The following is a 57671-nucleotide window of genomic DNA, read 5'->3' on the forward strand; positions in this document are numbered from 1 at the left end:
ATGGTAGACTAAGCCCTGACTCTCATTCTTCTTAGATATTTTTAGTCTCGGCGTTTTTTTGTACCTTTTTTAGTCATTCTCAATCAATCTTAGCGTAGGCGTAGCCCGCCGCAGGCATCGCCTTTGTAATGCCGAGTTATGCAAATCCATACATAGCAGGCTTTTTGGCTTTTTCTAGCCGTCGAACTCACGTTGAGTTATGGTTAGTGTTATTGCTCATATTGCTGGCAGCAATGACTGGGTATTGGGGCTACCGACCATTGGAGGATTTTACCAAAATACACAGACTTGGCTTATAGTACAACGTGAGTGCAAGGTTTTTGCTGTACCCGAACAAATTCAAAAAAAATGGTCTGGACTCAAAACTTTTGTTGTTATCGAGCGTCAGGGTGAGCGCAATGGTCAACCATTCTATGAGCGTCAATCCTATATCTGTAGTCAATGTCTGGAAGCTCAACAGTTACTTTCTGACATCCACTTGTCTTGGGGCATCGAAAATCGACTGCATTGGGTTCGAGATGTGATATTCCAAGAAGACTTTCCACCACGCCGTGGTGGAAATGCCCCTGTCAATTGGTCTATCTTACACACCTTTTTCATTACGATCGCCCGCAAACTTTGTTTCCGAACTTTCCTCAAGCACAACGTACCCTCTCCAACCAACTGCACAAAGTTTTTTCTTTCTTTGTATGAAACCACCCTGCGATAACTTTTACGAAGTCGGGGATCTACGGGTTGCAATTCTTTTAAAACCAGAGAAATAAACTGTTTGTGTTGCTATAACTCTTACCAATCGCTTGCTTTAATATCATCCCAGACTTCCAATTCCAAGTCGCGGAGATAAGTTAACCCGCTTTGAATTTGTGCATCTGTTCCTTGTAGTTCAAGGTCAAACCAACCATCTCCGACAGCATTGGCTCCCAAAATCGCTGCCGTGATATTCACAATCAGTCCGTAGTCAGACACCAGGCGAGAAATAACAGGTTCCTGGTGATAATCTTTAGGAATTCTGAGTCGAATCCGTTTATTGGTGAGTGTATTGTCAGTAGCCATATCTGAATTATTTCAATCCCTAATCGGGATTGGTACAGAACTACTCTTAACCCTAACAGTAATTTCCTGATAGGTACTAAGTAGATCGTACCATATCCCATGGGCGTTGTTGCGTGAATAGGCAACGTTGTTTTGGCTATTTTCCGCAAGCATTTGTTCCGTGTGAATGAAATATATTTGCTTGCAGGAGATGAAGTTGTAGTCAGCAAGACAGGTAAACAGACTTATGGGTTGGATAGATTCTTTTCTAGCTTAGTAAGCAAAGCTATATCAGGGCTATCTTTCTTTACATTATCAAATGCTTCCTGAAATGCCTGAGCCTATTTTATTAACCCGAATTTTTGCCAAGCTTACTGCTTTAGGTCGTATTCATCCCGTTTCAACGGGCGTTAAACCCTCGTAAATTGGCTAAGGTATTGTTTTCACGAACTACTTTTTCCGCTTTTCTTAGTACCATTTGTCTTTAGGCTACAGTGACTCCTAGCGTATAAGAACCAGGGTCAAAAAAGCCAGAACTGAAAGTTCCGCCATTTTGAGGGAAGTAATCATAATCACTTACTGAAATGGAGTAAGTACCTGCCCCTAGTGAAGCGGTGATTGATTGAGAAGTACTGGAACTCTGTAAGTTCCCAGCACTATTAAATAGGCCGAGAACTGGATAGGTACCACTGTAATTCGGCGTGTTAATAGTCACAGTTCCTGGGTTAGCTAAAGAAAATGTGAAAAAGTCGAAATCAGGATTGTTCCCTGGAAGTCTTGCCAGTTGAGCAGAGGTATTAACTTCTGAACCTGATGTTAAAGTACCTAGCTTCTCAGCAGTGGCTAGTGTGTTGTTTATCCCTTGCCCAGCATCTTCTTTCTCGTAGAACAGGAAGTCGTCACTATCCAGCTTCAGAGGCGATGCTTGCACAACACCAACGAGTTCATCTAGCTCTCCTGAGTTGTCCAGAAATACGCTTGTATTGGCTCCCACAGTCTGCAAGCGATAGTCTGCCAGTGTTCCTTTGAGCTGGATTGTATCTTCGTTGGAGTTAAAGCCACTGATGGTAGCGTAGTCTGCCAAACCACTACTTCCAGTGTTGTTATCGTCATAGAAGACATTAGTAGCATCTCCAAGTAAGAACCGATCTTGCCCAGGCCCTCCAGTTAGGATATCAACCTCCCCTAATCCAGGAGAATCAGAACCGTTAGTATCAACGCCTATGAGTACATCATTTCCAGGCCCTCCAAGGAGAGTGTCATTGCCGACCCCGCCACCGAGGGTGTCATTGCCTTCTCCTCCTTCGATTTGGTCATTACCAGCCCCGCCAAACAGGCTGTCATTCCCATCCTCGCCCAAAACGAGGTCATTACCTTCCTGACCATCAAGAAAGTCATCACCATCTCCACCAAGCAAGTTGTCATTGCCGCCTCTGCCAAGGAGGGTATCACTGCTGCCTCCTCCAATCAGGGAGTCGCTAAAACTAGAACCAAAGACTTGTTCGATATTGAACAGGACATCATTCCCATCTCCCCCACTGGCAGTTCCAGTGCTAAGGTCAACGGTGACTCCGGCAGTGGCATTTAAATAATCAGCACTATTAATGCCAGTCCCACCAAAGAGTTGATCATCCCCGCCTCCACCTTGGAGTTGGTCATCACCATCCCCACCAAGCAGAATGTCATTGCCGCTGTCGCCTAGCAGGGTATCATTGCCTTCTCTACTAATGAGAGTGTCACCCCCGTCCCCACCTTGGAGTTGGTCATCGCCAGCCCCACCAAGCAGGATGTCAATGCCGCTACCGCCAAGCAGGGAGTCATTGCCGTACCCGCCATTGATAAAGTCGTCGTTAGCCCCGCCAAGGAGGGTGTCATTGCCGTTATCGCCAAAGAGGCGGTCATTACCAGCCTCACCATTGACAAAGTCATTCCCGTCCCCACCACTGATGAAGAAGTCATTGCCAGCTCCGCCAAGGATGGTGTCATTGAACCTAGAACCAACGATTCTTTCAATCTCCAACAGGACATCATTCCTGTCCTGCCCTGTAGCGGTTCCAGTGGCAAGGTTAATTGTGACTCCGGCAGTGGCACTGAAATAATCAGCAGTATCAACGCCAATTCCACCCAAGAGTTGGTTATTGCCAGTCCCACCACGCAAGGTGTCATCGCCAGCCCCACCACGGACAGTATCGTTGCCTTCCTCGCCATCCAGCAGGTCATCGCCAGCCCCACCATCGAGCAGGTCATTGCCACCTCTACCCAATAGGGTGTCATTACCGCGCCCGCCAATTAGAAAGTCTTTGAAACCAGAACCAATGACTTGTTCGATATTAAACAGGACATCATTCCCTGCCCCTCCACTGGCAGTTCCAGTCGCCAGGTTAACGGTGACACCGGCAGTGCTATTTGAATAGTCAGTAGTATCATTGCCACTCCCACCAAAGATTTTGTCATCCCCGTCCCCTCCTTCTAGTCGGTCATGGCCAGCCCCGCCAAGGAGGGTGTCATCGCCAGCCTGACCAATCAAGTTGTCATTGCCATCCTCGCCATCGATTTGGTCATCGCCAGCCCCGCCATTGAGCGTGTCAAACCCTTCCCCACCAAAGAGTTGGTCGTCACCGTCTTCTCCAGCGAGTCGGTCATTTCCGTCCCCGCCTTCGAGAAGGTCATTGCCAGATCCAGCAAGGAAAGCATCATTACCGAACCCACCAAGCAGGGTGTCGTCACCGCCTTTGCCAAGGAGTTGATCGTCATTCTCCTCGCCATCGAGAAGGTCATTGCCAGATCCACCAAGGAGGACATCATCGCCGAACCCACCAAGCAGGGTGTTCTCGCCGTCCTCACCATTGAGAAGGTCATTGCCGTCCTCGCCATTAAGCGAGTCATTGCCAGCCCCACCCAAGAGGTCATCATTGCCGCCCCGACCAAAGAGGTTATCATCACCGCCCTGACCAAGGATAGCGTCATTCTCAAACGTGCCAATTAGAGTGTTATTGTTGTTGTCTCCAATAATGTCTGCCATATCAATCCCCTTGGTTATAAGTTTGATTCAGAGATATTCGTCATCTATGAGTAGCCCTGCCAGCAGGGAGAAACCCTAGATAGGTAGTTCAAATAAATGCAGCATCTACTTAGACTGGTTTCGTAACCGCTCAATAATCCGGGGTAAATCGCTCAGTGACAAGGCTCAAATGGCGTAAAATCTTTCTGAACTGGTAGGTTGCTCCAATTTATTGAGCGGATATTTTTCAAACATCCTCTTTTTTAAAAGTTACAATAAAAACTACAATAATAATGTGAGGATCTTGTGAAGAAATACCTGGTTATTACGCAGATTTCACACCAACTTTGAAAAACCAAGGGTAGAACCTCCTACGGATGTATATATCGTAAGCGTTTGGGCAGTTATAAACTGGAGCTAGCTATTTTTAGGCGTAGGCGTAGCCCGTCGTAGACATCGCTCTCTCACGCAATCTGCCGCGCCAGCAGTTGTTTCGCTTGGTTAACTGACCCGTGACGCAGGCAAGTACTGGACACTGACAAAAGTTGCCACAATGCTGTGAGTAAAATAATTGCACATCTAGCAGAAGAAGAGGTAGAAGTTCCTTCTCTTCGAGACGCGCCGCGAACAAGTGATACAAGCGGATATTGCCTGCGCCAGAGCAAGGCTTCCAGAGAGATTATTAGAAAAACGGTTCAACTCCTCAGTACAAAATCTAGAAGATAAAGTGACAGAAGAACATTTATGGTATGGTCGCAATATCAAAGTAATAGATGGGTCAACAGTGTCTATACCAGACACCGTAGAAAACCAAAAATAATATCCTCAACCAAGTAGTCAAAAGCCCGAATGTGGGTTTCCCATTGCAAAAATTGGTGTGATATTCAGTTTTGTGATAGGAGCCGCCGTTGCTTTGTGCATAGATGTTGTGAACACTAATGATATTAAATTAGCAAGAAAATTGTATAGTTATCTTAAACCTAAGAATGTGCTTATAGTAGATAGAAATTTTTGTGATTACGCCGATATATTTACTATCAAAAAGCTTGATTGTGATGCTGTATTTCGTAAGCATTAATCTCGTCAACAACTATCCGAAAAGGTAAAGTTGTTGGAAATGGCGACAAATTAGTTACTTGCTATAAGCCTAGAAGTTATCCAAAAAGATTTAGTAAATATGAATTTGATGCTCTACCTCAAAGCATAATTGTAAGAGAAATTTACTACTACATCGTTATTCCTGCTTTTCGTACTCAACGAGTTAGTTTAATTACTACTCTCTTAGATAAATCAATTTATTCTATTAATTAACTTTATTCCCAAATTATTAGCAGCAACTTCTCAAAAACACCTCCGAATTTATCGCACTTTGCTAAAAGTTATTGCTCACAAGGCTGTTCCCGATCGCCCAGGTCAAAGTTAACCACGAGTTCGTAAACGTCGCCCCAAAATTTACCCCTTAATGACAAAACCCCGGCATGAGTTACGTAAACAATTACAAACTGCTTAATTGATAAGCTTTTCCGCTTTTCTTAGTGCCATTCGGGACAAGGGCAAAGACTTGTTGCAAGTTCTTACCTCTTGTCACCTTGTCCCCTTGTCTCCTCTACTCCCCTGCTTCTTCCCCAAATTGTTAAGCTGGGTTCCAAGTGCCGTGGAAACTGTGGGGAATGACGCTAGGTAATCCTAGTTTGCAAACGGGTTCTGCATCTAGGCGATCGCTATCAAATACCCAAACTTCACTACTATGAGAATTACCATCGTATACAACAGTTAGCACCCAGCCTTGTTCAGGGTTTTGGGCATCTTGCGCGTAGATGGGTTCTGAAGGATAGCGGTTTTCTCCTAAGTCTGCTTCAGTGAGGGTTTCAGTTTTGTAGTCGAAGCGGGCGATCGCACCGAACCATTCTTTGTCTATATCCCCTCTTTGGGGCATTAATGATACATAAGTATAGCGGCAAGGTTGCCCAACTTGCGATCGCTGCACTACAGGAAACTCACACTTGCGATTGACAACTTGCTGCATTGCTGTCACTTTAGCCGTTTGAGGATTGAGGCGGACTTGCCACAATGTTCCTTGAGTTACTGTGTGCGTCTCACCACTTGCGAATTCTCTGAGATACTCATTAGTTTGGTGAAAATCTGCATATCGCACCATGTCCAAAACCACAGAACCGTCTTCATCTTCATAGCCATTACCAAAATGCCAATTAAACCAGGCATCAGTTTCACCACGACTTACTAAGGATAAGTTTTCTCGGTCAAAAATTAATACCTGGGTTCCTAATTGAGGTTCCCACAACAGAGATTCACTAAAGGTAGTCAAACCTAGCAAAAGTGACAGCATTTTCATCCGCATTGGTGGCATGAAAAACACCAGATACTTTTGAGTTAAAACAAAATCATGCATTATCGAGTAGCGATCTAGCTTAAAAGCAGTTTTTTGGATAATTTTGCCAGTGCGATCGCTTTTGTAGAGATTCAGTTGTACAGAACTTCCGATACTGATTCCAAAGTTAAAAATCTCGCCTGTTTGTGCATCGCGCTTGTAATGAGCAGAATAAGGTAATCCGTTATCCAAAGCGCCTAAATCATCCAATCCCTTCGTTTCTAAAGTTTGCAAATCAAGGCTATATGGATTGGTTGCTTCCCATAAAGCCAACAATTTATCAGGTAAAGCTAACACTGAAGTATTCGCTGCATTTTTGATCTGTCGGTTCCAGCGCTTCCAGATGGGGCCTGGCGGATGCATCCCATAGACACCATAAAGAAACCTATCCGCTTGAGTTTCAGCTAGATATTCTGCTGTTTGCACATAGCGATAGACTCCAGTAGCTCCTGCATCTGTGAAATGAACGCCGAGAATTGCCCCGTCTCCATCAAACCAGTGTCCGACACGAGTGCCACCGCGTTCTAGCCGTGCGGGGCCATTACGGTAAAGAGTGCCACGCAAGCCATCTGGGATTTTGCCAGAAATAATTGACAGTTGAGTAAGGGGAAATTCCTTTGCTGGTTCTGCGATCGCACCAGCCCAAGATTTATCTATTGACTTTTTGGTAATAGTTTGCATATTAAAATATTGCCTGAATTGATGTAGACCGATATATTCTGACATTGTTGCAATTTTTGGGATTGCAGAGAAAGCGGGATGATTTAGCACCTTACAAAATTCCTCTCCTGCATCCTCTGCTGGTTATATATGAGGCAATACGGTTCGGATAAGCATTTTGAACTCAGAATTACCTTTGGGGAAAAGGTTACTGGGTTTGGGTTAAAGGTTTTTTCTCTCTCTTTCCCTTTCCCCTTTAACCTTTCGCCAGACCAAAAGAGAGATTGTCGGGTTTATCCGAAAAGTATTGGCATAACTCCCGATACCAATCTTTCTGGAATCACGGCAACCACGAAACCCAAAGTTAGATTGTAGCTCCAAAAGTTCTGCCAACCTGCAAAAGGTGTGAGGAGCAATTCGATTACGGTAATTGCCAGACCAATTTTTAATGCCAGTTCTTTACTGATTGCACCAGACAATTTTATCCCTAGCGATGTCTGCGGCAGCAAGCTACGGAATATTGAAAGCGGCTAATCAAATCCTTAGCGTAAGTTTCGGAATAACTGTTTATTTCACCCCTATTATCAGGGTCTTATAATGCTAAAATAAAATTTATATATTGTAGTGCTTTGTAGCTGCCAAACAATACTAAATTGCTGATTGAAAATTCATAAATCAGCCTTTTGATATAAGCTATATTTGGTTTTATATGCTGTGTGTAAGTAACTTGTACATAATTTTGTCTGTAGATTTACCGTCTTACACAAAAACTCAAAGAATATAAGCTAAATGAGCAAAATTTTATATAAAACATCTTCCTTTGGTATGAAATTGTGTTGTTTTATCAGGTGCTGGACATCTTGAAAACTCTAGGAAGAAAAGTAAAAAAAGTGGGTTTTAAAAGTAGGAAAAGCAGGAAAAGTAGGAAAAGTAGGATGTTTTATAAAAACCGTTGACAAGCTTTTAGATAAATTGATATTTGTAAGTACATCCAAGGCACAAATGCCTACGTACTTTCTGGAGTAAATTATGGCTAACGATAAGAATTTGGCACAAGTCACCAATCAAGAAGCTATTTTGGAAGAAATTAATGAGGAAGAATTAGACGAAGTAGTGGGGGGAGCGATATTACTTGGCTCGATAGGTAGACTATTGGGCACTTTTATCGTAAGAGCGACCGATGCTGCTGATGAGCTTGTAGGAGGTCTTTTAGACTTTGGGCCTCCTGCATAATAATTGAGTTGCCTAATCCGACGAAGTAAACTGTAAGAAATGTAATTTCTAACAGATGAGGCGAATTTGAGCGAACCAACATCATAAAACAACTCAAGGTGATTCTTGAGAGGTAAATAAAGACGGGGAAGCACCTTGCATAAAAATATTAGCCTGCAAAGGTTGTAATTTTTATGAAAGTTTGTTGACGAAGACAATGCTACAAATTAATCTTCGTTTTTGCTCAACCAATACCTACTAGTATAACTCCAATTATACACTCCTTATTGTTTAGTAAAATAGCCAGAAGTCGGAATATTCTGACTTCTGAATTTTCTCATGTCACTTTTGTGTTCACAAAGAACCTATTTGTGCCATAAGTTTGAATTGAGATTGAAGATTTGAGATTTTAGTGGTTCAGTGCTGTAATAAAGATGCGTGATGCTGCCAACATCAACAATGGTCTGGCAAGCTTAGAACGAATATTTTCACAGCTTTTATTTATAGTTCACTTTTGTCGGATAGCAAAGACTAGCCGATAATCTTATTTCATGAAAAATCCTAGTCTTAAACTTGTATATCGTAGAAACATCAGTAATATAACTAGGGAAAGCTAGAAAAATGGAAACTAAAAAATTGGTGAAAGTGGATTAATTCAAAAAGGTAATATCTTTTGTATTAACTGTTGACAAGATATTAAACAACCTGTTATTGGTAAATACATCGCAGATACAAATTGTCTGCATATTTTTGGAGGAAATTATGGCTAATATCAATCAAGTGAGTTTCAAATCCATCTGTAATCAAAAAGTTACTGTCAAGGAACTCATAGATGGTGAATTAAAGGGAATAGTGGGAGGAACTTCTGATTCGTTTATTTCAGAGTTAAATGTGACTTCAACTGATGAAAATGGATCTAGCATTGTAACATCTGCTCAACAAACTGTGGCTAGGAAAGATGGGGTAAAAACACGCCGGATAAAAGAAACGACGACTTTCAATGGACAAACGCAAATAATAGAATCAGTGGAGACTTTGCCTATTTAGCATTTACCGTAACTCAAGTTAAATTCACGTTTTGTGTATCCAGTTAAAGGTACGTATCCCTAACTTCTAAAGAAGTTAGGGATATTTTTTTACGAATAATTTAATATATTACCTGTTGCCTAGCCAGCAAGGGTTTGTAATACCTGTATTAACTTTAAAAAGCTTTATTTGTAGATACACTTTATACTTATCTTATCTTTTTTAGTTTAAATTAACACCGATATTTGATAATTCTTAAAAGACTAATCTTTAAAAATATTTCCACTAACTTTATCGTTTCTTTATATATTTTCTCTTGAGAAAGTTGTATTGTTTAAACATAGTGAAATTGCAAAACAAGCCAGCAAAAAATGCCGTTAAACACATTCAAATTGTGTATTTTAACAGCAAACTTGCTCGTAAAAATAGTTAGATACTTATCATTTTAAGTAATCTAGATTGTTTTTATGATTTGGTTAAGTAAAAGAAAGATTTCACTATCACAAAACAATTTTGTACAAGGAAGGAAATTTTATGTCAGTTGTAACACTTGAACAACAAACACTCGTAGTTATGACCGAGTTAGCTGATGAAGAAATCAGTGGAATTGTGGGAGGAGGAAGAAAAGGTGGTTTAGACGTAGACAACGATACTGATACTAAAGTTAAGGCTAAATCCAAAAATGGGGACGTATTTGTAATCGTTCAAACTGGTACCGCAACAGCAATTGGTGGAGGAGATGCCAAGGTTAATCAATCTGCATATCAAGAGAATGATAAAAGCAGAGACAAAGTGTACTTCTAGTACTAATAGCTACTAGCTAGGTTATCTCCATAGTCCGCTCATATTGAGTTACGACCTCAACCAAAAGCCACTTTAACGGTTTGTATTGCCAAAAATTTATCTATGATGATTTGTATCATCCCTACAAATCAAAACAGCACTACCCTAGTAAGCATGTAAGTTATGCATTATTTCGTTAAGAGAGTTATTAAACAGTAATCCTTTGCCAATTGCTACGAACAACTGACAAAGGACTACAAACGACCTTTACGAATAAGCTACGACATCTTATAACATAGTGGTCTGACTATTTCTGGCATCACAACCCTTTACAACGTTACACGAACATTGGCGGGTGTAAGCCGGATAATAACGAAAGGTCAAAGGGTAAGCGACCAATCATTATTGTCCCTTACTTCTTACCCACCCGTCAATGTTTTCATATAAAGATTACAAAATCGTTACTTTGACGAAAGTTACTCTTCATTTACGCAAAATTTAAAAATAAAAAATTTGATTTTCTCAGCTTTCGACCTTTCATCAGATGGTAGGTTGATTTTTGCATCTGAATATTAGTATGCCAAAGCAAACAAAACATATCCGCCTTGCGCTGAAGACAGAAGGTAATTTTTTATTCAGTTGTCAGCCTAATACCCAATTCTTTCTGAATGCAATGCAAATTGGGATGGTTTATAGTGATTAATCAAAAAAGCGACCTATTCCGCAAAGAAGCTTTAGAGCGCGCTTCTTCGCCGGAAGAACTAGATCAAATTATGCAGGTAGTCAGCCCAAAAAAGTGGCTACCTCTAGTTGCTGTTGGTTCGTTGGTGGCAACGGGGCTGACTTGGAGTTTTTTAGGTCGAATCCCAATTACAGTGACGGGTACTGGAATAATAGTCTATCCCAGTACAATTACCTCATTCCAGTCACCGATCGCAGGGAAATTGCGAACAATCAACGTTCGGGTTGGCGACTATGTAAATAGAGGAGATGTGCTGGCAACGCTAGACCAAAGCGAACTGATGAAACAGCTACAACTAGTCCGCTCTAAATTAGGGCAACTACAAACAGAAGATAGCGCTGCTAGCTTAGTCCAAGTACAGCGGCAAAACGCAGACAAAGAAGCGATGAAACAGCAACGCCAATCTTTGCAGCAAAACCTCCAGGCGGTACAGAAACTCACCCCGATTTTAAGAGAAAAAGGGCTAAATTCGATTCAACGCGATCGCACCAATCAAACCCAAAGCTTACAAGCACTGCGGGATCTCTTACCTACCTTCAAACAGAGATTGACCAACCGCCAGCAGCTATTGCAGGAGGGAGCAATTTCTGGCGATACAGTTCTACAGTCACAGCAAGACTACTTAAATGCTGTCACCCAAATTAATGAAGCCGAATCGCAACTCAAGCAACTAGATGTCAAGGAAGCAGATGCCCAACGACAATATCTAGAGAATTTGAACTCAATTAAAGATTTGGAAGCGCAATTAAAGCAACTAGATAGCAAAGAAGCGACTGCGGCGCAACAAGACTTAGAAACTGTAACCAACCGCAAAAAAGAAATTCAGGAAGTCCAGCGGAATATTGTGCAATTAGCACTGCAACTATCGAGCAACAGCTTAGTCAAGAGCAGTTACTCTGGACGAATTTTAGAAATTTCGGCAAGTCCGGGACAGGTTGTTTTACAGGGTACACCCATAGGAGCGATCGCCGCACAGAAGCGATCGGCTCAACCTGTGAGTGTGGCATTTTTTCCTGTTGGCGATGGCAAGCAAATTCAACCAGGAATGAAGTTACAAGTCACACCTACTACAGTGCAACGCGAACGCTTTGGTGGCATCATTGGGGCTGTCACAGAAGTCTCAGCCTTTCCCGTGACTAAAGAAGGTGCATTAAGTGTAGTAGGCAATTCCGAATTTGTGGAAGCTTTGATGTCACAAGGGCCACAGATGCTAATTACTGCGCGACTGCAACCAGACAATTCGACCTTCAGCGAGTACAAATGGTCTTCTTCCCAAGGGCCACAGATGAAAGTCACTTCTGGAACTACCACCTCAGTGCAAGTCACAGTGGAAGAACGCGCCCCGATTACTTTTGTCCTGCCGATTCTAAGATCCTGGAGTGGCATTTCTTGATATTGGCGATAAGGGGAATGAGGAAGTAATTATTAAAAAATATTTTTATGTTCTGGCGAAATCTGCAAAATATATTAGGGCGCTTGCGTAAAAACAAGCGGTGTCATACTCCGACTCTGCTGCAAATGGAGGTAGTAGAATGCGGCGCTGCTGCTTTGGGAATTATTCTGGGTTATTACAATCGGATTGTCCCACTGACGGAACTGAGGCAAGCGTGCGGTGTCTCGCGAGATGGAGTTAGTGCCTTAAATATCTTGAAGGCTGCCAGAAATTATCGACTCAGCGCTAAAAGCTTTAAAACCAACTTAGCTGGCTTGTTGCAGTTAAAATTTCCCTACATTGTATTTTGGAACTTTAACCATTTTTTAGTAGTAGAAGGAATCACCAAACAGCGAGTTTATCTCAATGACCCTGCTACTGGACGGCGCATCGTCTCCTTAGAAGAATTCAGCGGCGCATACACGGGTGTAGTGCTAGTTTTAGAGCCTGGTTCAGAGTTTCAACGCGGAGGACGCAAGCCTAGCACAATCTTAGCTTTGTGGTCGCGGTTGCGAGGCTCCATTGGCGCATTACTTTACTGCGTGTTGGCAGGATTTTTGTTAGTAATTCCTGGACTGGCGATACCTGCATTTTCCCAAGTATTTGTAGACAACGTATTGATTGAGCATCGGTATGAGTGGTTGCGTCCGCTAATTTTAGGCATGATCTTCACAGCCGGACTCAGTGGATTTTTGACGCTGCTACAGTTGCAGTTTTTGCGTCAAATGAAAATTAAGTTGTCTGTGGGTATGAAGAGTCGGTATCTGTGGCACATTTTACGCCTACCCATCAGTTTTTACGATCAGCGGTATGCAGGGGAAATCAGTAGCCGGATGCAACTCAACGACAGCATTGCCGACATGCTTTCGGGTGAGTTAGCAACTACAGCGATCGCAGCAGTATCAGTATTTATATATGTAATAGTGATGCTGCAATATGATGTTGTACTAACTTTAATTGCGATCGCTTTTGTCATTATCAATCTTGCTGCCTTGCAGTGGGTGAGAGGGCGGCGCGTAGATGCCAATATCAAACTCATCCAAGAAGAGGGAAAAGTTCGCGGTGTAGAAATTTCTGGTCTTCAGAGCATGGAGACGCTCAAAGCATCTGGATTAGAGTCAGATTTCTTCTCCCGTTGGGCGGGTCACTATGCCAAAGCCATCAACACCCAGCAGGAATTAGAGGAAACAAACCAGACTATAGGTGTTTTACCATCTTTTCTGTCAGCGATCGCTTCTATGCTGCTTTTAGCTGTAGGCGGTTTGCGAGTCATGGATGGAGCCTTGAGCATCGGCATGTTAATAGCCTTTCTCGGCATGATGCAAAGGTTTTTCGCTCCAGTAAGTAATCTCATCAGCCTGGGAAGCGAACTCCAAGAGATGGAAGGTAATCTGACTCGCCTTGATGATGTCTTACGTAACCCTATTGACCGACAGTTGGAGCAGGGAGGCAGGGGAGCAGAAGAGGGGGAAAGGGTAAAGGGTAAAGGGAAAGGGACGGATCTCCTCCTTTCCCCTTTTTCCCTTTCCCCGGCGCAGCCATCCTCCTACCCTCTGCCCAAACTCCAGGGGTATGTTGAATTACACAATGTGACATTTGGCTATAGCCGAATTGCCCCACCGCTAATTGAAAATTTTAGTCTCTCACTTCAGCCAGGGCAGCGAGTTGCCTTGGTGGGTGGGAGTGGTTCTGGTAAGTCTACTGTTGCCAAACTTTTATGTGGGCTGTATGAACCGTGGCAGGGAGAAATTCGATTCGACGGCAAACCCAGAGAGCAAATTTATCGCCAGGTACTAGCCAACTCTATTTCTGTCGTAGAGCAAGAGATTTTGTTATTTGCTGGCAGCGTCAGAGACAACTTGACGCTTTGGGATACTACCATACCTGACAGTCATCTTGTCCGAGCTTGTGAAGACGCAGCGCTTCACGATGTAATCCTTTCACTGCCTGGAGGCTATCATGCTGACCTTTTGGAAGGTGCTACTAACTTGAGTGGTGGTCAGCGACAGCGGCTAGAAATTGCCCGTGCTTTGGTGAATAATCCCAGTATCCTAATTATGGATGAAGCCACCAGTGCCCTGGATGCCGAAACAGAAAAGAATGTCAGTCGTAATCTGCGGTTGCGTGGCTGCACTTGCATTATCGTGGCGCATCGACTCTCGACTATCCGAGATTGCGATGAACTTATTGTCCTCGATCGCGGCAAGATAGTCCAACGGGGAAGCCATGAACAATTGCAGCAAGTTGAAGGGCCGTATTTACAATTAATTCGCAGTGAGGAAGCAGGGGAGGCAGAGGGGGAAAGGGAAAAGGTTAAAGGGAAAAGAACGGATTTTCTCCTTGCCCCTTATCCTCAGAAGGGAACCCCCCCTTCCCCTTTCCCCCTTCCCCTTTCCCCGGCGTTCGCGGAGCGTCTCGTAGAGAAGCCTTCCCTCTTATCCTTTGCAAACCTCAAAGGACAACACTATCGTTTTCAATGCAATGAATCGCTACTGCTAGATGACCCGGAGACAATTTGGCTAGTAAAATCTGGTTACTTGGCGCTATTTGCGATCGCAGTTAATGATGGGGTTCCCGAAGGCACTCGTCGCTATTTATTTAGTAGCACGGCTGGACAGGCGATGTTTGCGATCGCACCAAGTTTGGAGGGCAAGCAGCAAGAAATTTTAGCAGTGTCGCTGGAGGAGACAGAAATTCTCAAAGTATCGAGAGCAGACTTTAACCAGTTGTTTGCTGATGCTAATAAAGAAGTAGTAACTCTGATAGAACGCTGGATTTATCAATTAGGTTCGGTACTTGCTGCTATCACTACGCCAACGACACCAACATCGCTGCCAAAAATCCGCCAGTTCTCCTTAGTCAAAGACCAAATCTTCCAGCCGCATCAAATATCGTGGGTGCAAATTCTCCAAGGGCGGGCTAGATGGATGGGGTTTGCAGAACTGCCGTTAACTTCTGCCTCTGGAATGTTGCCTTTGGCTGAAAATGTATGGTTACAAGCACATAACACTGTGGAGTTGATAAGTGTTAACACCGCAGACATAGAAGATATCGATTCCTTGTTAAGTGGTTTGTCCCAACTACAAACGTACTTCCTCCACTGCATTAATCTGCTGCAACGCCAGGAGATGGATGCAGAATTACTGAGATTTCAAGCCAGGGAACGTCTTGAAAGCCAAGTGATGCAAGAGACGTTAGCAGAATTAGCATCTGTATTGCCACAGCCAAAGTCAGACAGGCTAAATAATAGTTTAGGATTCAGTAGTAATCTTGATGCAACTGACCCAAACCAAGCCTTACTAATTGCTGCTGGTGCCGTGGGACAAGCATTAGGAATTAAGATTTGTCCGCCAGCTGCTTCAGAAGATTCTAATCGAGTCCAAGATCCTGTAGAAGCGATCGCTCGTGCTTCGCGTATCCGCGTGCGGCGAATTCAGTTGCGGGACAACTGGTGGCAAAAGGATTGCGGGCCGATGTTGGCATTTACGCTTGCTGATAAACTGCCAGTGGCACTACTACCAGTATCTGATACACGTTACAAACTCTACCTTCCTGGGGAACGAACGCCTATCTCTATCGATGCCCAAATAGCAGCAGCACTAGCGAAGACTGCCTACGCATTCTATCGACCTTTACCTGATAAAAAGCTGAAAACTTTTGATTTACTTCAGTTTGCCCTTCAAGGACATTACAAAGAACTAATTATAGTTTTAGTAATGGGAATTACCATCAGTCTGTTAGGAATGCTGACACCTCAAGCTACGGCTATCCTAATCGACAAAGCTATCCCAGATGCTAATCGAGGCTTGTTGAGCCAAATTGCTATTGCTTTGGTGGCTGCTGCCTTTGGCGGAACGCTGTTTCAACTAGCCCTTGGGTTTGCCACGATTAGGCTGGAAACTTTTGCCGATTCCTCCACCCAAGCCGCAGTTTGGGATCGATTGTTAAACTTGAAGGTTTCCTTTTTTCGCTCTTTCTCAGTTGGTGACTTGGATTCTAGAGTCACGGCTATTACTCAAATTCGCCAGCGATTGGGTAACACAGTCTTAAAAACAATCTTCTCCAGTTTGTTCTCCCTCCTAAATCTGGGATTGTTATTTTACTACAATGTTTCCTTAGCTCTCATAGCTTGTGCAGTGGCACTGGTAAATATTGCCGTCACTATCATCTCTGGTTCTCTTATTGTCCGTAAAGTTCGCCCATTACTAGAGCTGCAAGGACAAATCTTTGGTGTGATGGTGCAGTTAATTAATGGAGTTGCCAAACTCCGAATCGCCAAAGCTGAAACCCGCGCCTTCGCCTACTGGGGTAAACAGTATACGCATCAACTGAAATTAATGCTGAGTACCCAAGGCATTGAAGACAGCCTTGCGGTAATCAATCAAGTATTACCTGTGTTAACCACTGCTGCCCTCTTCTGGTTTGCTACTAGTTTAATTGGGCAATCCCAAACTCCTGGAGGAGGTGGTTTATCCACTGGCACTTTCTTAGCATTCAACGTTGCTTTTGGCACGTTTATTAACGGAGCCACTAGCTTAAGCAGCACAGTTGTGGAAGTTTTGCAAGTTTTACCCTTGTGGCAACGGGCCCAACCTATTTTGCAAGCTGAACCGGAAATTACTTCTGCTCAAGCAGATCCGGGTAGGTTATCGGGCAAATTAGTTGTAGACCGGGTAACTTTCCGCTATCGCGATGATGGTCCCTTGACGCTGGATGATGTCAATATTCGTGCTGAACCAGGAGAATTTATTGCCATTGTCGGGCCTTCTGGTAGCGGTAAATCAACTTTATTGAGGTTACTTTTGGGGTTTGAATTCCCGAAATCTGGCACGATTTACTATGACGGGCAAGACTTAACTTCTTTGGATGTCCATGCTGTACGCCGTCAATTGGGTGTGGTATTGCAAAATAGTCGGTTGATGTCGGCCTCTATTTTCGAGAATATTGCCAGTGGTGCCTTAGTGACGATGGACGAAGCTTGGTCAGCAGCCCAGATGGCAGGTTTTGCAGATGATGTAGCGGCGATGCCGATGCAGATGCATACAATCGTCAGTGAAGGAGGTAGCAATCTTTCTGGTGGACAACGACAGCGGTTGTTAATTGCTAGGGCGTTGGTGTTGAAACCCCGGATTTTGCTATTCGATGAGGCGACTAGCGCTTTAGATAATAGAACCCAGGCAATTGTCAGTGAAAGTTTACAACAGCTTAAGGTAACTAGGGTTGCGATCGCTCATCGCCTCAGTACTATTCAAAACGCTGACCGAATTTACGTACTTGCAAATGGCAAAGTAGTGCAGCAGGGTAGTTTTGTTGAACTAGGAAATCAATCAGGGCTATTTGCACAACTTATGATGCAACAGTTGCTTTAACTGTGTATTAGGAAGATAGTAAGTAACTGAATTAACTTCGCTCCTATTTAAGCTTGCTCTCTTAATGTTTTTAAGTAATTTATTCTTTGCAAGTCTTCTACTCTGGTAAAAAATGCTGAAACTATTAAGATTAGAAGCATCTGCCTACTGAATACTTACTAAAACTTCCCAGCCATGCCTCTGTCACGCATAGTAACGCTGATTGTCGGTCTGATCGTCATTTTGGGGCTAGCCCTATGGCTAATTGATTCCCTATCACGCCTCTATTGGCAATTATCCTATTCGCCGTTGCTAGGCAATTTACTGCTGTTGCTGCTGATTATCCTGATTGGAGCTTTGGTTGCCGCTTTTGTCTATTATGTATTGGTGATTAGATCCGGGGAAAAGCGATCGCGTCGCAATCCGAAGCGAGCGACTGCGGCCCAAATTCCTGCTGCTAAATCTGATGCTGCTTCTACAACTCTCCAGGCTGTGCGGCAACAGGTAGCGCAAATTCAAGATGAAGTCACACGTCAAGCTTTATTAAGTCGATCGCGAGAGATTGAAGCCAACTTAGCACGGGGGGAAATTCAAGTAGTGGTATTTGGTACGGGGAGTGCTGGCAAAACTTCCCTAGTTAATGCGATTATGGGACGCATGGTCGGTCAAGTAGATGCACCGATGGGTACGACTCAGGTTGGGGAAACTTATTGTTTGCGGTTGAAGGGATTAGAACGCAAAATTTTAATTACGGATACGCCGGGAATTTTAGAAGCAGGAGTGGCGGGAACGGAACGGGAACAAATGGCACGAGAACTGGCGACAGAAGCAGATTTACTGTTGTTTGTGGTAGATAATGATTTACGACGCTCAGAATATGAGCCGCTGCGGGGGTTGGCAGAAATTGGCAAGCGATCGCTCCTAGTTCTCAACAAAACTGATTTATATACAGATGAAGATAAAGAATCCATCCTTGCGAGATTGCGTCAACGGGTACGGGGATTTATTGCTACTAATGATGTGGTAGCGATCGCTGCCAATCCCCAACCTGCACAACTAGAAACTGGCGAAACCTTCCAGCCAGAACCGGATATTGTCCCTTTGCTGCGGCGCACGGCTGCTGTTTTACGTGCTGAGGGTGAAGATTTGGTGGCGGATAATATTCTTTTGCAATCTCTGCGATTGGGAGATGAAGCGCGAAAACTCATTGATGGGCAGCGTCGCCGTCAAGCTGACAAAATCGTAGAACGGTTTCAATGGATTGGCGCTGGTGTGGTGTCAGTCACGCCGATACCAGTTGTAGATTTATTGGCGACAGCCGCAGTTAATGCTCAAATGGTTGTGGAAATTGGTAGAGTGTATGGCTGTGAATTGAATATGGAACGGGGACGAGAATTAGCTCTTTCTTTAGCGAAAACCATCGCCAGTTTGGGCATTGTTAAGGGAGCAATTCAATTATTATCTACAGCCTTGCAACTCAATGTTGCCACCTTTATTATTGGTAGAGCAATTCAAGGCGTGACAGCAGCTTATTTAACGCGAATTGCAGGTAAAAGTTTCATTGAATATTTTCGTCATGACCAAGATTGGGGTGATGGTGGAATGACGGAAGTTGTACAGCGACAGTTTCAAATTAATCGCCGAGATGAATTTATTAAAGCTTTTATTCAGGAAGCGATCGCACGGGTAGTGAAGCCATTACAAGATAAATCTGAGGTGGTTGAACATGATGAAGAAGTCAATAGTTAAATATTGAAAATTAAAAAATAAATTGTAATTGTTAGTTTTATGACCACAAGCGATATCATCTGTGTGTAGTGTTATACGCTCACTAGAAATCAGGAGTGCAATGAAGTTTCAGCAACTAGTAATTGTCAGTGCAGTATTTGTTTTGGCGGCTGTGCCAAAAATTGCGTTTGCAGATGAAGTGTGGAATAGCGGCTATGGCAAAGTAGTCTATCAAAGCGAACGCGGTAAAACTGCTATATGGACTTATCCAGGAGGAACTATTTTCATTGAAGGGCTAGCTGGAATAACGAGCAATCGTGGAATTTATCATGGCTATTGGGTTGGTAACTCCAATATCAAATGTGACACGTCACGAGAAGATGGGTCAGGCAAGTTGAGCAACACCTGGGGACGATTTTCAATCCGCTTTCTAGTTCCTAATTTTCCTATGCCCTGGGAAGCAAGATGGAGCTATTGCGAGGGCGAACCTACTTTCTCTTGGAACGGAACCCCGCTAAAGCAAACTTCAGTTCAACGCTAAAGTTTATTGACTTTTGTGGCTAAAATCCCCCTAGCCTGACTGCAACCGTTTGAGTTGATGACTGAAGTATTCGCCACTAGTCTTTGGGGGGAGCGGTTTTGTAAGCGATCGCACCGGGAGCCAGTCGTAAATCCGTTCAAAAACGGTTCGTCATCGTGCAGGTTTCGACACTTGCTTGGCGTATTCTTCTATTAGGGAAGCATAGTCTTCGTAATTGGGCAGGGTCTCGAAACTATAAACCGCAGAGGTCATCGCCCATAGCAGCTTTTCCCTCGTCCAAGTTTCGATGAAAGGTGTGAACCATGACGCATCGTCCAGCATCGTCGCACGAAGGTTGACGAACTCGTCTATTCCTTCCGGGCGAGTAAACATCCAACTCATGCAGTGCGGGCAGAAGTAATGGCGGGTCGCGCCGTGCAAACCGCCAATGGTCGGCTGACCTTTCAGTATTGAGAACCCAACGTTTGGGATCGCGACGCTTAAAGAAAAAGCGCTGGCGGTCATTCGCTGACAACCCGTGCAGTGGCAAGCCATCGTTAGCAGAGGCGGGGCACTTACCTGAAACCGTATCTGTCCGCAACGGCATCCACCTTCCCAGGGTAAATTCCAGTCGTTCACGATCTGCCGCCTCCGTTCTCTATACTGAATATAAATTGTAAAAGGAAATAGACCTCATGACCTATCCTGATAATCAGAGTCTGCCAGATAATCAACCGTATAAAATTTACGAATTTAAAAAAAATAATCAGGAAAAAATACCTGGTTATTTAGTAGTTAGTACTGCGAAACTGAACGTTGAGACAGAAGAAGACAATTCTAATAGGTATTTATCATCAGTTGCTAATAAAAAGTTTTTTAATATCAATGATGGAGAAGCTGAACCTTCAGCCCAAGACATGATTGAGAAAATTTCTAAAAGTTTGCAATCAAGCCCCGACGCAGAAATAATTATAAATATTCATGGATATAGTTCTACACCATCGGATACAGAGACGGGGTGCAAAAAGATTTATGATTATGTTAATACGCATATTGAACAACCAAATAAGTATATTTTTATCGGATACAGATGGCCATCAGAAAATCCTATAAAAACGGATGAGTCTGGTTCCTTTGGGCAAAAGCTAATCAACGCACTTTCTTCTCTACCAACTTTACTAGCAATTAATTTAGCTTTGGGACTAACAATTAGTATATGGTCTGCCATAACTTTATTATTCCTAAATATTTTGAGTAATAGTGCTGTCCACTTTTTCACAGCGATGTTAATTTTATCTGGGATTGTATCTTCAATTATCTTTACACTAATTATTCTCAGGATATCTACTTATTTTCGTGATACTTATAGAGCAAGTAATTATGGGACTACAGATTTAGTTGAATTGATCAGACAGTTGGATTACACAGTAAAACTTTCCCCAAACAAGCGCATTAAATTATCTTTTGTCAGTCATAGTATGGGGTGTTTTGTAGTTACAGATGTAATTCGGATTCTCTCTGATGTTTTTGATGTTAAATCTATTAATAAAAAACCGAATTCGGATATTGGCAATGTATTTCGATTAGGCAGACTTGTGCTAGTTGCACCTGATATTCCTGTAGAAAGTATCTTGCCAGGACGTGCTAATTTTCTTCGTTCTTCTTTACGTCGTTGTGAAGAAGCTTATATATTTTGTAATGAAGGAGACCTAGCGTTACGATTTACTTCTACTGCCGCAAATTATTTTAGTTTCCCATCGCGAACTCGTATTAGTGGGTACAGGCTTGGTAATATAACAGTTAAACATTTCAACAATAAAAATGATTCAGTGGGTCACACACCCAGATATGGAGTTGTTAATCTACACAAACAAGACTATGGCAAAGGTTACAGACTTGATAATCCTTATAAATATTTAGAAATTCGTTCTTCTAGTAGCGAACATAGAAAACTTGAAGAGATAACTGAAATGTCAGAAGACTTGGTACAACCCGCAGATATATTTACATATTTTGACTGTACAGATTATAAAGATGACCGGATGAATCAGATCGGAATAGTTAGTTCTGCCATCCAAAAGCCAGCGATAAATTTTGGGAATTATATTTTCCTCACCTTGGCATTTATTCGGAAGTCTTTTAACAATAGAGATCCTCAAGGTGTTGATACCCACACGGGCTATTTTGAAGGTGTTTTTAGTCAGAAAGCTATTTATGAATTAGCTTTTTTAGGATTTCAAGGATTTTTGCGATCTTTGTCAATTGAAGGAGGCGAGTCCGAGCAAATTAGCATTTTTTCTCAAAAATGCCACGAAAAGCAAATTCAAGTGATTCTTGCGCCGCAAATATATCAACAAAAGACTCAAGATTAGACAGGTGATTCCTAAATCAAGGGTAAAGGGTAAAGGTTTTTTCTTTTCCCTTTCCCCTTAATTGACAGTATTGAGCCGCATTTCTCTCTTGCTCTTTCTTCTTGCCGTTGCCTTTAGCACTTGCTGGACAAACTCGACATCCTGATGGGCAATTGCAGATTGTAAGGTATTTTTTTTACAAGGCAGCTATTATAAACATCAATCTCCCAGTTAATAATGTAGCACCGCCAATACTTCGCATTTTGTTTGCGAAGTATTTGTTTTACTAAAAAAAAGATTTTTCATAAGCAAAAATACTTAAAAAAATTAACTTATATTTAAAGTGTCAAAATTCTGGTTATTTATTTCTAAAGTATTCCGGAAACAGGAGGGAATGTCAGAAAAACTAGATAAAAGGACTTACTGAGTAACCAGGTCATGACCCACCACATAATCGGTAAATTACTACAAGGGCGTTACCAAGTTGTCCAAAGCCTCGGTGCAGGGGTGTTTGGGCAAACATACATTGCTGTAGACGTAGATTATCCAGACAATCCCAAATGCGTTATTAAGCAGATTAAAGTTAGCAGTTCTGAATCCGGCTACTTGGAGATGCTGAGGTTACTGTTTCTGACTGAAACTGAAACCCTCAAGCTTCTGGGAAGCCATGACCAAATTCCTGAATTCATCGCCTGTTTTGAAGAAAACGAGCGATTTTATATAGTGCAAGAGTGTATTGAAGGACATGCGCTGACTGCGGAATTGCCCATCGAGCAACATTTCGGCTGTCTGTGGAGTGAGAGCGAAGTTGTAGAATTTTTGATAGATGTCTTAGGTATTCTAGAATTTGTTCACTCTCAAGGCGTTATCCATTGCGATATCAAGCCGGAAAACTTGATTAGACGTACTGTTGATAACAAGTTAGTTATGATTGACTTTGGCTCAATCCAGTCGATCGATTTTGGCATAGGTGCAGAATTGCCCATTTATAGAATTCCCGTCACTTCATTGGGATATATACCACCAGAGCAATTTATTGGTCAAACACAGCCCAATAGTGATATTTATGCTTTGGGTATGATTGCCATCCAGGCTTTAACAGGGCTAGAACCACTACAATTAAAAACCGATCCTTCTACTAATGAAATTTTTTGGCGTTCTCAAAACACGCCAGTTAACGATTATCTAGCTGCTGTTCTCAGCCAAATGATCCGTTATAATCACCAAGACCGCTTTCAGTCTGCCGGTGAAGTACTGCGGGTACTCAAACAAATAATCTGGGAACCTCAGCCATCAGAAATATTAGAGGGAGATTCTCAATTTTCTCTAGAAGTAGCGAAAAATCCTGCGTCTAAGAAATTATCCCCATTATTCACAGGAATGAAAGTAGGGCTGGCAGCTAATTCTTTATTAATGGGATTTGGTGTATATTCTTTAGTTAATACTGCACCTGCATATTCAGAAACAGATACATTATATAAAGCAACAAAAGAATATCAAGCAGGGGATTTGGAACAAGCGATCGCACTTGCTAAATCAATTCCTTCTCACAGCAATGTTTATCCAGAAGCACAAGCCACAATTGAAGAATGGCAAGAGCAATGGCAAGTAGCTGCACAGCAATACGAAATAGCACAATTAGCTTTTCAGGAGGGCAGATGGTCAGATGTTCTTCATGCTGCTGCAAAAGTTCCCAAGATTTTATATTGGCAATCTAAAACAGATAAAATAGTTCAGAAAGCATCTGTAAACATTGAATTACAGACACAAAGTTTATTAGCAAAAGCTTACGAAAGAGCTGCTGACAAAGATTTTTCTGCTGCCTTACAATATCTGCGTCAAATTCCTCAAGAAAGTCATGCAGGTGCTTTAGTTCAAGATAAGTTAGCTGAATATAATCGAAAGCGGCAGATTAGAGCAGCCTACTTTTTACAGAAAGCTTATAAAAAAGCATCTATTGGCGATTTTGATCGGGCTGTAAAATTCCTCCGAAATATTCCCAACGATACTCTAGTTTATTCTCAAGCTCAAGTCAAATTAAATGAGTATACTCAAAAACAACGCGTACTGACTGACAATCAAAAGATAGCTTCTGCAAAAAGAACAAATTTATTCGTCCCTAAAAATTCAGTTACTAAGGTTGAATATCTTCAAGGAGTAAATTACCTTCAAGAGGTTAATATTCGGTAGGTTTCGTAATTCGTAATCATGCTCTTTAGGAGATGCCGCACGTAGCTTGCGATGGGACAAGGGGAATAACCCGTGCCCAATGCCTTCTACTTTTTACCAAGGAACTACACCGTTTTCATCAAAAAATCCTCCGCTAGAACCATCATTAGGTAGAGTAGCGAGTCTCACTGCTGCGAGCGCACCCTGCTCAACTGTGCGATATCCTTGATATTGATTAATGTCAGTTGCTGTAAAACCAGGATCGGCAGCATTGATTTTAATTGGGGTATCTTTAAGTTCGGCAGCCAATAAAACTGTGATTGCATTTACTGCTGTCTTGGATGAGTTATAAGCAAGAAGCTTAAAATCAGCGAATTCATAATTTGGATCGGAGTTCTGAGTCAGAGAAGCTAAACCACTTGATAAATTCACTATTCGCCCTGCTTTTGATTTCTTTAAAAGCGGCAATAACGTTTTTGTAACTGCAAACACTCCAAATACATTCGTTTCATAAGTATGTCGTAGTGTTTCAATATCAACTTGACTAGGTAGAAGGCGTAGTTTACCGCCGTAGGCATCGCCATCACTTACTATTCCAACATTGTTCACAAGGATATCAAGTTTTCCGAATTCGCTCTCGATTTGTTTAGCCGCAGAGTCGATTGTTTTTTAGTCGCTCACATCAAGTTGAATTGTTCGGGCATCGATCTGGCTAAAACGAAGTTTATTCGCCGCTTCTTCACCACGTCCTATATCTCTTGAACCAACAATAACAGTAGCACCTCTAGAACCTAATTGGTGGGCAATCTCATACCCAATACCTTTGTTTGCGCCTGCGTTCAGCGCAACTTTGTCTTTTAAATCTTCTGACATATTGCTTCTCTATTTTGATTGACACTGACAACTGTTACTATCTTTGAGCAAGTTTAGTATACAAGTAATATGTATCAATACAACATTCAAGAGTAATTGCAATACAGTTCGGTTAAAGAGAAAAGGGAAAAAGGTGAATTCAAACCTTTACCCCTTACCCTTTGCCCTTTCCCCAAACCACAACGGATATGAAAAGTGCTTATCCAAACCGTATTGAGAGTGATTGGCTGTCATGTTTGCACCAGTAGTAATTCACACTTCAGATAGCTGTTGAGAAAATAGTTGCAGCGTAAAGTAACAATTGACTCAAAAATTCTTGCAGAAGGTAGATATGCAAACCAAACAGCTTGGTAATTCGGAGCTTAACATTACCCCAATCGGCTTTGGTGCTTGGGCGATTGGTGGAGGTGGATGGGCTTTTGGTTGGGGAGAGCAAGATGACCAAGAATCGATCGCTGCGATTAATCGCGCTCTTGACCTCGGCGTTAATTGGATTGACACCGCAGCTATTTATGGTTTAGGGCATTCTGAAGAGGTTGTTGCTAAGGCGCTCAAAGGTCGATCTAGTCGCCCTTACATTTTCACGAAATGCTCAATGATCTGGGATGAGAAGGGCGAAATTGGTCGCAGTCTGAAAGCGGATTCTGTGCGGCGGGAGGTTGAAGCCAGTCTGCGCCGACTCGAAATTGAAACCATCGACCTCTACCAAATCCACTGGCCAAACCCTGACTCAGAAATTGAAGAAGGCTGGACAACTTTGGCCAAGCTTAAGGATGAGGGTAAGGTTCGCTATATCGGAGTTTCCAATTTCAATGTCGAACAGTTGAAACGTATCCAAGAGATTGCACCAGTTACGTCATTGCAACCGCCTTATTCGCTGGTGAAGCCTGATGTCGAAAAGGAGATTCTGCCTTTTTGTAAGGAAAATAACATAGGTGTGATTGTTTATTCACCTATGCAATCTGGTTTGCTCACAGGAAAGATGACACCTGAGCGAGTTGCTAATTTCCCAGATAATGATTGGCGCAAAAACAGTAGTGAATTTCAGGAGCCACGTCTATCTCGTAACCTGAAGCTAGTCGAGGTGTTGCAACACATTGGTAAACAACACGATCGCTCTCCAGGTGAAGTTGCGATCGCTTGGACTTTAAATAATCCGGCGGTGACTGCGGCGATCGTTGGCGGACGCAATCCCAAGCAGGTAGAAGGAATCATTGGCGCTGGAGATTTTCGCCTCAATCAGCAAGAACTAAATGATATTGATACTTTCCTGCGCGAGAATCCATAAAATCTCTGGTGGAAAACCTCATAAACCCCACGACTTTAGCCGGGGGTTTATTCATACTTTTATTTTGTCGCTACGCCGATAATATGAGGACTAACAATTGGCAATTGTGCATCAAATCGCTCATAATGAATGCTACTAAAACCAGCATTTCCTAATGCTATCCAAGTTTCTCTATCTGGATGACAACCATCACCTATTGCTTTCCAAATTGGACTAACTGTGTTTTGTAGTTGTCGCAATAAACTTCCTTGAGGTGCGGCGACATGTTCAATAAATAAGAAGCGTCCACCTGGTTTAAGTACTCTTAAAATTGCCTGCAATGTATAATCTATATTCGGCACAGAGCATAAAACTAATGTACTAACAACAGTATCTATACTATTATCTTCGGCATCTAACCATTCAGCATTACCAATGCGGAGGTCAATATTTAAATCCAGTTTTTCTGCTTGTTTTTGGAGAGAGGAATGCGTATGTGAGTTTGGCTCGATTCCTATCCAATGGATATCTTTAGGATAGTAGGGTAGGTTAGCGCCTGCTCTTGGGCCAATTTCTAACACTTTACCTTGGAGATTAGCAAAAAGAGAACGTTTGCGATCGCTGACAATTTTATCGTATTTGCTAGTGCTTGAAGCCATCATCCAGGCAAAAAAATGTTTACCAACGTTTGCAAAAATATTATTTTTTGAATCTCCAATAATTTGGTTTACAGTCATTATCTACTTCCTAATTTTTGAGCCTAGAAATTGGGGTGCTAAACAACCATTTGATAGCCTCAAGGTACAATACTTTATGTTTGTTGTACCTCACCCATTAGACTCACCTGATAGGATGAATTTAATTAACGTATTACGCGTAGCAGACTGACCGTAAGATATCACAGAAAGGACAAAAGGATAGAGGTGTTTATATATATGACGATGAGCGATGCCTACGGTGGTCACTGAGCGTAGCCGAAGTGGGGCTTTGCCTACGCTATGGTTATACAATTTTGGCTAATTATAGCCAGAGATTTTTGAATAGCCGCTTTGATTTTACTACCTAGCGCAGAGTATCCTCATTTCAAATCAAAATTGGCGGGTCTTGGATAATAGCATGGGGGATGCTTGCGGTTTTTGCTAGCCTACGCAATTTGCTGTGGCTCACCTCCAAAAAGTTTCTGGCCCCATTTGCCAACAAGTTAAAGAGATAGCTGCTTCCTATTTTAAGTATCCGTGAGAAAGCTAATATAACTGTGGATGTTATAATCTAAAGTGAGTTTTGCAAAACAGCTTTTATTGAACTCTAATCGCTCTCATGAAGTACGAGATACCAAATGACAGCCGTAATAACTTAAATTATACGACGAATATAGGACTAGTATTTGATTTTTGAAAAACTTAGCACAACTTCAAGAGGTTTCTTTACTGCTCCCTGTTCCCTCCCTACACAAATAATTTTAGAAATCAAACCGAATTCCTATAGCGACAGAAAAATTAACTGAAAACAATTGTTTCATCCAAGAAAAACTATGAGCTTTAAACTTCAAGCTTTGCAACTTCCAACTCTCCAAAAAAAATCCGAAGGGCCAATTGTAATTGCCTGGCAGAAATTTCTTTTAGATTATGACTTCCCTATTGCTGCCGTTGATGGTGATTTTGGGAATATTACAGCTCAAGCAACTCGTGATTATCAGACTAGTAATGCTTTAACAGTAACGGGAATTGTCGATACTGCTACTTATAAAAAAGCGCTAGAGCAAGGTTTTGCAATTTATTTCGCTATCTATACCAATTCCGGGAAAAAATTATTAACCTATCTGAACTTTGGAGAAAATGAGGTCAAAGATTTACAAAAAAGTTTAACAGCGATCGGTCGTTTGAATCCTCCATTAGTAGCTGATGGGGATTTTGGTCCCAACAGTACAAAAGGACTAGCCGAAACTTATAAAATAAGAGACATCAATTTTCGAGCCGAATTAGCTCAACAGCTTTCTAATACAACAAAAACTAAGCTTGGGATTGATTTGGAGTTGGCTTTAGACAACATAACTGAATACGCCAAAAAATTAAGACAACGACTGAGTGGAAAAGCCTGGGTTAATTTTTTCCCAGACAGCGACTTAATTGATGATTTAGCTTCTCCCTTCCGTCAAAAAGTACAAGCTTTTGAGCAAGCCTTAAAAAATGCCGGAGCTAGTATTGATATCTCTTCAGTATTTCGCCCATCAGAACGGGCTTATTTAATGCACTACGCTTTCCGTATTAGTAATAATGAAATTGCTGCCAAAGATGTTCCACCGATGCCTAATGTAGATATTAATTGGCTACATTACACCAATGCTGGTTCTGTCCAAGCTGCTAAAGAAATGGTGTCTGCTTATAATATTGCTTTTCGACCTGTTCTTACCTCTCGTCATACCCAAAGATTAGCAATTGATTGGGAAATTACTTGGTCAGGAACCTTAAAGATCAAAAACGCTAGTGGAACGATAGTTAGTATCGATCAGCCACGAACGAGTTATGAAAATTCTACTTTATGGCAGGTTGGGCGTTCTTACGGTGTGATTAAATTATCTAGCGATCGCCCCCACTGGTCTAATGATGGACATTAATGGCTAGCGGAACCGCATATATGGAGAACGCAGTTCTAGACTTCAAAGTAGAATGACTTGAGAAAAATTCCAGATGGAGCAAGGAAAACTCCGCCAAGGCTCCAGAATAACTCTTTGTGGGGGATTTCTATTTGCGTCTCCCAATCTCTGCATATTTTTTGAGTACGGTAAACCGTATTTGCTCGTTAGTTCACAAAGATTAATTAAATTGTTAAGTTTAGTTACATAAATAAGTAAAAAAAAGCTGCAAACATTGCTAAATGGGAAAAATTATGAGAAACGGTAGTATACTTGAAGATCGAGACAAGCTGAACAACTTTGCCTTACCGTTAGCGAGTCTTCTCCCAAAGAGAGATGCAAGGGCTAACGAGCATCCTGAGCCTTAAAGCCCGTCGTAGACATTGCTCAGATGCGAATATACCAGCATTTTTGACCAGTCTTTAATCAAGTTTCTCAAAGCGTTAAGGGAAATAAGGAACAGGGGAAGCAGGGGAAAACCAATGCTCCATGCCCCATACCCTATGCCCAATTTTCAAGTTAGTTTTCATTATTTAAGGATTGGTAACATTTATGGGAATTAAAGAACAGCCTAAGTCACCTCGGTTTCGGATCGTTGCTAATATATTACTGGCAGTATCAGGACTATTCCTGCTGTTAAATTTATTTTTGCCTGGTTTATTTGCTTCTGGCCCTACTGGTGTTCCTTATAGCCTATTTATTCATCAAGTACAGGAAGGGGAAGTCAGCCGTGTTTCCGTTGGCCAAAACCAGATTATCTACCAATTAAAAGCAGAAAATGCCGAGCCGGCTCAAGTGTTTGCAACGACACCAATCTTTGATTTAGAGTTACCCAAACTTCTAGAAGAAAAGGGAGTTGAGTTCGCTGCGACACCGCCACCCAAGAATACTTGGTTTACAACTCTCTTAAGTTGGGTGATTCCACCACTGATTTTTATTGGTATTTGGCAGTTCTTTATCGCCCGTGGTGGCGGTGGCGGTGGTCCTCAAGGTGCGCTTTCCATTGGTAAGAGCAAAGCTAAGGTTTACGTTGAAGGCGAATCCGCGAAAATCACCTTTGCAGATGTGGCTGGGGTAGAAGAAGCAAAAACTGAGTTAGTAGAAATTGTAGATTTCCTCAAGACTCCGGCACGGTTTACACAAATTGGCGCTAGGATTCCCAAAGGTGTGTTGTTAGTTGGTCCTCCAGGTACTGGTAAGACACTGTTAGCGAAAGCCGTAGCAGGAGAAGCAGGAGTTCCATTTTTCAGCATCTCTGGTTCCGAATTTGTAGAATTGTTTGTCGGTGTAGGTTCTTCCAGAGTGCGGGATTTATTTGAGCAGGCCAAAAAACAAGCTCCCTGTATTGTATTCATTGATGAATTAGATGCGATTGGTAAGTCTCGTAGCAGTAACGGCTTCTACGGTGGTAACGATGAGCGCGAACAAACCCTCAACCAATTACTAACTGAGATGGATGGGTTTGCAGCTGGGGATGCAACGGTGATTGTACTAGCAGCTACCAACCGTCCCGAAACCCTAGACCCGGCATTGCTGCGTCCAGGTCGCTTTGACCGCCAAGTGTTGGTAGACCGTCCCGATTTATCTGGTCGTGAAGCAATTCTCAAGATTCACGCTCAAAAGGTAAAATTAGGAGATGATGTAAATTTAAAAGCGATCGCTACTCGTACTCCCGGTTTTGCTGGTGCAGATTTGGCAAACTTGGTAAACGAAGCCGCATTATTGGCAGCGCGCAATCTGCGTGAAAAGGTTGCTCAAGAAGACTTTGCCGAAGCAATTGAGCGGGTAGTTGCCGGTTTAGAGAAGAAGAGTCGCGTGATGAACGAGACTGAGAAAAAGATTGTTGCATACCATGAAGTTGGTCACGCAATGGTCGGGGCGCTCACAACCGGAAACGGTCGTGTAGAAAAGATTTCGATTATTCCTCGTGGGATGGCAGCTTTGGGCTACACTCTGCAATTACCAACTGAAGACCGCTTTTTGATGAATGAAGCAGAATTGCGGGGTCAGATTGCAACCTTGTTAGGTGGACGTTCCGCTGAAGAGATTGTGTTTAACAGTATTACTACAGGTGCTTCCAACGATTTGCAACGAGCAACTGACTTGGCAGAACGGATGGTAACAGCTTATGGTATGAGCAAAGTCTTAGGGCCATTAGCTTATCAACAAGGACAACAAGCAGCATTCCTGGGTAATGGTGGTGCTAATCCCCGGCGGGCGGTAAGTGAAGACACATCCAAAGCCATTGATAGCGAAGTCAAGGAAATCGTAGAAACAGCCCACGAACAAGCCCTAGAGATTCTCAGACGGAATCGAGACTTGCTAGAAGCGATCGCTACTCAACTCTTAGAAACAGAGGTCATTGAAGGCGAAAAACTGCACGATTTGTTGAGTCAAGTTAAACCCGTAGCTAATTCGTAATACTTCGGCTACGCTCAGTACAAGTTCGTAATTCGTAATTCATACATAGAGGGACGCAGAAGATAACTTTGCGTCCCTCTGCGTTAAACCTCTGCGTTCCTTTGCGTTTCAGAAATCCCACTTATCGCAATACAAATACCAGCCAGGAAAAATGCCAATGCACCCCCAACAGCACCAACAAAAGGTGTTATTACTTGCAGTTGGGGAAATATAATGCCAAACAAACTCATTGCTAAAGCAAATCCACCAAAATACATCCCGATTCCTAATCCCGCCCACCGCTGGGGTACTAACCCTAAAGCAAAAGGAATTGCCCCGTTGACAATTAAACTAAAGCTCGCAATGATTAACACAATTATTGGAATTTGTGCGCCCAGAGATATCATTATCAATAACGAAGGAATGATTGCACAGATCCCACAAAGCATTGCTTGACGATTACCAATTTTAACGGCGAAAATTCCCGCTGGTATGCTGGCAATTGCGATCGCTATTCCAATCCATACCATTTGCATATCAATATTATCAGTATTCAGTTGGGCTTTCAGCACTTTGCCCAAGACATCCATGAGAAATCGGATACCCCACGCTACACCAAAACCAGTTCCTAAAATCAAAGCCAATTTTTCTAAGGGCAACTTTACTGTTTCTGCTTGGTGTCTATCCACTGGTACTTCTGGAGGATTGACTAAGCGAAACACGGCTGCCGCTCCCAGCATCACAAAAGAACCGATCGCAAAAGTATAAACTGGGCCTAAACTCAGAATAAACTTGTAGCTTATTGGTTTAAAAGCTCCAATCACACCGCCTGTTAAAGTGACAAAACTTGCTGTTAAAGGTAACTGGGCTGGTTTCGAATACATCCCCAACAGGCACATAGCTGGAGAGCGAAATATTGTCATTGCCAATGCCCAAGCTACCAATACTATAGGTAAGAGCGATCGCATCACAGTAGTAGGCGGGATTAAACTTACAACGCATGGTATGGCAATAAACAAAGCCGATGCGAGAATCATACCTACTGAGATAAAAGGAAACCGAGTTCCTACCCAGCGCCTAGCTTGGTCTGAAAGTCCGCCCATCAGTGGTTCCAGCACCGCACCCAAGGCATTTTCGACTAGCACCAAACCAACTGCCAGTGAAGCAGGAAAACCAAACTGAGTCAAAAGTTGCGGTAAATAGATATTATAAATTAACCACGAGAGCGTAATTGCTCCCTGCACAGCTGCCAACACCCAAACTTGCACCCATAAAATATTCAGATGAGATTTCGAGGTAGTCAAGTCGCTTCGCTCCAATTAAAAATTAAAAATTATTAATTAAAAATTTCAAGACGCTCTCTAAGAAGACGCTGCGCCTAGCTTGCTTCTTTGCAGGAGTACGTGGCCTCGCTAACACTACGCTATCTATCATTGTTAGCTCTGTACCAAAATTAATTAATTAAAAATAGAATAATTTTTAATTTTTAACTTTTAATTTTAAAAAGGTCATCAGGAGATGAGATGTGGGGACTTAAACCGCAAACTCGCTCTGCTCACGGCAGAAGAAGAGGGGAAAAGGGAAAAGGTTAAAGGGAAAAGGACAGATATTCTCCTTTCCCCTTTCACCCTTCCCCTTTAACCCTTCCTTGTGCCTTCTGCCTCCTGCCTCTCTTGTTAATACTCTGGGACTGAAGGATCGATTTCTCGACTCCAAGCGGTAATTCCGCCTTTAACATTCGTCCCGACAATTCCGGCTTCCTTGAGAATAGCTAGGGCTTTTGCCGATCGCCCACCCATCTTACAATGAGCAATTAAGCGGTGGCCGTTCAATATTTCCTTCACCTTAGCAACACCATTCCCATTTTCAATGTCTGGTAAGGGCACCAACACTGAACCCGGAATCTTGGCAATGTCGTACTCATGGGGGTTACGGACATCCAGCAGTACAAAATCCTTCGCACCGCTATCCAGCAACTCTTTCAAATCCTTGACGGTCATTTCTTGACTTTCCATCTGCTGTTTTGCCTCCTCTGCCTTAGCTTGTGGAATCCCGCAGAATTCTTCGTAGTCTATCAGCTTTTCAATTACTGGGCGAATCGGGTTCGGACGCAGCTTTAACTCCCGAAATTTCATATCCAAGGCGTTGTATAGCAGTAATCGCCCGCTGAGAGTGTTGCCTTGTCCCAGAATGATTTTAACAGCTTCGGTTGCTTGGATTAAACCAATAATTCCTGGCAAAATTCCCAATACGCCACCTTCTGCACAAGAAGGAACCATGCCTGGTGGTGGTGGTTCTGGGAAAAGATCACGATAATTCGGGCCACCTTCGTAATTAAATACAGTAGCTTGCCCTTCAAAGCGTAAAATTGAACCGTAGACGTTGGGCTTATTCAGCAATACGCAGGCGTCGTTAACTAGATATCTGGTGGGGAAGTTATCAGTACCATCCACGACGATATCGTAAGGTTGAATCAGCTCCAGGGCGTTTTCGGAAGTCAGACGAGTTTCGTATAAATCAACCTGACAATAGGGGTTAATCTCGTGAATTCGGTTTTTTGCCGATTCAATCTTGGGTTTACCTACCCAGGATGTCCCGTGAATTACTTGGCGTTGCAGATTAGAAGTATCGACAACATCAAAATCGACAATTCCGATGCGTCCAACACCCGCCGCCGCCAAATATAAAAGTAGTGGTGAACCGAGTCCGCCTGTACCGATACACATTACACTAGCGGCTTTCAGGCGCTTCTGTCCTTCTAGTCCTACTTCCGGTAAAATCAGGTGTCGGGAGTAGCGTTCGTAATCGTCTTTAGTCAACTGGATTTCGTCCAGATTGGGATTGAGCATAGCAGTTATGATGTGGGAAAGCGGAATATTAATCCTATCGAAAAACTGGATCTTATTAGGAGTGGGAAAAATGAATTTTCATTTGTGATAGCGGCGAAAACAGCTATGAGTGACTGTCTTTAAACTAAGTCAGTTATTTTATATTTTCAATTTTCTCTGCTTGAAACTGATGAGTATCATCAAGGCTCCAACTTTTGAGTTCTCCAGCTTTGCCGTTTTGGACGGAAACTATTATATACGAGTATCCCTGCCAAGCGTATAGGCGATCGCATTCTGAGGGTATAGCAGGATGATCTGGATGGGAGTGAAAAATGCCGATAATGTTCAATGAGCGATCGCGAGCTTCCCTTTGTGTTTTTAACATAATTTCGGGTGCGATCGTATATTGCCGTCTTTTACTTTCTGTTGTGCGTCCTCCTGGAAACTCAGCAGCCGCTTCTGTATTCCAAGCATTTTCTGTTGGCATGACTTCTACCACAGTTTTGCCCTCATTAGCCAGATAGCCCAAAATTATACCACAGCACTCATCTGGATAGGTGCTTTCGGCATGGGTGCGGATGGTTTGCAAGTGTTCTTGGCTAAGTTTGATCATGTCTGCGTTTGTAATTTTAGCAACTTCTAACAATTCTTGCTGAATGCGTATGCTAGCAAAAACCGCAGGCGTTTGCGTACCACTCCATTGCGTTCGCCCTTGGCGTTCCCGTTGGCGCAGCCTCTCGTAGAGAAGGGTACGAAGCGAAGCAATCCCAGTCTTTGCGATTGCTTCGCTTCACTAGCAATGACAATTGGGCATTTTTTTACTTGGAGTATTCTTACCAAGGTATCGCAGCCTTCAAAAAGAAAAATATGTATTTTTTATAACTCCTTCAAACATTTGCTTATTGCTTTCTTCTTGCCTAGAAACGAGAAGAATATGAAGAATATACAAAGCTCAGTAATTGTATATACATTTATCCATTACTAATGTGAAGAGTATGTAAAGCTACGTATATAAATATAGACATCTAAGTAGGATATTAAATATGTAGTTATTTTGAGGTTATTCAAACGTTTTATATTTTTAAGCTAGCAGGACTTAAGCGCTGGCAAAAAACCAAATATAAAGGGCGAATTTTAGGCATTCACTTGTCAGATTTTTTGATGATTGTTCAGTGATTTCTATTGAACAAAGACGATCAAAAAGTTTTAAATGGCAGATTGTCTAAATTCACACACTCATTAATTGTACAGTGCTTAAGATTTAGATAGTTTGAGACTCTTAAAAAAGTATATGTAAAAGCCTTGGAATAGGGTCAATATTCGAGAAATATTACTGTTAGGTCGAGGATGACGTATAAATGATACCGAAAACGTCAAATTTCGGTGAATTTTGGTGCATGGAAATCATACAAACAGCAGATTGAGAACTGAAGTTACTAAAAAAATCGATTTAGGTAGGTAAAAGTTATGGCAGATATCATTGGAAGCAACGACGATGATACCCTACAGGGTACTTCTAATGACGCGGATACAATTAAGGGCCTTGCAGGCAACGATACCATATATCCTAACGGTGGCAAAGACACCTTAAGTGGTGGAGACGGCAACGATAAATTCGTCTACTACTACTACAACTACACCAACAACAACAACAACAACAATACTGCGATAATCACTGATTTTGGTGGTGTAGGTAAAGGGACAAACCTAACAGCAGCAGTCATTGCCGAAGTGGATACCCTAGAATTCCAGGGCACTGGTGCTATAGCCCAAAATTTGTTGTTGACCCAAAAAGGCAACAATCTGGAAATCAGCTTTGCAGGGGATGCTTATATAACGAGGTTTTTTGATGTCCCAGTTATCCTGCAAAACTTTGCTCTGGAAAACCTGGATAACCTCAGCAAATCTACAGGTGCCACTGTAGACTTGGGCAATATCTTATTTGATGGAGAAACTAGCACTATAGATAGCTTTGATGTCTTCAATGCTAACTCTACTCAAAGCACTATCTTCAACTTGAATACAGTCACTTTTCTTAACGACCTCAACAATAATGTTAGCGGCTTTGAGAACTCAAATGATGTCATCAATGGTCAAGGCGGGGATGACCTCATTGACGGCTTAAGTGGCAACGACATACTCAGAGGTGGTGCGGGCAATGACTCCCTCATTGGTGGTGTCGGGAATGATACTCTCGTTGGTGGTGTCGGGAATGACTCCCTCACAGGCAATGATAGTCTCGTTGGTGGTGCGGGCAATGATATCTTGAATGTCGAATTTTCAACAGGCGATAACACCCTCAACGGTGGGGTTGGTGACGATGTTTTGAATGCTGGGGCAACATCTGGCAATAACTTACTCTCTGGGGGCGATGGCAATGATTATCTCTCTACCTCTAACGTTTATAGTGGCGTCAGTGGATACATCTATTACCCCTCCTCAAGTAATAATACCCTCGATGGTGGCGCTGGTGATGACACCTTGAATGCTGAGTCTCCATCTGGCAATAACTTACTCTCTGGGGGAGATGGCAATGATTCTCTCTCTACTTCTGGCATTTATACTTATAGAGGGGAGCCTAATTTTAGCTCATCAGGCAATAACACTCTCAACGGTGGTGCTGGTGACGATACCTTGAATGCTGGCAATTCAACAGGCAATAACTTGCTCTCTGGGGGAGATGGCAATGATTCTCTTGACATCTCTGGCGATGTCACACCCTTCGACAATTTTTTAACCTCCTCAGGCAATAACACCCTCAATGGTGGTGCTGGTGACGATACATTGCGTGCTGAGTATTCAACAAACAATAACTTCTTCTCTGGGGGCGATGGCAATGATTTTTTCTATTTAAAAACGACATCCCCAGAGACTGCCCCCTCTGATTTAGCAACTCAAACGGTAGATGGGGGTATAGGTGACGATTTGTTGTCTGTAGATTATACGTTAGCTACAGAAGGGATTACAACGACATTCAATGCTACTACTAACATTGGAGAAGTTACAGCAGGTACTTATCGGGTTAGCTACAAGGATATCGAAGGATTAAATATCTCCGGTACAGCCTACGACGACAATATTGTGGGGAGCAATGGCAACGATACGCTCTCTACGGGCAATGGTGGCAAAGATACAATCGATGGAGGTCAGGGTGAAGATGTGTTGTCCGTCTATTACAGCAATTCTCCAGGTGGAATCAGAACGACATTCAATGCCACTACTAACATTGGAGAAGTTACAGCAGGCACAAATCGGGTTAGCTACAAGAATATCGAACAATTAAATATTTCAGGTACAGCCTACGATGACGATATTGTGGGGAACAGTGGGAACGATACACTCTCTGGGGGCTATGGTGGCAAGGATACGATTGATGGAGGACAGGGTGACGATGTGTTGTCTGTCGATTACAGCAATTACAACAGTGTTTCTGGGGGGATTACAACGATATTCAATGCCTCTACTAACATTGGAGCTATTACGGCAGGCACGAATCGGGTTAGCTACAAAAATATCGAGCGATTAAATATCTCAGGTACATATTACGATGACAACATTGTTGGTAACAGTGGTAATGATACGCTTTTTGGGGGCTATGGTGGAAATGATAGGATTATTGGCGGTGTCGGTAATGATATCCTGACAGGTGGAAATGGTAACGACACTCTAACTGGTGGCGCGGACAATGATAAATTCGTTTACAACTTATTAGAGAGCAGTTTTGACACTAGCACTGATATCATCACCGATTTCGGTGGCAGTGGTAAAGGCTCAAATCTCTCAGCGAGCGTGATTGCCTCTTTAGATACCTTGCAATTTATCGGTAGTAGCTTCACTGCTCAAAATCTGCAACTAACTCAAAATGGTAGCAACTTAGAAATCACCTTTGAAAATGTCCCTAATAGCAAAGTCATTCTCCAAAACTTCAAATTAGAAAACCTGGATAATCTGCCAGCAACTTCTTCACAACCAGCTATTGGCAATATCCTGTTTGATGGACAAACCAGCATCACTGACAGTTTTGATGTGTTTGATGCTAATTCCATTCAAACTAGCCTTTTCAACAGGAATACTGTTACCTTCCTCAATGACCTTGATAATAATATAACGGGTTTTGACAACTCCAATGATGTTATCAATGGTCAAGGGGGTGACGACATCATCGACGGCAAAAGTGGTAATGACCTTTTAAGAGGTGGTGCCGGAAATGATACTCTCATTGGTGGTGAAGGAAATGATACTCTCATTGGTGGTGAGGGAAATGATATCCTTGATGGTGGCACTGGTGACGATCGCTTGAATGCTAGCGGTTCAACAGGCAATAATATTCTCAATGGAGGATCTGGTAACGATAGTTTGAATGCTGGTAGTTCAACAGGCGATAACCTGCTCTTTGGGGGCGATGGCAATGATTCTCTTGATATCTCTGTCGGCTACTACACCAACTACTCCGTCCCAGACTCTCGCTCTTCAGGTAATAACACCCTTGATGGTGGCAGTGGTGACGATAGCTTGGGTGCTAGCGGTTCAACAGGCGATAACCTGCTCAATGGTGGTGATGGCAATGATTCTCTGGATATCTCTGGCGGCTACTACACCAACTACTACATCACAGACTCTCGCTCTTTAGGTAATAATACCCTCAATGGAGGTGGAGGTAGCGATCGCTTGAATGCTGGCGGTTCAAAAGGTGATAACCTGCTCTCTGGAGGCGATGGCAATGACTCTCTTGACATCTCTGGCAGCTACGACTCATATCCTGGTGACAACCGCGACTTTCGCTCTTTAGGCAATAATACCCTCAATGGAGGTGCAGGCGACGATCGCTTGAATGCTGGCGGTTCAACAGGTGATAACTTGCTCTCTGGAGGTGATGGCAATGATTCTCTTGACATTTCTGGTAACTCTTACTCCAGCACTGACTCTCGTTCAACAGGCAATAATACCCTAGAAGGTGGTGCAGGTAATGATAGCTTGAGTGCTGGCGGTTCAAAAGGTGATAACCTACTCTCTGGAGGCGATGGCAATGATTCTCTTGACATCTCTGGTGAGTATAACAATTACTACGGCTCCTTCTACGACTCTCGTTCATCTGGCAATAATACCCTAGAAGGTGGTGCAGGTAGCGATCGCTTGAGTGCTGGCGGTTCAACAGGTGATAACCTGCTCTCTGGGGGCGATGGTAGTGACACTCTTACAGCTTATGACGCCTCTGGTAAGAATATCCTCACAGGTGGTAATGGCAATGACTATCTCACAGGCGGTAATGGTAATGATAGCCTAATTGGAGGATCTGGTACTGATACCTTTGTTTTCAATAGTTTCAATGAAGGTGTCGATCAACTTTATGACTTCAACGCAACTAATGAATTGATTCAAGTATCGGCTACTGGTTTTGGTGGCGGGTTATCAACAGGTTCACTTCAGACAAGTCAGTTTACAATCGGAACATCTGCAACGACAAGCAATCAACGATTTATCTATGACAATATTACAGGGGCGCTGTATTTTGACCTGGATGGCAGTGCAGGTACATTTTCTCAGTTAAAATTTGCACAACTATCTGGTGGTGTGACACTAACTGAAAATAACTTTGCAGTAGTTTAATCTTTAATTGGTAAGGATTGCAAGGTGCTTTTGTAAGTACCTTGCATTCGATTGCTGAATGCAATTACTGTTAACAGAGGTTCTCAATTTTTGACATGAGTGTATATGGTTTGCAGGTGTTATTGCTAAATTTGATTATGTGTGCATTCGTAATTTTAATAGCCTCTAGTGATTCTTGCAGAGATATCATATATTGCCAAACGTAAAGGTAAATTTTCTAGAAGTTTACTCATCCTCAGATTTGACATATAAAGTATGCCGAAAATGTCAAACTTCGATGAGCTTTTGTGACTGAAAACCGCACAAACAGCAAATTGAGAACTGAAGTTACTGAAAAAATAAATTTAGGTAGGTAAAAGTTATGGCAAATATCAATGGTACTAAGGGGAATGATATCTTGAATGTTGATTTTTCAACAGACGATAATATCCTCAACGGTAACGCTGGTGACGATACAGTAAGTGCTGGGGCTTCAAAAGGCAATAACTTACTCTCTGGGGACGATGGCAATGATTCTCTTGACACCTCCTACGTTTCTACTGAAGAAGGATACAGCTTTACTGGCTCTTCAGGCAATAACACCCTCAACGGTGGTGCTGGTAACGATACTTTGCGTGCTGACTCTCCAGAAGGCAATAACTTACTTTTCGGGGATGATGGCAATGATTATCTCTCCACCTCTGGCTTTAATCCTTATAGACCGTACTTTAGTTTTAACTCTTCAGGCAATCACACCCTCAACGGTGGTGCTGGTGACGATACTTTGCGTGCTGAGTTTTCAACAGGCAATAACTTGCTCTCTGGGGAGGATGGCAATGATTCTCTTGATATCTCTGGCGATTTCGTCCTGTTCGGCACTAGTGCAGGGAATTTTTACGCCTCCTCAGGTAATAACACCCTCAACGGTGGTGGTGGTGACGATATATTCCGTGCTCAGTATTCAACAGGCAATAACTTATTTTCTGGGGGCAATGGCAATGATTCCTTCTATCTAACCAGCTTATCCTTAGATACTGCCACCTCCTCTTTAGTGACTCAAACTGTAGATGGGGATGAGGGTCAGGATTTGTTATACGTCGATTACAGCTTGGCTACTTTGACTAAATCTACGAATACAATCTTGACAAGAGGTGACGATTTGTTATCCGTCGATTACACCTTATCTACAGAAGGGATAATTTCGACTTTCAATCCTACTACCAACATTGGAGAAATTACAGCGGGCACATATCGAGTTAGCTACAAGGATATCGAAGGATTAAATATCTCAGGTACTATCTACGATGACAACATTGTGGGGAGCAATGGGAAAGATACGCTCTCTGGGGGGTATGGTGGCAAAGATACAATTGATGGGGGAGCAGGTGACGATGTGTTGTCCGTTGATTACACCTACGGCAATGCTACAGAGGGTATTACAACAACATTCAATGCCACTACAAACAAGGGATCAATTACGACGGGCACATATCGGGTTGACTACAAGAATATCGAACAATTAAATATTTTAGGTACAGCTTACGACGACAACATTGTTGGCAATAATGGAAACGATACGCTCTCTACGGGCTATGGTGGCAAAGATACAATTGATGGGGGAGTGGGTGACGATGTATTGTCCGTTTATTACATGTTCAATGCCAATGTTACAGAGGGAATCACAACGACATTCAATGCCGCTACTAACACTGGCTCAATTACGTTGGGCACAGTTCAGGTTAACTACAAGAACATCGAACGATTAAATATCTCAGGTACAGCTTACGACGAAAACATTCTGGGGAACAGTGGGAACGATACGCTCTCCGGGAGCAATGGCAAAGATACGATTATTGGCGGTGTAGGTAATGATATCTTGGCAGGTGGGAGTGGGGAGGACACCCTAACTGGTGGTGTGGGCAATGATAAATTTGTTTATAGCTTCAGCGACAGCTACTATGACGGCACTAACACTGATATTATTACCGATTTCGGTGGCTTAGGTAAAGGTTCAAATCCCTCAGCAACCGAGATTGCATCCTTAGACACTTTGCAATTTATAGGTTTCACTGTTGAAAATCTTCAATTAACTCAAAATAGTAACAACTTAGAAATTACTTTTGAAGGTTTCAGTAATGACAGCAAAGTTATTCTGCAAAACTTCAAGTTAGAAAACCTGGATAATCTGCCAGCAACTTCTTCACGACCAGCTATTGGCAATATCCTGTTTGATGGACAAACCAGCATCAGCGACAGTTTTGATGTGTTTGATGCTGATTCCACTCAAACTACAGTGTTCAACAGGAACACTGTTACTTTCCTGAATGACCTGGATAACAACATTACGGGTTTTGACAACTCTAATGATGTCATCAATGGTCAGGGGGGTGACGACATCATCGACGGCTTGAGTGGTAATGACCTGCTCAGAGGTGGTGCGGGAAATAATACCTTAGAAGGAGGTATTGGTGACGATACCTTGAGTGCTATCAGTTCAACAGGCGATAACCTGCTCTTTGGGGACGATGGTAATGATTCTCTTGATATCTCTGGCAGGATATTCAGCGACAAATCTAACAGATTCGGCAATTTTGACTCTCGCTCATTAGGCAATAATACTCTCAATGGAGGTGCAGGTAACGATACCTTGAATGCTAGCGGTTCAAAAGGTGATAACCTACTCTCTGGGGGCGATGGTAATGATTCCCTTGATATTTCTGGCAGCTACAGTTCCTCCTTCCCTGGCTACTCCTACGACTCTCGCTCCTTGGGGAATAACACCCTAGAAGGAGGTACGGGTGACGATCGCTTGAGTGCCGGTGGTTCAAAAGGCGATAACCTGCTTTTTGGGGGTGATGGCAATGATGAGCTTGATATCTTTGGCTCTTACAGCTACAACTACGGCGAATCCAAGAACTCCCGATCGGAGGGCAATAACACCCTAGACGGAGGTGGGGGTGACGATCGCTTGAAAGTTGCTGGTTTAACAGGTGATAACCTGCTCTCTGGAGGCGATGGCAATGATGAGCTTGATATCTCTGGTGACTACTACAGCTCCAACTCTAACGACTACTCAGACTCTCGATCATCTGGTAATAATACTCTAGAAGGAGGCGCTGGTGACGATCGCTTGAGCTTTAGCAGTTCAACAGGTGATAACCTTCTGTCTGGGGGCGATGGCAATGATTCCTTCAATCTAATCGCTAATTCCATAAATACTGACCTGTCTGATTTAGTGACTCAAACGGTAAATGGGGGTAATGGTAATGATTCGTTGTTCACCAATTATTACTTTGCTGCTGAGGGAATTATTTCGACGTTCAATGCTACTACTAACACTGGCTCAATTACGGCGGGCTTGTATCGAGTTAACTACAACAATATCGAACAATTAAATATCTCAGGTACGAGCTATGATGACAATATTGTTGGCAGCAATGGCAATGATATTCTTATTGGTATAGAGGGTAATGACAGCCTAATTGGAGGGGATGGGACTGATACCTTTGGTTTCTATAATTACAATGGGGGCGTTGACACTATTTATGACTTCAACGCCACTAATGAATTAATTCAGGTATATGCTAGTGGTTTTGGTGGCGGGTTATCAAAAGGTTCGCTTCAGACAAGTGAGTTTACCATTGGAACATCTGCAACGATAACCAATCAACGATTTATCTACGATTTTAATACAGGTGCATTGTCTTTTGACCAGGACGGCAGTTCATCTGCGTTTACTCAGGTAAAATTTGCCCAACTATCTGCTGGACTGTCACTAACTGAAAAGAATTTTGTGCTTGTTTAATCGTAATTAGATTTTCTCATCGTTAAGCTACACGGGTTGCGAGGTGCTTACAAAAGCACCTCGCATTTGATTGCTCAATGTAATTACTCTTAACAAAGAGTAGCTGTTGGGTTTTATTTCTCAACTTTCGATATGAGTCTGGATGGTTTGCAGGTGTTATTGGTTAAATTTGATTATGTCTGCGTTTTTAATTTTAATAGCCTATAGTGAATACTGTTATGGGTAGGCTAGCAAAAACCGCAGGCATAGAAACTCATTAGCCTTAAAGTAGTAACAACAACTTTTTGTGGAATTGCGATCGCGAGACGATGAATGCTCTAATCAATTTACTGCTTTTTTTGCTGCCGATTCTGAGTAGCTTTTGGATTGCCCAAACTTTCAACCCTCTATCTTCTTATCAGCCTCTCCAAGCTGTAGACGGGGCAGCTTTATATAAAAAACAATTAACGAATGGTAACGAAGCATATTTACAAGTTATCGATCTAGGCAAAATGCACATAGACCAAATTATCGGAGAGGTAGATAATATGGGTCTAAATGAAGGAAAATATTATCAAGGAGAAGGTAAATATTACAGCCCTTTTTTCCAAAATAAATTGTTTTCTGATGTTGCAGACGAATATCAAAAACTTTACGCAAACAACGTTTTTTCAATGATTAATTGTTCTTTTTTTGAACAATATCAATCTAGTACTCAATTATCCTTTCCGCTTAAACTTAATGGTGTAGTCATCACTGGTGGCACTAGCCCTTATGGGCCAATCAAGGAACCAAAAAATAAATATTATAATAATATTCGCCTCAAGACTTTAGTCTGGGATGATAAGCAGGCATATATTACCGATTACAACCAAGCTAGTGGTGCGCCTCTTAACCAAAAAGCAGTGAAGAATGCGATCGTCACTTATCGATATAGCGATCATCCGGCGAAAGTATTAGCCCAAAACCAAGCGAATAAGTATCAAGTCATCGGTACTCTGAACAAAGATGGTGTTAAAGGTGACGAGTTGTTATTGATTATGACAGTGAACCAAGCAACTCTGGATGAGGCAGCCGATTTATTACGTAAATTAGGAGTCAAAGGCGATATCATTACCGTTGACGGCGGCAGATCAACTTATTTGTTCAATTCCCAGAAGGGAAATATTATTGTTCCCCAACTGTCTAATCTGCAAGAAAATCCTACTTTCCGACATTTACCTCATTATCTAGGATTCCGTAAGAAAAGTAAAAATCAGGTTGCGCCAAAAATCTCAATTAGTCAGCCAGTTGGTAAGGTACTTCCAAAGAAGGATCAACCTTTTTTAATATTGTGGCGGGATAATTTTGATGGTGATGTCTCGATTAAGTTGTACGATGGGAACAAACTTATCCAAAACATTTCTTCCCGTACTGCTAGCGATGGAGTTTATGAGTGGAAACCACGTATTTCCGTAAAAGAAGGCTATTTTATTCGTATTTCTAGCTGGAAAGACCGGAATATTTTCGGGCAGTTGCAATTGTAGCAGAATGGGAAAATGAAATGGGTAACTAGCTAAACGCAAACCTCTCAACAAGGTTGACGGTGTGGCATTGATCGGAATTGTTATCGTTTCTCACAGTAAACAACTAGCTTTGGGTGTGCGGGAACTCGCCGCGCAGATGGTTCAAGGCCAAGTTCCCATTGCTGTTGCAGCAGGTATTGAAGATTCGGAAAATCCATTGGGTACAGATCCAATTCAGGTTTATGAGGCGATCGCTTCTGTTTTTTCTGATGATGGTGTCTTGGTATTAATGGATTTGGGTAGTGCTTTGCTGAGTGCGGAAATGGCAATCGAGTTTCTGCCAGAAGCACAGCAGCAGAAAGTATATTTGTGTGAAGCACCTCTAGTAGAAGGGGCGATCGCTGCTGTAGTAGCGGCGGCGGCTGGTAGAGATATTCACCAAGTTATGGCGGAAGCACGCGGCGCACTCCTCGCCAAAGCAACTCAATTGGGTGTAGTTAGTAGGCCATTGTCTGTTGTCAGCCCAATAAAAACCAATATAGAATCGCCAACGCGAGAAATTCGGCTGATTGTGAGCAATCGCTTAGGATTACACGCCCGCCCCGCCGCCCAGTTTGTAGCAACAGCAGCCCGGTTTCAATCTCAAATTCTGGTACGGAATTTAACGAGAAATACTGAGCTAGTCAGGGGTGACAGTATTAACCAAGTCACAACTTTAGGGGTGCGTCAAGGACACGAACTGCTGATTACTGCCACTGGTTCTGATGCAGATGAGGCGCTGGCAGCATTGCAGGGATTATTCGCCAATAACTTTGGTGAAGATAATGTTGCCTTAAATTCTCCACCAGCACACCATGAAGTTACACCAACAACTTATGGCGAACTTTCGGGGATTGCAGCTTCTCCAGGAGTAGCGATCGCACCTGTTGTTCGTTATCAACCCACTCACATTGTCATTACGGAATACCACGTAGATAATCCTGATATAGAGTGGCAAAGATTACAGGCAGCAATTAATACTGCCCGACAAGAAATTCAAGCAGTTTTTTCACAAGCATCTCTGCAAATTGGCGATGCTGAAGCCGCCATCTTTGATGCCCAATTACTATTTTTAGAAGATCCAGTAATGTTGGAAGCGGCTCATCAGCGCATTTTAGACAACCATATAAATGCTGAAGCCGCTTGGCAAGCTGTAGTCGATGAAGTAGCGACTTCCTACCGCGCACTTGAGGATTCTTATCTGCAAGAGCGAGTTGACGATGTTGTAGATGTCGGGCGAAGAGTGCTGCGATTACTAGCTGGGAATGCTGCGGCTAACTTGCATCTTGAGTCACCAGCGATTTTAGTGGCGACTGATTTAACCCCCTCAGATACGGCTGGGCTAGATCCGACAAAGGTGTTGGGAATCTGTACAACTTCTGGTAGCGCCACCTCCCACAGTGCCATTATCGCCCGGACGTTGGGTATTCCGGCAGTTTTGGGAGTGGATGCCCAGGTGTTGCACTTGGCTGATGGTACATTGATGGCACTTGATGGTGAAAGTGGCAGAGCTTGGGTAGAGCCAGAATCAGATATCTTGGATTTACTCGCAGCAAAGCAAGAAGCTTGGCAAACTGCCCAACAGGAAGCACGAGCTACGGCACATAAGCCAGCGATTACTCGTGATGGTCGGCAAGTTAGCGTCTTTGCGAATATTGGTAGTATAAATGATGTGCAAGTTGCTGTGGCTAGCGGTGCAGAAGGTGTGGGATTACTCCGCACTGAGTTTCTGTATTTAGACCGAACCAGTGCCCCGACTGAAGAAGAACAATTATTAGTGTATCAAGCGATCGCCCAAGTTTTAGATAATCGTCCGCTAATTATTCGTACTTTAGATGTCGGTGGTGATAAGCCGCTTCCTTATATCAAAGTAGGGTTTCCAGAAGCTAACCCTTTTTTGGGTTGGCGGGGAATTCGTTTTTGTTTAGATCGTCCAGAACTCTTCAAAACTCAGTTACGGGCAATTTTGAGAGCTAGTGTTGGACACCAAATTAAAATCATGTTGCCAATGATTGCGACGGTAACTGAAGTACGTGCAGCTAAGGTAATTTTGGGCGAAGTGCAGGCTGAACTAAATCAAGCTGGTATCGCCTTTGATACAGCGATGAAAGTAGGAATTATGGTGGAGGTTCCGTCAGCAGTTGCGATCGCCGATCGGTTAGCTGCTGAAGTAGACTTCTTTAGTATAGGCACTAACGACCTGAGTCAGTACGTCATGGCTAGCGATCGCACTAATCCCCGCGTGGCAAATTTGGTTGATGCACTACATCCAGCCATATTGCGAATGGTGCAGCAAACTGTCCAAGCTGCCCATACGGCGGGGATTTCGGTAGGATTATGTGGAGAATTGGCAGCAGATACTTTAGCAACACCAATTTTATTAGGTTTAGGGTTGGATGAGTTAAGCGTAAATCCTCAAAGTATACCTGGAGTAAAACAGGCGATCGCTCGGTTAAGTATAGTTGAAAGTGAAGCGATCGTGGCATCAGCATTACAACAAGATTCCGCAGAGCATGTTAGAGAACTAATCTCAACTTCAATTACTCCCCCTGTATAATTAATTCGTAATTAATAATGAAGTTGGGAGAACGTCATTACGAATTACGAACTTGTACTGAGCGTAGCCGAAGTATTACGAATTAGTTAAAATCTTATTCCCAATTGCCCGTTAAAGCCACGAATAGTATTGTAACCAGCACCAACAAAAACGTTATTAGTAGCACCTACCTGAACGCCACCGGAAACTGCAACACCTTTATCCTCTGAATAAAGTCCAATTCCTACATAAGGTGAAATTACAGGCAAATTGATAAATTTTAAAACATCTACTCCCGTAGCACCATCAGCGCCAGTTCCCACTTCAACCCCGAAATTCAAAGCCCTAGCTCCGACAGCATAAGTTATATCACCGTCTTTTCCACCGACTGAAACCCAAGGTTGTGGTATCAGTTGAGCCGATGCTGGACTTGGGGCAAACAAAGTTAACAAACCTATAGATGTAATTAATGTTTTAGCAATAATCGCTATTTTCACAGTGTTCTCCGATTAATTGTTTTTACGATTTATACCAATTCTTTATGAAGACGCATAAAAATAACCCCAGTGCCGTAATATCTCATTTTGGTAATACCATTTGCAAAAAAACCTACAGATGCAAAGCTGGAAATCCAGATTAAATATAACCCCTCTTAATTACGAATTACTAATTACGTAGCTTACTTCTTACCTTTGGCAAGTATTGCGAATTACAAATTGGTATTATTATCTCAACAATTTACTAAAAACAATTTGAGTATTGGGAATTTGGAGGGGGTTGCAGAGTGGCTGATGAACGCATAGTCAATACACAACAGATTTATCCAAAGGATTTTTCCTGGGGATTATGGCCTGTTGTGCCACTCTACCCCTACGGTAGGCGGCAGACAATTCGTCAAGAAGTGCTTAAGGACACAATCTGGAATTTTGACCAGATTCAAGGCATTTTCTATGTTGTTGTACCGATTCGCATGACTGTTGTGAAGTTGGAAACCGGGGGTCTTCTCGTCTATGCGCCTGTTGCACCAACGCTAGAGTGCATCAGACTTGTGAATGAGTTGGTGGTAAAATATGGCGACATTAAGTACATCATTCTGCCAACTATCTCTGGTATAGAACACAAAGTTTTTGTTGGCCCCTTCGCCAGATACTTTCCGACTGCACAGGTGTTTGTGGCTCCTCATCAGTGGAGTTTCCCACTCAATCTTCCCCTTAGCTGGCTTGGCTTACCCCCAAAACGAACTCAAGTACTTCCAGAAGATAGTAGCAAAACACCTTTTGCTGACGAGTTTGATTATGCAATGCTGGGTCCTATCGGTCTTGGTCCTGGTAGGTTTGCGGAAGTTGCTTTTTTCCACAAGCGATCGCATACTCTTTTAGTCACGGATTCTGTGCTTTCGATCCCAGAAGATCCACCTGCGATCGTTCTCTTAGATCCATATCCTTTATTATTCCATGCCAAGGATTATGCTTCTGATATTGTTGCAGATAGTCAGGTAAATCGCCGTAAGGGTTGGCAGCGCATTTGTCTGTTTGCTTTATATTTTCAACCCAAGGCATTAGATATACGCCAATGGGGTCAGGTGTTGCAAGATTCTTTGAAAGCCCCAGAACGCTCAAGAAAAGCTTATTTTGGATTGTATCCCTTTAAATGGCAGTCAGATTGGCAGCGATCGTTTGATGCCCTGCGAGGTGATGGGCGTTTGTTTGTCGCACCAATTTTACAAACGTTGATTCTCAACCGCGCACCACAAGAAACCATTGACTGGGCTGATAAAGTTGCAAGTTGGGACTTTGAGTGGATAATTCCCTGCCACTTTGATTCGCCAATTAAAGCTAAACCGCATCAGTTTCGCCAAGCTTTCTCTTTTTTAGAAAAGCAGCCTGCTTTCAGTGGAGGTTTGATCGGCAGTAGCAGCCATCCTTTGCCAGAGGAGGATTTTAAAACACTTAGGGAAATCGATGCAGGTTTAAATAAGTTTGGCATTGTGCCAGCAGCAAAAGAGAAGGTATAGGAGAGGCAATATAGCGGTTATCAGTTGAGTGCAATACAGACCTAATCCCCAGCCCCTTCCCTACTAGCGTTGGGGAGTAAGATTCAAAGCCTCTCTCCTTTTAGGAGAGAGGAATGGAAGTGAGGTCAAACTGTATTGCTTCCATTCCAGAACCGCAGGGATGAGATGTTTTTTTAACTGGAAGTCCCTTCCCTAATGTTTGATTCCCTTAAACCGTTCTTGCGCTGCCTTAAATGCTTCTTGCATCACCAACTGAATTTTCTCTCGATCGGGTTTCTTACCTCCCATTAAATCGCCAAAGTAAACACAGGCTGCTTCCCCTAGTGCCCAAGTATAGGCGGCTGCCCAAGAAGCGGCGATCGCACTACCAATACCTGGTATAAATTTAATTAACTCACGGGCAATTGCCTGTGCTAAAAAACCACCTGCGATCGCACTCACAACGCCTCCTGCTTGAGATGGGGTAAGTGTCTGCCCATATAATTTACCCAACAGACCCACCATTGATACTTGCAAGGCGGTGAGTACGGGCATTGTGGTAAATGGTAAAGGTACAGCAGCCAGAGTTGCAGACATGATCGCAAATGGCAAAATATAACGGCGTGCAGCATCTCGGTAAAGGTTGCCAATTTGCTTCCCAACTTCTTCTCGATCTAATAACTGATAAATTGCCTGGGCTTCTGCTTGTGGGAGTAGTTCTGCTAAGGAATCTCGCAGTGCTTCTAACCCATAAAATACTTGAGTATAGCCATCTTCTTCTAAGGTAAAGTCAATCAGTACAGAGCGATCTGTTATTCCTGCGAAGGCTTGTTGCATTGCGGCAAATGCGCGGTTGACTTCCTGATAATCTGGCGGATAGCTGGGATGATCGACGATATCGCTAGGATAAACTTCGTGCAAACAGGTAACTACCAGCAGACAGGGAATATCTGGATACTTCTGGCGCAGTTGTTGGGCAATTTGTCGTAGGGTATCAGTTGCAAAATCATTAATTTTGACGGTTAAAAGCAGGATTCTGGCGGAACGAGTTTCCTGTTGTAGATCGCCAACTAACTCTTGAATAATTGTTTGAGTATCTTGTTTGACATCACCCAGACCCACCGTATCCGTAAAAATCAGTAACGGCAGGTCATTGGAAGGATAGGCATAGCGCTGGGTGTGTTGTGTGTGTGGGCGAAATCCTTGACCGACAATTTCAGCAGAAACTCCCGTCAATCCGCGCACAATAGAACTTTTTCCGGCTTGAGGTTTACCAATTAAGAGGGCTTCTGTGGTTGGCAGTTCGGCTCGGATTTTCTCTAAAATCTCTGCAACCTGAGTATCGCTCACACTAAACCATTCCACAACTGTCTGTGCCACTTGTTCTACGGGTAGGAGTTGGGTTAGACGTGTTGTTGTTTTGTTCCACACACCACCAATCTGATTTGTCCAGGAATTATCGACCGACTTGGTAATCGTTTTGTCGGTTGGTTCGCTCAATTGCTGAGAATCATGTTGCTCAGTCATTTCCATCTAAACGTAGAAAACCCTTTTACTCATCTTATAGCGATTCTCAAAAGGATAACCAGTACCGTTAGTAGTGTTATCAACCTGGGGAATTGCCTTTTGGAGGTAGCGGTGTCTCACACTCCTAGACGAATCGTCGTAGAAAAATGTAGCACAAATAATTATTGCATCGACTTGCAATGCCATTGCATCAACTGGTAATGCTATTGGGTTCTTGGCAACTTTTAGCGATCTTGGTTGGGATCTGCAACTATCGGCAAATTATTTGTTTGTGCCCTCAAACAGCACTAACCTGATTATTGACAACTGAAGTTACTTCATCCAAAAATCGATTCAGGTAGGAAAAAGTTATGGCAAATATCATTGGAACCGAAGATGACGATACCTTGAGTGCTAGCAGTTCAACAGGCGATAACCTCCTGTCTGGGGGCAATGGCAATGATTCTCTCTCCATCTCTGGCAGGGAATATAAGCAATCGTTTGAAAACTACTCCTCCTTGTCTGACTCTCGCTCCTTCGGCAATAACACCCTCAATGGTGGTGCTGGTGATGATACCTTGAGTGCTAGTGGTTCAAAAGGCAATAACCTGCTTTTTGGAGGGGATGGTAATGATTCTGTCTCCATCTCTGGCGATTTGAAAATATTTAGCAGCTATTATGGTGGCTCTAACGAAGAGTCTCGCTCTTTAGGCAATAACACGCTCAACGGTGGTGCTGGTAAAGATAACTTGAGTGCTAGTGGTTCGACAGCCGATAACCTGCTGTCTGGAAGCGATGGCAATGATACTCTCTCCGTCTCTGGCTACTACAGCCAACAGATAAAAGATGGAAACGAGGATTTTTACGGGCTTCCCAGTGACTCTAATTCCACAAACAACTCTCGCTCTTTAGGCAATAACACGCTCAATGGTGGTGCTGGCGATGATAGCTTGAGCGCTAGTGGTTCAACAGGCGATAATTTACTCTCTGGTGGCGATGGCAATGATTCTCTTTCCATCTCTGGCTATGATGATTCTAGCTCCTACTCTGAGTATGCTAACGACCAGCTCATCGACACCTACTACAACAACTACGACTCTCGCTCTTTAGGCAATAACACGCTCAACGGTGGTGCTAGTAACGATTCTTTGAATGTTGACTCTTCATTAGGCGATAATCTACTCGACGGTGGTGATGGCAATGATACCCTCACAGCCTCTGGGGCTTCTGGTAAGAATATCCTCAAAGGTGGCAGTGGTGATGATATCCTTACAGGTGGCAAAGGTAATGATAGCCTTTATGGAGGAAGTGGTAGTGATACCTTTGTTTTCAGTAGTTTAAATGAAGGACTTGATACTATTTATGGCTTCAAAGCCACTAATGAAGTAATTCAGGTGTCGTCTGCTGGTTTTAGCGGCGGTTTATCAGCAGGTATACTCTTAGCCGATCAATTTACACTTGGAACATCTGCAACCACTAGCACTGAAAGATTTATTTACAACTCCACTACAGGTGCATTGTTCTTTGACCAGGATGGCAGTACAAGCACATTTACTCAGGTACAATTTGGTTTAGTTGCTGCTGGCTTGTCATTAACCAACAACAATTTTGTTGTTGTTTAACGATAATTAGGGTTCCATCGCTGGGTAGCAAGCAAGATCATAAATTTTAAAAATGCGAGTTTTTGTAAATAATGCAGGATTTTTTGACTAATGAATCAAGTCAGCGATCGCTTTCACTAATACATCTGGATCTACTGGTTTGGAGATATGCATTTGAAATCCTGCGGCTAATGCTTGCTGCTGATTCATTTCCCCTGCATAAGCTGTCAGAGCGATCGCTGGTATGTTTCCTCCTTGTTGGGGCGATCGCGATCGCACTTCACGCATTAGCATATAACCGTCTGTTTTTGGCATTCCAATATCGCTAATTAAAACATCTGGTATCGACTCAGATAGTGCTTGTAGTGCTTCTTGTGCTGATGATACGGCAGTTACTTGCACGCCGTAGTCTTGCAAAATAAAGGTAACTAAATCGCGGATATCTGGTTCATCGTCCACTACCAAAACTTGAGTGTCCGCAAGCAGCGAAGATTCCGGCTCAGAATATGAAGACTGATTATCTTCACCCCGAACCTGTTCGCTTCTAACCAAAAGCGGTAACTCGACACTGAAGGTTGCACCCAGTCCTTCTCCAAGACTTTCGGCTTGAACATTTCCCCCATGCATTTCTACAACCTTACGCACGATCGCTAGTCCTAAACCTAATCCACCAAATGTCCTTGTAGTTGTGCCATCAGCTTGGCGAAAGTAATCGAATACATAAGGCAAAAAGTCTAGGCTAATTCCCTTACCTGTATCGCTGACCTGAATTTGAGCCTGACTATCAGCTTCCATGAGTCGAATTTCTACCCGTCCGCCTGTTGGTGTAAATTTTACCGCATTAGAAAGCAAGTTCCACACAACTTGTTGCAGCCGATTGGGATCGCCCATCACTTGTCCCAAATTGGTATCAAATAAGGTCTGAATTTGAATTGACTTGGCTTGTGCTGCTAGTTTTACCGTTTCTAGTGCTGCTTCAACTACCATTACCAAGCTGACAGGACAGACATTCAAGTTTAATTTTCCTTGGAGAATGCGCGACACATCCAACAAATCTTCAATTAGCTGGGTTTGTAACTTCGCGTTGCGTTCAATGGTTTCTAAGGCGTGATGAGTAGTTTTTTCATCAAACTTGCGAGTCCGCAGCATTTTCGACCATCCCAGAATAGAGTTGAGTGGGGTTCGCAGTTCATGGGAGAGAACCGCCAGAAATTCATCTTTAATCTTGTTGGCGATTTCTGCTTGTTGTCGTGCTGTCTTTTCGCAGTCGAGTAGGCGATCGCATTCTTTTTCAGCCAATTTGCGCTCGGTGATGTCGAGTACAAAAGCAACACCATGTTCTTGAGAGTCATTTAGCAAAGCTATCCCCAAAACAATAGGTACTCGCTTGCCGTTGCGATGAATGTATTCTTTCTCGTAAATTTTGGAAATTCCAGTGGTTTGCACCTCCAAAAGGGCGCGATCGTCTGAATCGTGATACTCAACAGGAGTAAGTTCTCGCCAATTAATTCTACCTAAAGTAGCAAACTCATCACGAGTGTAACCAGCTAGTTGAAGAAAGGCATCATTGGCATCAACGATCAAGCCATGCACATTCCAAAAAGCGACCCCAATCAGGTTTGATTCAAACAAACGCCGAAATCGCGCTTCACTTTCACGTAAAGTCTTTTCTGCCCGTTTGTGTTCGGTAATATCGCGAGAAACAGTAATTACGCCTTCAATAGTCTGGTCAACATTCCGTAATGGTGTGAGAATATATTCATAATAATGTATGCCATCACGAGTAACATATTTACACTCATCCTTAATCGGTTGCCCAGTTTTCATTACAGCAAGTCGTTGATTCTCTACCTGGGTTATTAGGTCGGTGGGTAAATCCATTTCTGGCAAACTTTTGCTGATAATATCTTGGGGATTTAAACCTAGTATAGTTGCTCCATCACGACTGACATACTGATAACAACCTTGGCGATTAAAGATGTAAATATGATCGACTGAAGCAGTGAGGATGGCATTTAAAATATTTGCCTGTTCTTGAACTTGTGTTGTGAGTTCGCGAGTACTTTCTTTTGCCTGCTTACACACAGTAGTTTCCATACAAACGCCGATCATTCGCACCGCTTGCCCTTGAGCGTTATAGATAAATTTTCCGTTTGCAGAAATCCAATGTGTACTTTGGTCTGAGCGAACTATACGAAATTCATCATTGTAGTCAGTCTTTTGTGCCAAAGCATAAGCGATCGCTTGCATTACAGATTGGCTATCTTCAGGATGAACGCACTTTTTAAACGTCTCATAAGGACTATCAGAACTACTAGGAAGTAAACCAAAAAGCAGTTCATAATTTTCCGACCAGATGACTTGATTGGTAACAATATTCCAGTCCCACAAACCCATCTGAGATACATCTAGAGTTAGCCTCAGCCGTTCTTCACTCTCCCTAATAAGTACTTCTAACTGCTGACGCGCCGCACTTTCTTGTTGGAGTTGCTCTAAAATTACTGCTACCTCTGTTGGCAGGTTGAGATGTACAGATGCATCATTCTCAATCTGCCAATCAGCAACTTTAACATGAGGCTTTTCTGCTTCTACTACTGCCAGCTTTCTTTTTAGTGCTGTTAATTGTTCCTCAAGCGCTACTTGCCTTTGTTGATAAAATATTTCTGATTGCTCTAACTCAGCTACACGCTGCCGCAAAACTGCTAATTCATTAGTGAGTTGAAAGTTAATTTTATCAACATTTTGCATATTGTACACCGCTAACATTTAACAATATCGACTTGAAGAGTAGGTATCCCCTAGTTTGATCTATGATTTTTTCAACTATCAAATGTAATCTATCAAAAGGTACATAAAGAAAAGATTATTCGAGGAATTATTTTGCTTATTGAATATTGAATATATACTTTATTAAGTAAGATAGTTTAGGAATTTCAGCCAAGAGGTATATATTAGTTTCAATGAATGTAGAGTAAGCACTTGCTCAAAATATTAATAGTGCCAACCCTAAAAAAATAGCTAGATAGCTAAATAAAGTTTATCTCTTCAATCGGATGAAAGCTGCACCAATTAATAATCCCACAACCTGCCCTAAGAAGACAACACCCGATTGATTTACGCCAACAGGAGGAATATTTAAACTGCCGATACCATAAAATAATTGTTGTACAAACCACCAAAATATATAGAAAAAGGCTGGTAGTTGGATAGGGATATACAATATTATTAGCGGCAAAACAGTGTCGATTTTAGCTTTAGGAAACTTCATAAAGTATACTCCTAAAATAGCTGCGATCGCACCATTGCCCCCAATCAATGGAACTGTCAAACTCGGTTCAGCCAGAATTTGTATTACCCCTGTCATTACACCAGCAGCCAGATAAAATCCTAGATAGCGTCCATGTCCTAGAAGATTTTCTACAGTTTTCCCAAAAACCCACAAAAATAGTAAATTTCCTAATATTTGACTAAAACTGCCGTGCAGAAATATGCCAAAAAATAGAGTAAATACCCGCCAAATGACAACTATCCAAGCAGCAGAGTTGAAAAAGAGAACATTGGTAACTGCTCCACTAATCTGCGCTGGAATCACACCCCAAGTATTGACAAAATAGCCTAATTGACCGCTAAACTCTAGTTGAAGTTCCCATAAAAATACAGCTAGGTTAATGGCAATCAACCAGTAATTAATAATTGGCTTACTTCGACAACGAATATTATCACTAATAGGAATCATATAGATTTGTCATTAGTCATTAGTCATTGGTCATTAGTCATTAGTCATTAGTCATTAGTCATTAGTCATTAGTCATTGGTCATTTGTCATTTGTCATTTGTCATTTGTCATTTGTCATTTGTCATTAGTTTTCTATTTCTGCTCCTCTGCCCCTCTGCCCCTCTGCTCCTCTGCTCCCCACTCCCTCACTCCCTCACTCCATCACTCCTTCTTAACCTGTGGCAAGATTGAAATCAGATCGCATCGCACTTAACTAGGCAAACAAGATGCTAGGAAACACACTTGTAGGAAGATACCAAATTATTAGTAACTTGGGAGGTGGGGGTTTTGGTGAAACTTTTGTGGCTTGTGATACCCAATTACCTGGTTCACCTCTATGTGTTGTTAAGAAACTCAAACCCCAGGCAAGCGATCCGGTAACTTTGGAAACAGCCAGGCGTTTATTTGATACGGAAGCACAAGTTCTGTATAAATTAGGAACTCACGATCGCATTCCTCAACTTTTAGCTTACTTTGAGGAAAATGCCGAATTCTATCTTGTACAGGAATTGATCGAAGGTCATAACCTGAGTCAAGAATTAACATCAGGTAAAATCCTCAGTCAAGAGGAAGTAATTTCACTTTTACAAGAACTTTTGGCAATCTTAGAATTTGTCCATCAACAGAATGTAATTCATCGTGATGTCAATCCCCACAATATCCTCAGACGCCAACCAGATGGCAAACTAATTTTAATTGATTTTGGTGCAGTTAAACAAATTGCAACTCAAGTTATTACTCCCCAAGGTCAAACTTTAGCAACAGTAGCTATCGGTACGCCTGGATATATTCCTGGCGAACAAGCTCATGGTACGCCAAAATTAAGCAGTGATATCTATGCTGCGGGAATAATTGCTATTCAAGCTCTTACTGGATTATCACCAGAGGAAATAGTAAAAGATGCTGATACTAATGAAATTATTTGGCACGATAAAGCTACAGTAACACCAGAA

Annotated in this window: 35 protein-coding genes and 3 pseudogenes (1 of these 38 running past the window's edge); 23 read left to right on the plus strand and 15 right to left on the minus strand. The window is 42.5% G+C overall.

Annotated features, from left to right (window positions below; translation table 11 throughout):
• Positions 1-199 precede the first annotated feature (199 nt).
• Entirely contained in the window at positions 200-709 is a 510-nt protein-coding gene (locus V7K53_RS05960; RefSeq protein WP_335196694.1) for an ISAs1 family transposase, read from the plus strand.
• 77 nt (positions 710-786) lie between these two features.
• On the opposite strand, the gene V7K53_RS05965 is transcribed toward V7K53_RS05960, so the two are convergent.
• Positions 787-1053 (minus strand): NIL domain-containing protein, encoded by a 267-nt coding sequence (locus tag V7K53_RS05965; RefSeq protein WP_335196695.1) that lies wholly within the window; start codon positions 1051-1053, stop codon positions 787-789.
• 121 nt (positions 1054-1174) lie between these two features.
• Between V7K53_RS05965 and V7K53_RS05970 the strand changes: the two are divergent.
• Positions 1175-1359: pseudogene (locus tag V7K53_RS05970) on the plus strand (transposase); the annotation flags it as partial.
• Positions 1360-1516: 157 nt separating this feature from the next.
• Here V7K53_RS05970 and V7K53_RS05975 read toward each other — a convergent pair.
• Positions 1517-4054 carry a calcium-binding protein gene (locus V7K53_RS05975; RefSeq protein ID WP_335196696.1) on the minus strand — a complete coding sequence of 846 codons (2538 nt, stop codon included), beginning with the start codon at positions 4052-4054 and terminating at the stop codon, positions 1517-1519.
• A 610-nt stretch (positions 4055-4664) separates the two neighbouring features.
• Here V7K53_RS05975 and V7K53_RS05980 point away from each other — a divergent pair.
• Entirely contained in the window at positions 4665-4853 is a 189-nt protein-coding gene (locus V7K53_RS05980; RefSeq protein ID WP_335196697.1) for a hypothetical protein, read from the plus strand.
• Positions 4854-5666: 813 nt separating this feature from the next.
• Here the strand turns inward: V7K53_RS05980 and V7K53_RS05985 are convergent.
• Positions 5667-7103: a carotenoid oxygenase family protein gene (locus V7K53_RS05985; protein ID WP_335196698.1), complete on the minus strand. Its 1437-nt coding sequence runs from the start codon at positions 7101-7103 to the stop codon at positions 5667-5669.
• Positions 7104-7375: 272 nt separating this feature from the next.
• The gene (locus V7K53_RS05990; RefSeq protein WP_335196699.1) at positions 7376-7561 is read right to left on the minus strand and encodes a hypothetical protein; all 186 of its coding nucleotides are present in this window, start codon (positions 7559-7561) and stop codon (positions 7376-7378) included.
• A 550-nt stretch (positions 7562-8111) separates the two neighbouring features.
• On the opposite strand from V7K53_RS05990, the gene V7K53_RS05995 reads away from it, so the two are divergent.
• From V7K53_RS05995 to V7K53_RS06030, 8 genes and pseudogenes are all read left to right on the plus strand, one after another.
• Positions 8112-8315, plus strand: coding sequence for a bacteriocin (locus tag V7K53_RS05995; protein ID WP_335196700.1), 204 nt, complete (start codon positions 8112-8114; stop codon positions 8313-8315).
• A gap of 741 nt (positions 8316-9056) precedes the next feature.
• Positions 9057-9341, plus strand: a complete 285-nt coding sequence (locus V7K53_RS06000; RefSeq protein ID WP_335196701.1) for a hypothetical protein — start codon at positions 9057-9059, stop codon at positions 9339-9341.
• Between the two features lie 513 nt (positions 9342-9854).
• Complete coding sequence (locus V7K53_RS06005) at positions 9855-10124, plus strand: hypothetical protein (protein ID WP_335196703.1); 270 nt, start codon at positions 9855-9857, stop codon at positions 10122-10124.
• Positions 10125-10798: 674 nt separating this feature from the next.
• Positions 10799-12238: an NHLP bacteriocin system secretion protein gene (locus V7K53_RS06010; RefSeq protein ID WP_335196704.1), complete on the plus strand. Its 1440-nt coding sequence runs from the start codon at positions 10799-10801 to the stop codon at positions 12236-12238.
• 47 nt (positions 12239-12285) lie between these two features.
• Positions 12286-14556, plus strand: a pseudogene (locus tag V7K53_RS06015) (NHLP family bacteriocin export ABC transporter peptidase/permease/ATPase subunit); the annotation flags it as partial.
• Between the two features lie 213 nt (positions 14557-14769).
• The gene (locus tag V7K53_RS06020) at positions 14770-17646 is read left to right on the plus strand and encodes an NHLP bacteriocin export ABC transporter permease/ATPase subunit (protein ID WP_335196746.1); all 2877 of its coding nucleotides are present in this window, start codon (positions 14770-14772) and stop codon (positions 17644-17646) included.
• Positions 17647-17820: 174 nt separating this feature from the next.
• A complete protein-coding gene (locus tag V7K53_RS06025; protein ID WP_099100707.1) occupies positions 17821-19374 on the plus strand; it encodes a YcjF family protein in 1554 nt (517 codons plus the stop codon).
• Positions 19375-19474: 100 nt separating this feature from the next.
• Positions 19475-19894, plus strand: coding sequence for a hypothetical protein (locus tag V7K53_RS06030; RefSeq protein WP_335196705.1), 420 nt, complete (start codon positions 19475-19477; stop codon positions 19892-19894).
• A 150-nt stretch (positions 19895-20044) separates the two neighbouring features.
• Here V7K53_RS06030 and V7K53_RS06035 read toward each other — a convergent pair whose 3' ends face one another.
• A complete protein-coding gene (locus tag V7K53_RS06035; protein ID WP_442940473.1) occupies positions 20045-20512 on the minus strand; it encodes a GFA family protein in 468 nt (155 codons plus the stop codon).
• Positions 20513-20568: 56 nt separating this feature from the next.
• On the opposite strand from V7K53_RS06035, the gene V7K53_RS06040 reads away from it, so the two are divergent.
• On the plus strand, positions 20569-22245 hold the full coding sequence (locus tag V7K53_RS06040; protein ID WP_335196706.1) for an alpha/beta hydrolase: 1677 nt from the start codon (positions 20569-20571) through the stop codon (positions 22243-22245).
• Positions 22246-22662: 417 nt separating this feature from the next.
• The gene (locus tag V7K53_RS06045) at positions 22663-24414 is read left to right on the plus strand and encodes a serine/threonine-protein kinase (protein ID WP_335196707.1); all 1752 of its coding nucleotides are present in this window, start codon (positions 22663-22665) and stop codon (positions 24412-24414) included.
• A 93-nt stretch (positions 24415-24507) separates the two neighbouring features.
• On the opposite strand, the pseudogene V7K53_RS06050 reads toward V7K53_RS06045, so the two are convergent.
• Positions 24508-25266, minus strand: a pseudogene (locus V7K53_RS06050) (SDR family oxidoreductase).
• 331 nt (positions 25267-25597) lie between these two features.
• Here V7K53_RS06050 and V7K53_RS06055 point away from each other — a divergent pair.
• Positions 25598-26554: an aldo/keto reductase gene (locus V7K53_RS06055; RefSeq protein WP_335196708.1), complete on the plus strand. Its 957-nt coding sequence runs from the start codon at positions 25598-25600 to the stop codon at positions 26552-26554.
• Between the two features lie 59 nt (positions 26555-26613).
• On the opposite strand, the gene V7K53_RS06060 is transcribed toward V7K53_RS06055, so the two are convergent.
• A complete protein-coding gene (locus V7K53_RS06060; protein ID WP_335196709.1) occupies positions 26614-27270 on the minus strand; it encodes a class I SAM-dependent methyltransferase in 657 nt (218 codons plus the stop codon).
• Between the two features lie 794 nt (positions 27271-28064).
• On the opposite strand from V7K53_RS06060, the gene V7K53_RS06065 reads away from it, so the two are divergent.
• On the plus strand, positions 28065-29147 hold the full coding sequence (locus V7K53_RS06065) for a peptidoglycan-binding domain-containing protein (protein WP_335196710.1): 1083 nt from the start codon (positions 28065-28067) through the stop codon (positions 29145-29147).
• Between the two features lie 570 nt (positions 29148-29717).
• On the plus strand, positions 29718-31586 hold the full coding sequence (gene ftsH4, locus V7K53_RS06070) for an ATP-dependent zinc metalloprotease FtsH4 (protein WP_335196711.1): 1869 nt from the start codon (positions 29718-29720) through the stop codon (positions 31584-31586).
• 83 nt (positions 31587-31669) lie between these two features.
• Here ftsH4 and V7K53_RS06075 read toward each other — a convergent pair whose 3' ends face one another.
• The 3 genes from V7K53_RS06075 to V7K53_RS06085 form a co-directional block, all read right to left on the minus strand.
• Positions 31670-32869, minus strand: coding sequence for an MFS transporter (locus tag V7K53_RS06075; RefSeq protein ID WP_335196712.1), 1200 nt, complete (start codon positions 32867-32869; stop codon positions 31670-31672).
• Between the two features lie 372 nt (positions 32870-33241).
• Positions 33242-34414: a molybdopterin-synthase adenylyltransferase MoeB gene (moeB, locus tag V7K53_RS06080; RefSeq protein ID WP_335196713.1), complete on the minus strand. Its 1173-nt coding sequence runs from the start codon at positions 34412-34414 to the stop codon at positions 33242-33244.
• Between the two features lie 133 nt (positions 34415-34547).
• Positions 34548-35006, minus strand: coding sequence for a M67 family metallopeptidase (locus tag V7K53_RS06085; protein WP_335196714.1), 459 nt, complete (start codon positions 35004-35006; stop codon positions 34548-34550).
• An 854-nt stretch (positions 35007-35860) separates the two neighbouring features.
• Here V7K53_RS06085 and V7K53_RS06090 point away from each other — a divergent pair.
• The 4 genes from V7K53_RS06090 to ptsP all read left to right on the plus strand — a co-directional run bounded on the left by V7K53_RS06090 (position 35861) and on the right by ptsP (position 47864).
• Positions 35861-40000, plus strand: coding sequence for a beta strand repeat-containing protein (locus tag V7K53_RS06090; protein ID WP_335196715.1), 4140 nt, complete (start codon positions 35861-35863; stop codon positions 39998-40000).
• 361 nt (positions 40001-40361) lie between these two features.
• On the plus strand, positions 40362-43784 hold the full coding sequence (locus V7K53_RS06095) for a beta strand repeat-containing protein (protein ID WP_335196716.1): 3423 nt from the start codon (positions 40362-40364) through the stop codon (positions 43782-43784).
• Between the two features lie 308 nt (positions 43785-44092).
• On the plus strand, positions 44093-45289 hold the full coding sequence (locus V7K53_RS06100; protein WP_335196717.1) for a hypothetical protein: 1197 nt from the start codon (positions 44093-44095) through the stop codon (positions 45287-45289).
• A 67-nt stretch (positions 45290-45356) separates the two neighbouring features.
• A complete protein-coding gene (ptsP, locus tag V7K53_RS06105) occupies positions 45357-47864 on the plus strand; it encodes a phosphoenolpyruvate--protein phosphotransferase (RefSeq protein ID WP_335196748.1) in 2508 nt (835 codons plus the stop codon).
• 86 nt (positions 47865-47950) lie between these two features.
• On the opposite strand, the gene V7K53_RS06110 is transcribed toward ptsP, so the two are convergent.
• Positions 47951-48340, minus strand: coding sequence for a hypothetical protein (locus V7K53_RS06110; RefSeq protein ID WP_335196718.1), 390 nt, complete (start codon positions 48338-48340; stop codon positions 47951-47953).
• A 287-nt stretch (positions 48341-48627) separates the two neighbouring features.
• On the opposite strand from V7K53_RS06110, the gene V7K53_RS06115 reads away from it, so the two are divergent.
• Positions 48628-49857: a DUF4336 domain-containing protein gene (locus V7K53_RS06115; protein ID WP_335196719.1), complete on the plus strand. Its 1230-nt coding sequence runs from the start codon at positions 48628-48630 to the stop codon at positions 49855-49857.
• Positions 49858-50049: 192 nt separating this feature from the next.
• Here the strand turns inward: V7K53_RS06115 and V7K53_RS06120 are convergent, their stop codons facing one another.
• Together V7K53_RS06120 and V7K53_RS06125 are read right to left on the minus strand one after the other, a co-directional pair.
• Positions 50050-51363, minus strand: coding sequence for a GTPase family protein (locus tag V7K53_RS06120; RefSeq protein ID WP_335196720.1), 1314 nt, complete (start codon positions 51361-51363; stop codon positions 50050-50052).
• 6 nt (positions 51364-51369) lie between these two features.
• On the minus strand, positions 51370-51549 hold the full coding sequence (locus V7K53_RS06125; RefSeq protein WP_335196721.1) for a hypothetical protein: 180 nt from the start codon (positions 51547-51549) through the stop codon (positions 51370-51372).
• Positions 51550-51713: 164 nt separating this feature from the next.
• On the opposite strand from V7K53_RS06125, the gene V7K53_RS06130 reads away from it, so the two are divergent.
• Complete coding sequence (locus V7K53_RS06130) at positions 51714-52964, plus strand: calcium-binding protein (RefSeq protein WP_335196722.1); 1251 nt, start codon at positions 51714-51716, stop codon at positions 52962-52964.
• A gap of 87 nt (positions 52965-53051) precedes the next feature.
• Here the strand turns inward: V7K53_RS06130 and V7K53_RS06135 are convergent, their stop codons facing one another.
• Both V7K53_RS06135 and V7K53_RS06140 read right to left on the minus strand, forming a co-directional pair.
• A complete protein-coding gene (locus V7K53_RS06135; RefSeq protein WP_335196723.1) occupies positions 53052-55691 on the minus strand; it encodes a hybrid sensor histidine kinase/response regulator in 2640 nt (879 codons plus the stop codon).
• Positions 55692-55980: 289 nt separating this feature from the next.
• Complete coding sequence (locus V7K53_RS06140) at positions 55981-56679, minus strand: rhomboid family intramembrane serine protease (protein WP_335196724.1); 699 nt, start codon at positions 56677-56679, stop codon at positions 55981-55983.
• A gap of 266 nt (positions 56680-56945) precedes the next feature.
• On the opposite strand from V7K53_RS06140, the gene V7K53_RS06145 reads away from it, so the two are divergent.
• Positions 56946-57671, plus strand: partial view of a tetratricopeptide repeat protein gene (locus V7K53_RS06145; RefSeq protein WP_335196725.1) — the 5' portion only. 1410 nt of this gene lie beyond the right edge of the window; the window shows 726 of its 2136 coding nt (coding positions 1-726); its start codon is at positions 56946-56948; the stop codon falls past the right edge of the window.

The sequence above is a fragment of the Nostoc sp. genome, assembly GCF_036917355.1.
In the GTDB taxonomy this organism is placed as follows: Bacteria; Cyanobacteriota; Cyanobacteriia; order Cyanobacteriales; family Nostocaceae; genus Nostoc.

Bases quoted from the DNA above. Each gene is read 5' to 3' on its own strand.
- V7K53_RS06120 (WP_335196720.1), bottom strand. From the start codon at position 51,363: ATGACTGAGCAACATGATTCTCAGCAATTGAGCGAACCAACCGACAAA.
- ftsH4 (WP_335196711.1), top strand. From the start codon at position 29,718: ATGGGAATTAAAGAACAGCCTAAGTCACCTCGGTTTCGGATCGTTGCT.
- V7K53_RS06130 (WP_335196722.1), top strand. From the start codon at position 51,714: ATGGCAAATATCATTGGAACCGAAGATGACGATACCTTGAGTGCTAGC.
- V7K53_RS06045 (WP_335196707.1), top strand. From the start codon at position 22,663: ATGACCCACCACATAATCGGTAAATTACTACAAGGGCGTTACCAAGTT.
- V7K53_RS06135 (WP_335196723.1), bottom strand. From the start codon at position 55,691: ATGCAAAATGTTGATAAAATTAACTTTCAACTCACTAATGAATTAGCA.
- V7K53_RS06000 (WP_335196701.1), top strand. From the start codon at position 9,057: ATGGCTAATATCAATCAAGTGAGTTTCAAATCCATCTGTAATCAAAAA.
- V7K53_RS06025 (WP_099100707.1), top strand. From the start codon at position 17,821: ATGCCTCTGTCACGCATAGTAACGCTGATTGTCGGTCTGATCGTCATT.
- V7K53_RS06085 (WP_335196714.1), bottom strand. From the start codon at position 35,006: ATGATCAAACTTAGCCAAGAACACTTGCAAACCATCCGCACCCATGCC.
- V7K53_RS06060 (WP_335196709.1), bottom strand. From the start codon at position 27,270: ATGACTGTAAACCAAATTATTGGAGATTCAAAAAATAATATTTTTGCA.
- moeB (WP_335196713.1), bottom strand. From the start codon at position 34,414: ATGCTCAATCCCAATCTGGACGAAATCCAGTTGACTAAAGACGATTAC.
- V7K53_RS05960 (WP_335196694.1), top strand. From the start codon at position 200: ATGGTTAGTGTTATTGCTCATATTGCTGGCAGCAATGACTGGGTATTG.
- V7K53_RS06125 (WP_335196721.1), bottom strand. From the start codon at position 51,549: ATGGCATTGCAAGTCGATGCAATAATTATTTGTGCTACATTTTTCTAC.
- V7K53_RS06100 (WP_335196717.1), top strand. From the start codon at position 44,093: ATGAATGCTCTAATCAATTTACTGCTTTTTTTGCTGCCGATTCTGAGT.
- V7K53_RS06095 (WP_335196716.1), top strand. From the start codon at position 40,362: ATGGCAAATATCAATGGTACTAAGGGGAATGATATCTTGAATGTTGAT.
- V7K53_RS06055 (WP_335196708.1), top strand. From the start codon at position 25,598: ATGCAAACCAAACAGCTTGGTAATTCGGAGCTTAACATTACCCCAATC.
- V7K53_RS06040 (WP_335196706.1), top strand. From the start codon at position 20,569: ATGACCTATCCTGATAATCAGAGTCTGCCAGATAATCAACCGTATAAA.
- V7K53_RS05975 (WP_335196696.1), bottom strand. From the start codon at position 4,054: ATGGCAGACATTATTGGAGACAACAACAATAACACTCTAATTGGCACG.
- V7K53_RS06005 (WP_335196703.1), top strand. From the start codon at position 9,855: ATGTCAGTTGTAACACTTGAACAACAAACACTCGTAGTTATGACCGAG.
- V7K53_RS06140 (WP_335196724.1), bottom strand. From the start codon at position 56,679: ATGATTCCTATTAGTGATAATATTCGTTGTCGAAGTAAGCCAATTATT.
- V7K53_RS06030 (WP_335196705.1), top strand. From the start codon at position 19,475: ATGAAGTTTCAGCAACTAGTAATTGTCAGTGCAGTATTTGTTTTGGCG.
- V7K53_RS06090 (WP_335196715.1), top strand. From the start codon at position 35,861: ATGGCAGATATCATTGGAAGCAACGACGATGATACCCTACAGGGTACT.
- V7K53_RS05965 (WP_335196695.1), bottom strand. From the start codon at position 1,053: ATGGCTACTGACAATACACTCACCAATAAACGGATTCGACTCAGAATT.
- V7K53_RS06065 (WP_335196710.1), top strand. From the start codon at position 28,065: ATGAGCTTTAAACTTCAAGCTTTGCAACTTCCAACTCTCCAAAAAAAA.
- V7K53_RS05995 (WP_335196700.1), top strand. From the start codon at position 8,112: ATGGCTAACGATAAGAATTTGGCACAAGTCACCAATCAAGAAGCTATT.
- V7K53_RS05985 (WP_335196698.1), bottom strand. From the start codon at position 7,103: ATGCAAACTATTACCAAAAAGTCAATAGATAAATCTTGGGCTGGTGCG.